This window comes from Rahnella sp. P4_A8, from assembly GCF_056402435.1.
The window spans coordinates 1-41,147 of the sequence record NZ_JBFUHK010000038.1 but is presented as its reverse complement, the minus strand read 5'-3'; the positions used below and the strand labels follow the sequence as shown (position 1 = coordinate 41,147).

Sequence of the window (41,147 nt, the reverse complement as noted above, 5' to 3'; positions counted from 1 at the left end):
GTGCAGACCGTTCCGTGACAGAGCGCTTGAGCGAAGCATCAACTCTGATGGGTATCAAGGTGTTGGACCATGTCGTCATCGGACATGGTGAATCGATATCTTTCGCCGAACGCGGCTGGCTGTGAGGATACATTCTGATGACTTCCATTTCTAAAGCAGTGAAACCGATTGAAGCCTGGCAAACCCTGCTGACATATCTGTTCCAGCAACATTATGACCTGACGCTAAACTATACGCCGTTCAGTGAAAGCGAGGTCATACAGGAGCATATCGATGCGGGGATCTCGCTGGCAGATGCAGTGAATTTTCAGGTTGAGCGCTATGCGTTGATACGAACAGATCGAGATGGATTTTCATGGGAAGAACCCTATCTGAACAGTGTTGACGTTCTGCGTGCCCGGCGTGCTATCGGCATATTTCTTCAGACAAAGGAGGAAAGATCATGAACGATAATCTTGCTCCTAGCGTTGGCGTTTATCATATTCAACAGCTGCAGGAAGCCCAACCGGAGGCGTGGCTCGATCTATGCAGTGCCGTCACTCAGGCTCACCGGCAGATACGGATGGAGTCGCAGACTACCGGGCATTCTTGTCTGACTATCTGTGAACATTCAGGTAATACGCCGCTGCGATATGACGACAGTCTGATTGGGTTGGGTGTGATTTCATTCAACGGATGTCGCGCCCGTCAACAGGCTGGGGATGCCTTTGTTCTGACCCGTGGTATGCACCAGACAGCGGAATATTGCTGTAATACCGATAATCAGCCTTACAGCTTTCTGGTTAGAGTGATCCTGTTGCTGGCGAACCACTATTGTCCCGATACGTGGCGGCTCATCACTGATATCCCGGAGTCTGACTGGATACACAGTGCTGGCTGGATCTCTGAATATCTCAATATTGCCCTCTCGCCGCTTAATTCTCCTTTCCAGACATACCCCTTCAATGAGTAATGGGTTGATCGTTTTCACCGATCGGTACGATCTCATTGATCTGTACAACCAATTATCTTTTTGTTTCACCTGCCGATAAGATCGCCACGGGTTATTAAGTATTGCAAGTGCTTGTCTCATCGATATTTTGCACTCGCATACACCCCGCCGACACCAGGTAATATCACAGGGGTGGTCAGGTTAGCCTGGCTTTCGCTGTTCACTTCAACGTCATGCAAATGACGTAAATCCTCATTATTTCGATTCCTGTCGGAAGGACTTTCTTTGCACATTTTTTGAGATGACGGAATGAATACCGAAAAGAAAATCAGCCACGAAATAACGTTTAGACACGACCTGCCAAACCGTGATCAACCGATACGTATCCTGGTGATTAAACTCCGTCACTTTGGCGATGTATTACTGACCACGCCGTTAATCAATACGTTAAAGGCAAATTACCCGCACGCCCTGATTGACGTGCTGGTCTATGACGGCACCGAGGTGATGCTGGCGGGTAATAAAGCGGTCTATCTCACTTATACGGTCGACCGGGCGCTGAAGAAGAAGGGTCTGAAGAAACAATACCGGGGAGAGAAAGCACTGCTGAACAGTCTGGGGACTTGGCATTACGATCTGATCCTTAATCTGTCGGACCAATGGCGTGCGGCATTTTATTGCTACAAGCTCAAACCCACGTTTAGCATTGGCTTTCGTTATCCCAGACGTAATAACCGTCTATGGCGTTTTTGCCACTCTGCGCTGGTTGATACCGACCTGCAGTCATCGCGTCATACCGTGATGAATAACCTCAGTATTCTTGAGCCGCTCGCGTTACCCGTCATATGCACTGATGTCACGATGTCATATCGACAAATGGATATCGATCACCTTGAATTACTCTGCCGAAAAAGGCCGCTCATCGACTATATCGTTATCCAGCCAACGGCCCGTTGGGCTTTTAAAAACTGGTCGCTAACCTCTTATAGCCAACTGATTGACCACCTGATGCAGCGCGGGGAAAGGGTTGTGATAACGGGCGGACGTTCTGGGGAGGAAATCAGTAGCATCCGGCAAATTCTAAACGGATGTCTCTACCCTGAGGAGATTATCAATCTGGCGGGTAAGCTGGATATGCCTGAACTGGCAGTACTGATTGACCGCGCCAAACTGTTTATCGGCGTGGACTCGGCACCGATGCACATGGCTGCCGCGCTGCAAACGCCCTCTGTCGTCTTGTTCGGCCCCAGCAATCTTAAACAGTGGCACCCCTGGCAGGCTCCTCACACCCTGATATGGGCGGGGAATTATCGTCCTCTGCCTTCCCCCGATGACATTAATACTGATACGTCCGAACGCTATCTCGATGCGATCCCGGTTGCTGATGTCCTTACTGCCGTTGTGCGGCGTCTGGGCGCTGTTCAACACCCAGACATAGCGAATAAATCTCACCATTTTTTTCACCTGAAATGAGTCTATCATGACCCCACCTGCATCTATTACTGAATCTCCATCTGGACACTACCGCGTCGGCAGACTGTTTGGTCTGACGGCGTTTTTGTTGGGCGTGTCGTTACCCGTTTCAAACCCTCTGATGAATCTTGCCCTTGGGTTGGTTCTGCTGTGTGTTTTATGGCGGGGGGATCTACAAAACGTGAAGGCGCTAATCAAGCTTCCGCTGGTGTGGTTGCCAGCCCTGATGTTTATGCTGCTGGCGTTCTCACTCTTTATACAGCCTCATGCCTATGGCACAGAGATGGTGAGTAAGTACAAAAAGTTGTTATTCGTCCTGCCGCTGGCGCTGTTATTCCTGCAGGAACCCGCATCGATAAACAGATTCGTGAACGGATTTTTACTGGCCAATGCGATGATACTGTTGGTAAGTCTCACCGTGGGTATTTTTCATCTGCAGATAGGCCATTTAAATCCTCTAAACCCCACCGTCTTTAAGCTGCACATTACCCAAAATTTCTTCATGGCACTGGCTGCGCTGCTTTGGCTGTCGCGAGCTTTTGCTCGTCGGGGCATGAAGCGCTGGGGTTATGCCGCTTTGGTTGCCCTTGCCAGCTATGACGTGCTGTTTCTGGTACTGGGTCGCACCGGCTATGTCGCGCTGGTCGTTGGAATAGGCGCATGGCTGCTCTTATCTTTGGGACTAAGCCAGCGCCTGGCGGTGATGGTTTTAGGAGCGGGTGTGATTTGCGTACTGGCCTTCGTCCCTAACCGGGCGACGGAAAGGGTCGCACTGGGTGTGGCAGAAATACACGACTGTCTGGAGTTGCTTGATGGAGATGCTTACGACTCCTGCAAAACATCGATGGGGCAGCGCACGGCCTTTGTTGAGGAATCTCTAAGGTTGATTAAGCAAGCGCCGTGGTTGGGTAATGGGGCGGGAAGCTTCTGGTACGGCAATCCCGAGACCGGTTACAACGTCAATAATCCACACAATCAGTACCTATTGGAGACGGTGCAGTCTGGCCTGGTGGGGCTTGTCCTGTTCTTACTGTGGATGCTGTATTGCTATCGCGAAGCCTGGCGACAGCCGGTACCGGTTCGTAATCTGATGGTCGCAATACTGAGTGCCTATATGGCCTGCCATCTATTCAACTCCTTCTTACTGGACTCCGCCGAAGGCCATCTGTGTATGGTGATTGCCGCCATGCTGGCTTCTAAATCCATAGGAACAAAGGCGAATAATTACCCGTAAATATTGAAGAAAAATAAATCCGTTTCATCGTGCGAGGGGCTTCACGGCCTCTCGCTTAATAAGATGGCCACCCCCACCCTGTGAGCGGTACGCTGACAGGGTGGGGGTGACCATAGATTTTTATTGGTTGTTGTAAACGAACTCCATCCGGGCTGTCACCTTGGATTAGCTCGTTTGCTTACAGAGAGGGAAACACATTATGCAGACAGAATCCGAAGTACTAACTGACCATACAGAACTCATCTGCTCGAACAATATCGAGCGGATCGTCACAGGCCGCGATGCCGCACTCAAGCAGATTGGCGCGTTGATTGAAAACCTCAATGATATTTCTGAACTGACCAGTAGGATTGGCGGTGGGATAGCCGAAGACTGGGCAATGCAACAAAGGCATCGTCATGATTGCAGGCTGACCAAGCCAGTGAGTGAAGCGATGCCCGCCATTACTCGAAGCATTGATTGTAGTGTCTGGCGTGATCTGATGTTGAAGTCTGGTATGTTGGCATTAATGGATGCACAGGCTCGCGACCAATGGCGAAAAAATCTGGAAGAGGGTGATTTTCCTTCGATTAGTGAAGAGAACATTCTCAGCACATTCGAGCAGCCACATCACAGTAAACTGGAGGTATTTGAGCGGGGGATTATCAACGTCTTTAAAGGGCTGTCATGGGATTACAAAACTAATAGTCCGTGCAGTTTTGGAAAGAAGATCATCATCAATAATCTGGTGACTCACAATCTTTGGGGCTACGGCTTGAACTGGGGCTGGCGACGAGATCAGTTGGCTGATTTGGAAAGGATGCTATTTCTGCTGGACCGAAAACCGATCCCTGATAACCGGTGTGACATAACCATCAGACTCATGGAACATGTGCGTGATAACCCGAGCCAGCAGTCGTATGAGGATGATTACTTCAGTATTCGATATTTCCAGAAGGGTACCGGGCACTTAACGTTTAAGCACCCAGAGCTAATCGACAAGATGAATGACATCATTGCGAAACACTACCCCGGAATGTTAGCGCAAAGCATCTAATCTAGGCATTTCAAAATCTGTTTTTCTTCAGAAAAATCACGTAAAATCTCAAAACCACAAATTCATTAACTTATTGATTTAATGTTATTTAATGTAAAAATCAATTGAGTATATAAGTGAGTATACATAGTGGTTGCGTCTTAATTTATTTACTTATAATTCAGATGGTTGAAATTGATTGGCGAGTCCGGCCTTCGCACCATTAGTATGTAAATTAAGTCACCTGCGGGTGGCTTTTTTTATGTCTAAAATCAGTTCATTTGGGCTTTTTGTGCACTTTCCACCCCCTCTCATGCGATTTACACTGATGTAATAATTACCCGCCCCCCAAATCAGGAAAATTCTTCATGGCACTGGAACCCGCAATCGCCGGGCTTGTTAATGACTTCATCGCTGCAGGTCGCCCGTCGTCGCGCAGTCAGACTTTTGCACAGCGCCGCGCCGGATATATCGCCAGCACGGTTTTAGCGGGTGATATTGAGCCACGTGCAGAAGTTGAGGATGTGGTTATCGACGGCATCTCGTTACGCATCTTCTCTCCGCTGAATGCAGAAGGCGCACTGCCTGCCGTTATCTATTATCACGGTGGATGCTTTGTCAGCGGTGGATTTGCCACACATGAAAATCAGCTGCGTCAGCTTGCTTATTACAGTGGCTGCCGGGTGATTGCGGTTCAGTATCGTTTAGCGCCTGAACATACTTATCCTGCGGCGCATGACGACGCAGAGCTGGCGTCAAATTTTATCTGGCAGAACGCGGAAAGGCTTGGCGTTGAACGCAGCCGGATAACACTCATGGGCGACAGCGCAGGCGGACATCTGGCTCTGATCACCGCGCTGCGCCTGCGAAATACCGGGCAGTGGCTGCCGCATCTGCTGGTACTGATTTACCCGATGCTGGACGCGACGGCAGCATCTGACAGCCACAAGCGCAATGGCGATGATTACGTGCTGACCAGCGACACGCTGCTCAGCGGGTTCGAAGCTTATTATCCGCAAACGGATTTCATGCATCCAGAAGTCAGCCCGTTATGGCGTGATGATTTTTCTGGGTTGCCGCCGGTTCACATCATCACGGCGGAATACGATCCGCTATGCGATGAAGGTGAAGCGCTGTTCTCCCGGCTGACAGAGCAGGGCGTGAATTGCACCGCACAGCGCTATCTGGGGGTGATCCACGGTTTTTTCCAACTCGGTGGAATCAGCCAGACAGCGCGTAATGTGATGCAGGATATCGCCGCGCGTGTCAGTTCATCGGATACACCGTAAGCTTTTTGCTTCTTGCGAGCCCGCTGTTGGCCTGCTCGCATAATTCAAAGAGCACAGGGATCAGGTGAGCGGAAGCTTTCAGATAATCGCTGACCTGCGCAATCCCTTCCGGGAGCAATATCTCGCTGTTCTCCAGTCCTTCGCTTAAGCACAACAGCCCCTGACATAACCCGCCGGCGGATTCTGACGCCAGCGCATTGAGGTCATACAGCTGAGCATCATCAAAGTGACTGAAATCCAGCCCGGCGATAAGCGAGCGAAAGACGGAGATAGAGTTAGTAGTGAACGCGGTGTGGTTATCAGAATCAGTCATACAAGTCATTCCATTGTCAGTGAGTCGAGGCCCCCGGTACTGGCGAGGTGATTGCCGCTGCCAGAGAACTCTATGCCTGTTCGTACGCCAAAGAAATAACCTGTTTATATTTACAGTGTTTTGTTGTCAGATCTGGAATGTGTCTCGCAAAATCCGTTCCGGGAATTGGGGATATTCACCACCAGAACGCTATTCATGAGATAAAAATTGAAATGGGTGAATGAATAACAGTATTTACCGGATATTATTCTGGCGATGTTGAAAACCACTCAAATTAAAATAATGAAAGCGGGGGGTTGTCACGTAGTGTTATTATCACGCTGGCATGATTTACTTATTGATGCTATTTTTCTGATGTAATTGTTATTAAATATTTCAATTCTGGCATTCTTATCGTTTACGATTGATGGATTACTCATCGTATTGATACCTGTTTAATCAATAATACAAATAATGTTTCTATGAGTTACATTTAAAAACCTGTTTGTTTAATAATTCACCTAAACATATTTTTCTCTTATAGGGAACTTTCTGAATTTTCACTTTGTCCTCCGTCATACCTATGTTAATTATTTATACGCGGCGCAAGACCGCACACACATCACATAAATAATAAAGACAGGGTAATAATGAGCAATTTAAAAGCGTCAATCTTAATTGGCGGCGTCGTGCTGTCGGCATTATCTGCCAGCGCCCAGGCCGAGATTACTGTTTTAGATAAAAATCCTCAGAGTAATGCTTTGCTGGCGCCATTAAGTTTACAGGTAGGCGGGAGCATCCGCCCTGAGTGGATTTTCAATAACGGCCCGGAGCCGGGTTATTATAAAAATGGTCACGATGGCGGCACCCGTTTCCGCTTCCGTGGTGATTATAAACTGACGCAAGACACCTCCGTCATCGCTTACTACGAGCTGGGTGTGGACATGGCGAACCTTCTGGGTATGAATGATCATTATCCGGAAGGCGGTCAGCGTGATACTCAGCGTCAGTTATATGCGGGCTTTAAAGACGATCGTTACGGGACATTAACCTACGGCCACCAGTACGGTATTTATTATTCCGTTGTCGGGATTAAAAGTGACGTCTGGGATAACGATGGCCATGCGGGCGGTACGGGTATTGGTATTAACGGCAGTTACGATGGCGCGAATAAGCCGAAAAGTAGTCTGAAATATACCAACGACTTTGGCCCTGTGACGTTATATGCCAACTATTTATTGCCGGAAGATGAAATTCAGGCGGGCGAGAATCAGCATTATCGCCGCAATAATGGTGGCGGTTTAGGGTTCGATTATAAACTCACCAAAGATTTAGTCTGGAGTGCGGCTTATAGCCTGACTGATGCCACGGTTAAAGATAATCAATATAACGAAAAAGATTATCATCAACAGTTATCTGGTACGGCTTTAACCTGGCAGCCAAATAACTGGTACATCGTCGGGACCGGCAGCTATTACAAAGATTTCGTGCCGAGCACCCGTGAAAATCCTGTCGATCATTACTTCGCAGGCAGCGGTTACGGTGTGGAAGGTTTCGTCGGTTATACCTTTAATATCGACAAGCCGTTCCTGAAATCGATCCAGCCATACCTTGCAGCCGATTCCCTGCAACTGAAAGGCGGCGAAGAATATCACGCGAACCACGTTTATCTGGGCGCGGGTACCACCATCGGTTACGGTTTGTCTGTTTACGTGGAGCGCACATTAGCGCACACCACAGACGACGAAGCGGACGCCACCTGGGTTACCGTTTTCTACGATTTCTAATTCACATGCCTCGTGGATCATCAGGCCAGCGCATTTGCGCTGGCTTTTTTACGTCTGCAAATCTGCTTAATGCGCCAGTGCTTCCGCGACGTCGATGCTCACCACATCATCCTCGCTAATCGGCATTTCCAGTGTCTGATACAGCACTTCAAGCCGTTCACACAGAATATAGCTCAGCAGATCTTTCGCCTGCGGATTATCCAGCGACACAATGGCATAAGACAAGGCACGGCAGTGATCGACGATCTCTTCCAGTTCCAGCGGGGTATTGTCGTAAAGGTTAGGCATGTTGAGTACTCCAGAAAATAGTGAATTTACTACCACTTGAGACGCTAACCTCGAGGTGGTAGCTCAAACAGCGTTAGCGTTACCGGTTTTCTGGATCCGGTGCTTCATGAGAAGCCACTGTCTGAGCCACCATAATTTGGGTGAGAACAGACCGTACCACATTCCCCATTTTTTCATAGGGTTGTCGGTACCAGAAAATGACAGAACGCTAATTCTGACTGCGGATTTTGCCGCAGCGAAGGGAGTCTAATACGTGGGGATTTGTACAGTAAGCGGAATTTTTAGGCAGTTTTCAGTTTTGCGAGGTGTCTTGGAAAAGGTATGAAACTTGAAAAGTAACGGCGTTGTCCATTGCGTTTATTTGGCGATAAAAGTAGTCAAACCATTCAAAAAATAAATGCATGAGTTGTATGCAATTGAGAACATCTTATACTTTCAACCTATTGATTCAACTAACAGGTATCGATAGATGATGGACGAAGAGATGTGTGTCGTTCTTGCGGAGAGTGATGACTCCAAATGGGATGACAAAACGGGAGAGCGATATCATTTTCCTAAGCAGTATCAAAAGTCACTCAGCCCTGGAATGCGTTTTGTGTATTACAAAGGGAGGCTAAAGGCAGAGCATAAAGAGTATTCGTCACAGCGTTTGTCTGATGCCCCGCACTATTTTGGTATCGGACGCATACGCGAGATCAAACCGGATGAAGCCGGTCATCTATATGCAGTATTGACGGATTTCCAGCCGTTTGAACAGGCTGTGTTAGCTAAAAATGACGGTGTCTATTACGAAGAAATTCCAGACCAACAAAAAACCAATTATTGGCGTTTTAGTGTTCGTCCCATATCAGGAGAGGTTTTTGCCGATATTGCTGTTGCGTCTGCGCTAACGGAATCACGCTTTATTATGGATGACATTAAAAGCGAGGAAATCCGTATAGAAGATGAAGCCGATGAAGAGTCTCTGGTTTCATATGAGGAAGGGAAGAAAACTTCTAAGTTCGTTACAAAGTATGAAAGAAACCCAAAACTGAAGAAGTTGGCAAAAAGCATACATGGCACTACCTGTTTCGCTTGTGGCTTCAACTTTGGTGATTTCTACGGAGAATATGCGACCGACTTTATCCATATTCATCACGTTGTGCCTGTTTCCGAATTTGGTAAATCGAAGATCGTAAATCCAAAAACCGATCTTGTTCCCGTTTGCGCCAATTGTCACGGGATCATTCATCGCAAAAAAGACCGTACGCTCTCGATTGATGAGCTAAAAGCTATGATAGCTGCGAGTAAAAAAACGCCCTGACAAGGGCGTTTTGCATCTAAAAACCCCACCCTCTAAAAAATCCGCCCCATCTCCAGTTGCCCCATCAGCAGCGCGTTATCGCTGTAATCCACCGGGACGGCGACGACGGCGGGGCCTTGTACGTCCATGGCGGCGCGCAGGGTGCTTTCCAGCGTTTCGGCGGAGGTGACGGCAAAACCTTTGGCGCCGAAGGCGTCGGCGTAGGCTTTGAAATCAATCGGGCCGAACTGGATGCCGGAGGTGCGATGGTATTTTTTCTCTTCCTGAATCGCCACCATGTTGTAGGCCTCATCGACCCAGATGATGTGCAGCAGGTTGACGCCGAGGCGTACGGCGGTTTCCAGTTCCATGCTTGATTGCATAAAGCCGCCGTCGCCGGATACGGAAACCACTTTGCGGCTGGGATCGACCAGCGCAGCGCCAATCGCCCACGGCAGCGCGACACCCATGGTTTGTTGGCCGTTGGAAATCAGCACCTGACGCGCACGGAAGCTGTAAAGGTAACGGGCGATCCAGATGTGAAAACTGCCCATATCAACGCACAGGGTGACGTCGCTGTTAACGATGTCCTGCATCGCGCGCACCAGACGCAGCGGGTGGATGGCAAACTGATTCAGGCTGCGGCCTTTCTGGGCCAGCAGTTCGCGCTGCTGACGGCGATCTTCGAGGATAGCAATAGCAGAAGCACTGAGATCGATGCGCTGCGGGATCTGTTCTGTCAGCAGATCCAGTGTGTCGGCGATATCGCCCACCAGTTCGACGTCCGGCAGATAGTCGCTGTCGGTTTCGGCGGGCATCACGTCGATGTGAACCAGTTCGGCGCTGCCGTTGCTCCATTGCACCGGTTCATACTCGACCGGGCTGTAACCGATGGTGATGACCAGATCTGCGTTACGCAGCAGGCGGTCACCGGCCTGATTGTTGAACAGACCGACGCGACCGGCGAAGCGATGGAACGAAGCCTGATCGATAACGCCTGCCGCCTGATAGGTGCTGGTGACCGGCAGATCGCTTTTATGCAGCAGACGACGGATCGCCTCGGCATTGCGCGGCTGGCTGGCCATCAGGCCGAGCAGCAGGACCGGATTTTTGGCCTGTTTCAGTAATTGCGCGACCTGCAATATCGCGTCATGTGGCGCGCTGCCCAGTACCGGCGGTTGCGATGTCAGGAGTTTGCCGCTGGCCGGTTCATTGACGATATCCATCGGCAGGCTGATAAACGCTGCACCCGGACGCCCGAACTCGGCGGCGCGAAAACCATTCGCCAGCACTTCGGCCAGCGCGGAAGACGAGGTGACTTCGGCGGAATACTTGGTGACCGGGCGGAACATCGCGACGGTGTCCATGGTCTGGTGCACCTGTTTAACGTGGTCGGCGCGTTTCACCGCGCCCCCTAAAGCCACCAGCGGATCGCCTTCGGAGGTCGCGGTGGCAACGCCGGTGATCAGGTTCGAACAACCGGGGCCGGAGGTGACCAGCGCGACGCCCGCTTTCCCGGTCAGGCGGCCGACGGCACCGGCCATAAAGGCGGCGTTGGCTTCGTGACGAACCGGAATGGTTTTGATGCGGGAATCGACCAGCGAATCGAAAACACGATCGATTTTTGCGCCGGGAATGCCGAACACGTGTTTGACACCCTGTGCTTCAAGCTGCGCGACGACCAGATCCGCACCGCATTTCCATTCGCTTTGGCTGTCTGAATTTTTCATGGCTTTATTCCTTTTGTCTGCGGACTGTTAACTTTCAACGGACTGAATCGCATCATTTAAATCGTCAGGGCATAAGTTGGCGTGCAGGAAATCACTGTCCTGCGGAAAGTCGATCAACAGCTTTTCGACCGTGCCGAAAGTCAGCACGCCGCGCTCAACCTGGTAATCCAGCACATGGCCGCCGCTGCTGCGTGTCTGATTGATGAAATGTTCGTGATAGCCCGCCACGTTGATGCCCTGCATATACGCAGGTGTCAGAAAGCCAATCAGCACGCCCTGGCTGTTTTCAATATGAAATGTTGGCTGCGCTTCGATGGCTTCGAGCATCGGTTTATAAGGGCGGTGCTGTTCCGGTACGGTGCGAGTCTCGACGCGGCTGAACTCACCATCAATGCGCAATGCGCAGAAGGTGTTCTGACTGGCGACGGCGTTATCAATTACGGCGTGGATTTGTTCACGGCTGTGCGGGCGGTCAATCACGTATTCATTAGTCGGGTTAAAGAATGTCATGACGGCGAAGGGCGTTTTTTGTTCAGGAAGGGCGCGCCGGGCGCTGCCGTCGCCACGCAACTGGAAGATATTACTGTTGAATGCGATCAGTTCGCCGTCGAGATGGTTAAAGGTGCCGAGGCCAAAATCGCCGTGTTTCAGCAGGTCTGCCATCGTGGTGTCGCCTTCATAGACGCCGCTCAGCAAGGCGCTCATCAGTGACGACTGATAAAGCACGCGGTCAGGATGCTGATGTTTAAACGCTGTCGCCGTGCGGGCAATATCGGCGACGCAGGAACAGGACTCAGAATGGCTTTTCATGCAGGGGGTCTCCGTCGAATAATTAACTTTGCTAACTAAAAGGTTGACCCCATTCCGTCCTGAGTTCCAATATAAGGAGGTGTTTACTTTGAGACGTTTTTGATATGGAACTTCGTCATCTGCGTTATTTTGTCGCGGTAGCCGAGGCGGGCCACTTCACCCGTGCTGCCGAACTCCTGGGAATATCCCAGCCTCCCCTGAGTCAGCAAATCCAGCGGCTCGAACATGAAATCGGAACCCCTTTACTCAAGCGTCTGACCCGTGGCGTCGAGCTTACCGAAGCCGGAAAAGTGCTGTACGACGACGCACAAACCATCATCAAACTGACCGATGCCGCCTTTGAACGTACCCGTGCGGTGGCACGCGGCCTGAATGGTACGCTGCGCATCGGTTTTGCCACCTCAACGGCCTTCAATCCGCAGGTGTTTGAGCTGCTGCATCGCTTCCGTGACAAGTACCCGGGCATGGTGCTGGAGCCGCAGGAAAAAGATATGGCGGGGCTGATGACCGCGATGAGCGAGGGCGCGCTGGATGCGGCGTTTATCCGTCTGCCTTGCGAGCGCAGCAAGGAGTTCAGTTATAAGGTGCTGGATATTGAGGAAATGATGGTGGCGTTGCCGAAGAAGCATCCGCTCAGTCAGGGGAAAGAAGTCCGGCTGGCAGCGCTGCGCCACGACACGCTGATCACCTTTCCCCGCGATTTATCGCCGGGGCTTTATGATGCCGTGACACAGGCGTGTAAAGAGGCGGGATTTTCGCCGCGCTACGGGCAGCAGTGTCCGCAAATTACCTCGGCGCTGAGTATGGTGGCGACAGGATTTGGTTACGCGCTGGTGCCGGCGTCGCTGAGTAAGATTGATGAAACCAATGTGCGCTGTCTGCCCCTGGCAGGGCAGACATTAACGACGCAGATCGCGCTCGCCTGGCGCAGAACGGATAACTGCAAGGCGGCGCTGCATATGGTGGGGTTGTTGTAAGTTACACCACAATAATCACAGACACGCGACGGTTCTGGGCGCGTCCGGCCTGGGTTTTATTGCTGGCGACCGGCTGGCTCTGCCCTAATCCGCGGGTATGGATATTGGCGCGTGGCATGCCGGCATCGGCAAAGGCGGCGGCAACGGTGTTGGCGCGGCGCAGAGACAGATCGTTGTTGTAACCGGCGTCGCCGTAGTTGTCGGTATGGCCGTCGAGATTGACTTTATTCAGCCCGACATGCAGCAGTTCACTGGCCAGTTTTTCCACCGACTGCTTACTTTCTGTCGAAAGCGTCGCCTGATTATTGCCAAACAGCACTTTGGCATCCAGCCCGAGTTCCCAGCCTTCGGCTGTCTGTGAGAAGCCGTTTTTTTGCAGTACGGCGATCTGTTCCGGCGTTAATCCCGCCGGTTTGGTCTGACAGGCGGCCAGCAGCAGAATGCACAGCCCCATTGCGGCGAACTGAAACCAGGTCTTGAAAGTGTTGCAGGTATTCATTGTCATTAATTCCTTTTAGTCTTTCATCACGACAGGAAGCGGCATGCCTGAAGAAACATGCCAGCAACTGCCGGAAATTTTTTTCGAGCGGTACATGGCCTCATCGGCCTTATCCAGTAACTCTTTCGCGTTAGTGGCCTGAGAAGGCGACAGCGCGATACCGATACTGAGAGAAACATCCAGCGTCTTGTTATTGAGCAGGATGACAGGGGTTTTCATGATTTCAACAATGCGTTCGGCAAAAGCCACGGCCTCTGCGGTGGAAACCATCGGTTCAAGCAAGATGGCAAATTCATCACCGCCCAGACGCGCCAGCACATCGCCTTTTCGCAGTGTTTTCGCCAGCCGTTCACCAATCACCATCAGCACGCGGTCTCCGGCAGCATGACCGAGTGAGTCATTGATCTCTTTAAAGTTATCGACATCAATAAACAGCAACGCGAGTGACAGCGCCGGGCGCATCGGGTTAAAGCATTGATTAAGCGTATCAATGAAAAACGCGCGATTATGCAGGCCGGTCAATCCGTCATGCAATGCTTTTTGGGTCAGTGAGACGTTCTCGTTACGCATATGGTTTTCCCAGGCTTCCAGCTCCGTCAGCAGGCTGTTGAAGTCCTGGCTCAGCGTGTGCAGCTCGGCAATCGGCGCAGAAGGGACACGCAGGCTGAACGAACGGTTAGCGCTGACGTCATGAGTGACGCGCGTAATGTGGCCGAGAGCATCGACAATACCTTTTTGCATCCGGCGGGAAAAATACAGCGCCACCAGGGCCGTCAGTACCAGACAGCCGATCAGGCTAAGCACCGTTTCCAGCAGGAAACCCGCCAGGGTTCCGCCATTACCGGCGAGCCAGACCGTACCGATGAGCGAACCGGAATGGTTCACCGGCATCGTGACAGGCTCCGGGAAAGCCAGGTGGCCGACGAACTGCCCGAGCTTGTCCCAGTTGCTGTTCACCGGCCGCTGCCATTCCGTGAACGTTGCACCGGCGGGGGTCAGAATTTTAGCCTGCGTGAAATCGCCGCGTTTAGCGATGAACTCCAGCGACTCGTGCGCGGCGGCAGGATCATTAAACACCAGCGCCGCTTCGGTGGTGTAGCTGATAGCGCGTGCGGTCAGTTGCAGATTATTTTCGGCATGCGAACGCAGGGCGATCAGGGCCAGCAAGATCAGTAAAAAACCGGCAAGGCCAATCGCGGTCAAAATCACAATCACATGGATTCTGTTCAGTGCGGCGCTCAGCGTCGGGCGCTGGCGCGGCTGTTCTGTGTCAGGAACAGGAATTTTATTTTCCATGGTTACTCCTTTTCCCTGGCAAGTTGTAATACGGCGGGATTAACCCGCACACCGCTGCGGGACAGCGTGTCCAGATTCAGTTTGAATCCGGTGTGAAGGGGCGTGATCACCAGACAGAAAGCGTTCAGTAATCCGCAGGTCTCGTCTTCTTCGCTGATCGTTAAAATGGCATGGCCTTCCAGGCGCTGATGCAAATCGTTCTGCTGTTCAGCCGTTATTCTGCCGGAATAAATGGCATCGCACTGCGCGGTCAGCAGCGGGCTGTCAAAAGGCAACGTCATCACTTTGAGCGGTCTGCCAGCAAAAGCGCTGCCATCGGGCGTGAGTAGCGCCGCGTATTTAACTGGCTGAATGATGCAAAGTGTTAAAGAAGACGAGGTCGTTTTGTCGGGCCAGCGCGAATAACTGAGGATACCGTTAACGGTCTGGGCGACGGCGGCGTCGGGTGACGTCTCGCTGGTTTCTGCGATAACCGGTTTTAACGGAGCGATCAGAAGCACCATCAGCAGGGCGAAGCCATACGCAGCCTTAAAAAAATGGCCGACACGTATCTTCACTAACAGGTAAAAAGGTGATCGGGCTTTTTCCATAGCGTCACTCTGTGTTTCTTCCGGTTGAAATTGTTTCACCGGAATAAGAATAACTTTATCGGCATGATTTCTGAAAGCGTCAATAAAAAGTTTTTCACCCTGAAACAACACGCATCTTGTGTAGAATTTTTTACAGAAACCAGGAAAACAGCGAATACTGAAGAGAATCTAATGAATGTTTAGGTTAATGAGCGTGGTTGATTTTTGAGCAGCGATAAGAGGGGCGGCGTCGATAAATAATACACATTGGTGTTATTTCAACCGTTATTAAAATAATAGTCACGGTCATAACAAAATATGACAAAAAATAAATGTTACCGTAATCACCGTTTGATGAATTTAAATTGCAGGAAATGTTAATAGATTGGAATTTAAAGGAATAATAGACGGCATTTTAGCTATATTCGTGACCATGATCTCAAAGCCACACCGTTAGTCAGATTTTTATGCTGCTGATAGGTATCATGCCCGCATTAATGGTATGTTTTAACCGTCAGGGTGGTTTTTTCGATGACGGGTGCAGTAAAAAAACATCAACCATTCCTGGGGAAAACGGAAGTATTTTTATAATTAGGTGCTGAGGAATCATGGATAATACAACAATCGGGACGCTGTCTGAAAAATCAATAAGTTCCTGGCGTAAAACTGACACCATGTGGATGTTAGGTTTATATGGAACGGCAATTGGTGCGGGTGTTCTTTTTCTTCCTATTAATGCCGGTATTGGCGGATTAATTCCGTTAATTATTATGGCGATTCTCGCCTTCCCAATGACTTTCTTCGCTCACCGCGGATTAACCCGTTTTGTTTTATCGGGTAAAAATGCCGGTGAAGATATTACGGAAGTCGTGGAAGAACATTTTGGTATTACGGCCGGTAAATTAATTACACTGCTGTATTTCTTCGCCATTTATCCTATTTTGCTGGTTTACAGCGTGGCGATCACTAATACGGTTGAGAGTTTTATTACTCACCAGATGCATATGAATGCGCCACCGCGTGCGTTGCTGTCACTGATCCTGATCCTCGGATTAATGACACTGGTGCATTTTGGTCAGGATATGATCGTGAAAGCGATGAGTATTCTGGTATTCCCGTTTGTGACGGTGCTGATGGCGCTGGCGCTTTACCTTATTCCTAACTGGAATATGTCAGTGTTTACAAACGCCTCGCTTTCCGGTAACGGCGTAGGTCACGGTATGCTGATGACGCTGTGGCTGGTGATCCCGGTGATGGTGTTCTCGTTCAACCACTCGCCTATTATCTCCTCTTTTGCAGTGGCAAAACGCAAAGAATACGGTGATGGCGCTGAGAAAAAATGTTCGCGCATTCTGGCATTTAGCCACATCATGATGGTGATCACGGTGATGTTCTTTGTCTTCAGCTGCGTCCTGAGCCTGTCTCCGGCCGACCTGATGGAAGCCAAATCGCAAAACGTGTCTATTCTGTCTTATTTAGCGAACCACTTCTCTAACCCGGTCATTGAATATATCGCGCCATTTATTGCCTTTATTGCCATTACTAAATCTTTCCTCGGCCATTATCTGGGTGCACGCGAAGGTTTTAACGGCATGGTGATTAAATCTTTGCGCAGTAAAGGCAAGAAAATTGCCCTGCCAACGCTGAACCGTTATACCGGTATCTTCATGTTATTAACCACCTGGTTAGTGGCAACCCTGAATCCAAGTATTCTGGGTATGATCGAAACGCTGGGCGGTCCGATTATTGCGATGCTGTTATTCCTGATGCCAATGTATGCCATCCGTAAAGTCCCGGCGATGAAAAAATACAGCGGCCATATCAGTAATGTCTTCGTTGCTGTAATGGGTCTGATTGCGATGTCAGCCATTGTATTCAGCCTGATGGGTTAATGATTAAAGCTTCTGAAATAAAGTGAGCGGGAATATCCCGCTCCTTTCTCTCCCGTTTTTCTGTTTATTCCGCCCGTAAATAATTTCACTTGGAGTACCCACCGTGATCAGCGTCTTCGATATTTTCAAAATTGGTATTGGTCCTTCCAGTTCGCATACTGTTGGCCCGATGAAAGCCGGGAAAATATTCACTGATGAACTTATCTCTTCAGGCCATATAACCCAAACGACCCGCGTGGCGGTTGATGTTTACGGATCATTATCATTAACCGGTAAAGGTCACCACACTGATCTGGCTATTATCATGGGGCTGGCGGGGAATATGCCGGATGATGTGGATATCGATGCGATCCCGGCGTTTATCCGTGAGGTAGAAAATACCGGACGTCTGATGCTGGGCAAGGGCGCAAAAGAAGTGGATTTCCCGGCCAGTTCAGGCATGAATTTCCATTCCGGTAATCTGCCGTTGCATGAAAACGGCATGACAATCAGTGCGTTCAGCGGCGATGAACTGCTCTATACCCAAACTTATTACTCTATCGGCGGTGGCTTTATTGTCGAAGCCAGCAAATTTGGTATGCAGGATGAAAATCCGGTGGTGCGCCCGTATCCGTTCCATTCAGCCAGCGATTTGCAAAAACACTGTACGGACACCGGCCTGTCGTTGTCGGCACTGATGCTGCAAAACGAACTGGCGGGACACACACGCACAGAAATCAGCGATCACTTTGCGGCCATCTGGAATGTGATGAGCGAAGGCATTACGCGCGGCATTCATACCGAAGGCTTGCTGCCGGGACCGATGAAAATCAACCGCCGTGCCGCCGCACTGCGCCGCATTCTGGTGACGCAGGATAAGAACAATGTCGATCCGATGGGTGTTGTTGACTGGATCAATATGTACGCGATGGCGGTTAATGAAGAAAATGCGGCAGGCGGGCGTGTGGTCACTGCACCGACCAACGGCGCGTGTGGCATCATTCCTGCCGTGCTGACGTATTACGATCAGTTTATCCGCCCGATCAGCCCTGATTCGTACAGCCGCTTCTTCCTGGCTTCCGGCGCGGTCGGTATTCTGTTCAAAATGAACGCTTCGATTTCCGGTGCGGAAGTGGGGTGTCAGGGCGAAGTGGGCGTGGCCTGTTCTATGGCGGCGGCAGGTCTGACCGAACTGCTGGGCGGCAGCACCGCGCAGGTGTTTATGGCGGCAGAAATCGCGATGGAACATCACCTCGGGCTGACCTGTGATCCGCTGGCCGGACAGGTTCAGGTGCCATGCATCGAGCGTAACGCCATTTCGGCTGTGAAAGCCGTTAATGCGTCGCGTATGGCATTACGCCGCACCAGCGAACCGCGTGTGTGCCTCGATAAAGTCATCGAAACCATGTACGAAACCGGCAAGGACATGAACTCGAAATACCGTGAAACCTCGACAGGCGGTTTGGCTATCAAGGTTCTCGCCTGCAATTGATTTCTTTTCTCATCATTTCCTAAAAGGCGGGAAACCGCCTTTCCCGCCCCCTTCGTTACTTTTCCCTGTGTTATGTTTTGGGTTATCTATACTGCGTAGAAGCTCTTTTTTTCACCTGGAAAACAGTTAAAAGGAAAGGTCCGGTATGTCTAAATTCTTTATGAATGACCGCAAGACTCTGATTAACGATGTTATTGAAGGGGTGATCCTGACCTCTCCCTACAAAAACCTGGCAAAACTGGACATCGATCCGGCAATCCGCGTTGTCGTGCGGCGTGACTGGGATAAGAAAAAAGTTGCGCTGATTTCAGGCGGTGGCTCGGGTCATGAACCGGCGCACGTGGGGTTTGTCGGCAAAGGCATGCTCACGGCGGCGGTGTGTGGCGAAGTGTTTGCTTCTCCGAGCGTGGACGCCGTGCTGAACGCGATTGTGGCGGTTACCGGCAAAGCGGGCTGTCTGCTGATCGTCAAAAACTACACCGGCGACCGTCTGAACTTTGGTCTGGCCGCTGAGAAAGCAAAAGGTATGGGCTATAACGTCGAGCTGGTGATGGTCTCCGACGACATTTCCCTGCCGGAAAATAAGCAGCCGCGCGGCATCGCCGGTACGGCGCTGGTGCATAAAATTGCCGGTTACGCGGCTGAGCAGGGCAAATCCCTGAAAGATGTCACCAAAATCGCCCAGCAGGCGATTAATGCGACCGCCAGTATTGGTGTCGCGGCGGCGGGGTGCAGCCTGCCGGGAGGCGGTGAAGATGAAGAAGAGCAACGTATCGAATCGGGCCACGTTGAGCTGGGATTAGGTATTCACGGCGAACCGGGTGTGTCGACCATGAAAACCCAGAACAGCAAAAAAGTGGTGGATACGCTGGTCGGCAAGCTTGCGGAACATGTGAAGAAAAGCGACAAGCTGGCGGTGCTGATCAATAACCTCGGCGGCGTCTCTCCGCTCGAAATGAATCAGATCACCAAAGAACTGGTGCATTCTGCGCTCGGCAGTTCGATCCGTTATCTGATTGGCCCGGCATCGCTGGTCAGTGCGCTGGATATGAAAGGGTTCTCGCTCTCGGTGATTGCCCTTAAAGGCGGCATTGAGGAAGCCTTGCTGGCAGAAGTGGAAGCCTCCGGCTGGCAGCCTCTGGTGAAGCTTGAGAAACTGGCGACCAAAAAAGGCAAAAAAATCAGCAATAAGAAAACGGTAAAAGCCTCGTCCAATGCGCAGGTTGGCAAAATCGTTGAAACCATTACTCAGACACTTTCTGATCTGGAGGACGAGCTGAATAAACTCGATGCCAAAGTCGGTGACGGCGATACCGGTTCGACGTTTGCCACCGGCGCGCGCGATATCCAGAAAGAAAACAAAGGCAAAAGATTACCGCTGAATAATGTGGCCGATCTTCTGGGCGTTGTCGGCGATCGTCTGGCGACCGTCATGGGCGGATCCAGCGGCGTGCTGATGTCGATCTTCTTTACCGCCGCCGGTAAGAAAGTCGGTGAGGGTGAGAAGTTGCCGAAAGCGTTGCTGTCCGGTCTCGAACGCATGAAGCATTACGGCGGGGCAGATCTCGGGGATCGCACGATGATCGACGCACTGCAACCGGCGCTGGAAGCCCTTGGCAAAAAAGATGCGCTGAAAGGGGCGGCTAAAGCGGCAGCCAAAGGGGCCAAAGACACGGCCAGCATGAAGAAAGCCAATGCGGGGCGCTCTTCTTATCTCAGCAGCAACAGCCTGAAAGGGGTGAAAGATCCCGGCGCAGTGGCCGTTGAAAAAGTGTTTGAGGCGCTGGCGAAAAAATAAGATTGATGTCAGCAAAAAAGAAAGGCCTGCGGGAAACCGGCAGGCCTTTTTTATGGCAATGAAAACGTCAGGTAATCGCATTGGGATCAATCAGCGAATAAAGCTTTTTATCATGGATCCGCTGTGAAATTTTGTACTGATTTTGTTCATAAATAACGAACTTGCCGATACGGATCGCTTCACGGGAATCCCTGTTAGCAAAATGGTCGTAAACACCGCCGGGATATTTCCCCTTCAGGCCACGGTTAGACCATTTATTCATTTTCATTTTCCACTCAAGAGAATAATGCGCCAGAGGGCAGACGATCTTTGCCCACGGATCGCAAATCAGTGCGTTCTCAAGGATTTTGCCGTTGTTATGTACAGGCTGGGTGCCGACTAATACCAGGCAATGGTCGACCGGACGCGTAATGAAGATGCTGATCACTTTTAATGGCGTACCGGCGAGCCTTTCCCATTTTTGAATGTTTTCACTGATATAACAAAATGCGACGCGGGCATTTTCGCCGCAGTTGCCCGCATTTTCTTTCCCGTTGCGATAATCTTCTTCAACTTTCCGGTAAAGCTGCTGGGAGGAAAGATTGAGCTTTCGCAGACCCCGCACCATGGCACCCCGATCCCTGTCGCCGCCCAGTGAATGCAGCCGGTATTTTTTAGGATCCGACATCATCAGACCATCAATCATTCTTTTATCCGGATAAAACTTATTGGCAGATTTCAGCGACAGTCGTGAACGCGTAAACAGCATGGCTTCGGTAAGCTTGGGTAAGAGTAATTTCTGGAAACGTTTATTATCCATAACGCTATTTTTCCTTTAAAACCTGATTCAGCAATGGACTATTTGAGCACTCTTTATTGCCGGTATAAAGGAAATGACTTCTTAAGAAATACTGGATCTGCTGAGACCCTCCGCGCCGGAGCAGCCTGGATATAATACGGCGCTCAGTCAGAAAACATAATTTGATCTAAAACAATTTTAAGCGATTTGCTCACCCGCCGCAGTTTCCGTCCCCGTATAATTTGCGGCCAATTATTTGCCGCCGAACGAAGACCTTACTATGCCAGTCAGTTTGATCCAACCCGATCGCACCCTGTTTTCTTACCCACGTTACTGGGCCGAATGCTACGGCACTGCGCCGTTTTTCCCGATGACCCGGGAGGAAATGGAACAGCTTGGCTGGGACAGTTGTGATGTGATCGTGGTGACCGGCGATGCCTATGTCGATCATCCGAGTTTCGGCATGGCGATCATCGGCCGCATGCTGGAAGCGCAGGGATTCCGCGTCGGGATCATCGCGCAGCCGGACTGGACCAGCAAAGAAGATTTCATGCGGCTCGGGAAGCCGAATCTGTTTTACGGCGTGACCGCCGGCAATATGGATTCGATGATCAACCGTTATACCGCCGACCGGAAGCTGCGTCATGACGATGCCTATACGCCGGGTAACGTGGGTGGAAAACGTCCAGATCGCGCGACGCTGGTCTACACGCAGCGCTGTAAAGAAGCCTACAGCGATGTACCGGTTTTGCTCGGCGGTATCGAAGCCAGCCTGCGACGTATTGCACATTACGATTACTGGTCCGATACCGTGCGGCGCTCGGTACTGGTGGATTCCAAAGCTGACATGCTGATTTATGGCAACGGCGAAAGGCCGCTGGTGGAAGTGGCRCACCGTCTGGCGGCGGGCGAATCTATCACTGATATTCACGATGTGCGTAACACTGCCGTGATGCGCAAAACGGCGCTTATCGGCTGGAGCGGTGTGGATTCCACGCGGCTCGATAAGCCGGGGCGGATTGAGCCGATCATGAATCCGTACGGTGAGGATTTGCCGTGCTCGGAAGGAGAGTTGCCTGCGCCGGATGCCCCGCAACCGGTAACGGTGCGCGCGCCAAAGCCGAAACCGTGGGAGAAAACCTACGTTCTGTTGCCATCATTTGAAAAAGTGAAGGCCGATAAAGTGCTTTACGCGCATACCTCGCGCATTTTGCATCACGAAACCAATCCTGGCTGTGCGCGTGCCCTGATGCAAAAACACGGTGACCGCTATGTGTGGATCAACCCACCGGCGATCCCGCTGTCGACCGAAGAAATGGACGAAGTGTTTGGCCTGCCGTTCCAGCGCGTACCGCACCCGTCTTACGGCAAAGCGACAATTCCGGCATATGACATGATCCGTTTCTCGATCAATATTATGCGTGGCTGTTACGGCGGTTGTGCGTTTTGTTCGATCACCGAGCATGAAGGGCGGATCATTCAGAGCCGCTCGGAAGCGTCGATCGTCCGCGAAATAGAAGAGATCCGCGACAATGTACCGGGATTCACCGGTGTGATTTCCGATCTGGGTGGCCCGACCGCCAACATGTATATGCTGCGCTGTCAGTCGCCGAAAGCGGAACAAAGTTGCCGCCGTGCGTCCTGTGTGTATCCGGAAATCTGTACGCACATGGACACTAACCATGAACCGACGATCAACCTTTACCGCCGTACGCGCAGCCTGAAGGGCATCAAGAAAATACTGATCGCCTCGGGCGTACGTTACGATCTGGCGGTAGAAGATCCGCGTTATATCAAAGAGCTGGCCGAACATCACGTGGGGGGATATCTGAAGATCGCGCCGGAACATACGGAAGCCGGACCGCTGTCCAAAATGATGAAGCCTGGAATGGGTAGCTATTACCGCTTCAAGGAGCTTTTCGACAGCTATTCCAAACAGGCCGGAAAAGAGCAATATCTGATCCCGTACTTTATCTCCGCACATCCGGGGACACGTACCGAAGACATGATCAACCTGGCGCTGTGGCTGAAGAAAAATCGCTTCCGGCTGGATCAGGTGCAGAACTTTTATCCGTCGCCGCTCGCCAGCGCCACCACCATGTATTACAGCGGCAAGAATCCGCTCGGTAAAGTGGATTATAAAAGTGAAGACGTCGTGGTGCCGAAAGGCGATCGTCAGCGGCGGTTGCATAAAGCCTTGCTGCGCTATCACGATCCGGTGAACTGGCCGGTGATCCGCGAGGCGCTGACCGCGATGGGCATGCGCCGTCTGATTGGCATCCGGCCTGATTGTCTGGTGCCGCCGGACGGTTTTGATCCGAAGTTTGCGGCGTCAGTTTCAGGCAAAGCGAAACCGGCCACCACGCGTTTTACCGCCTCAAAAGCGCAGAATCCGTCTGCCGGAAAAGGAAAACCCTCCGGGCAGAGGGTTAATCGAGGTAAAAGACCGGTTTAAGATCGTTACTGACCGGGCTGTTATCGGCATTGGCAGGCATTACGTCTGCCATATGCTTCCACCATTTCTGGCAGATTTCCGTTTTTGCTACCGCGTTCCATCTTTCTTCTGATTCTATTTCCACATAGCCAAACAGCAGATTACGTTTTTCATCGAGAAAAATGCTGTAGTGATGCGCGCCGTGAGCTTTCAGGGTTTCCGCCAGTTCTGGCCAGATTGGCGAATGACGGCGCTGATATTCATCGTGTGCATTCGCATTAACCTGCATCACGAAGGATTTACGGATCATGTTTTTCTCCGGTTAGATTATCGGGGGGTAGAGGGAAAGCTCCTCCCCCTGCGAAGGGGGAGGCTGGGAGGGGGTTTTAAAGATAAACGCCTCGTCAAAGTACACTTCAACACATTAGCTTTTATTTAATACCCCACCCCAACCCTCCCCTTCGCAGGGGAGGGAGCAGACCGAGCTGTTTTCGTGTTTGCTTTCGCTCTCCCCTTAGGAGGGAGCAAAGAAACTACATTGCTTTCAGATACAACTCGCGCACTTCTTCACGAGTTGCGGTGCGCGGATTGCACGGTGCGCACGGGTCAGCGAGGGCTTTGTCCAGCCAGCCTTCGATATCGGTTTCCTTAATCCCCAGCTCTTTGAAACCGGAAGGAATACCCACGCGGTTGGACAATTTTCGGATAGCGTCAATGGCCGCAATACTGGCCTGTGTTTCGCTGATACCTTGCGTATGCACGCCCATCGCGCGGGCAATATCGGCAAAGCGGTGAGGTGCACTGGCGCGGTTAAACTCTTCGACAACCGGCAGCAAGATGGCATTACAGACGCCGTGCGGCAGATTATGTGTCGCGCCCGGCTGATGCGCCAGTGCGTGAACCAGCCCCAAGCCTGCGCTGTTAAATGCCATACCGGCCAGATATTGTCCCTGCGCCATTTTCTCGCGGGCTTCAATATCATCGCCGTGATCGACTGCTTTTGGCAGCCATTGCGTGATAGTTGAAATCGCGGCGAGCGCGGTCGGATCGGTCAGAGGATGTGCGCCGACAGAAACATAGGCTTCGATGGCGTGGGTCAGCGCATCCATGCCGGTCGCAGCGGTGACACTGGCCGGGATTTTGAGCATAACCGCCGGGTCGTCCACTGCAATATCCGGGATCAGATTGGCGTCGATGATCACTTCTTTCACCTGACGCTGGCTGTCGATGATCACCGCATTGCTGGTGAGTTCTGCGGCTGTGCCCGCTGTGGTATTAATCGCCACCAGGAAGACACCCGGTTTGGTAACTTTGCCGACACCGGAATACATTGTGGCGGGCCCCGGATTGGCGGTCAGAATTTTGATGCCTTTTGCGGTATCAATCGGGCTGCCGCCGCCGAAAGCGATCAGGTAATCGCACTGGTTTTCCTGATACAAACGGAAACCTTCATCAACGTGAGCAGAGGTTGGATTGGGTACCACGCCGCCGTAAATAGCGTAAGGCAGTCCGGCCTGTTTAAGTGCGGAGAATAAACTGTCGAGCAGACCCAGTTCGATTAACTGGCCATCGGTAACGATAAGCGCTTTGCCGTGTTGCTTAGTCGCCAGCATCGCAACCATATCTTCGATTGCGCCCTGACCGTGGAGGCTGATTTTAGGAAGTGCCAACATGAAACTCATAAAAATTCCCTCTATAGAGTAAGTAAAATAGGTGTCCTGTTGTGCGCTGCTCCGCGGTCTTTGCCATTTCCTGCTACGGGAAACATCCACTGTTCCCCGTGCAGGATTTATGAAGTCTGGAGCATAAAGTGCCTGATCAGGCTTTCAGTGCGGCCTCAAAAGGCGTGACGTCAAAACGTTTGCCAAGCGCAATCAGTTCATCGGTCTGGATGGTTTGTTTCATTCCACCCATAGAAATCACTTTCACCAGGATCTCCGCCGATTTTTCAGCGGTGTCGATCAGGCCAAAAGCGTCATCCAGCGTCGGGCCGCAACCGAAGATACCGTGGAATGCCCACAACACCAGGCTGTGATGTTGCATCCGGTCGGAAGTGGCTGCGCCGATACCATCGGTACCCGGCACCATCCACGGCACAATCCCCACGCCGTCGGGGAAGACCACCAGACATTCGGTGCTGCATTCCCACAACTTGCGGGTGATCTTGGCGCTGTCGAGCTCAAGCACGTACGTCAGTGCGATCAGGTTGGTCGCATGGCAATGCATGATCACGCGATCCTGACCGTTGGTGACACGTTTACGCACAGCGTGAGATTGCAGATGTGAGGCCAGTTCAGAGGTTGGCAGACCGCCGGCGGTCAGACCCCACAGGATTTTGTAGCTGGCGCCTTTGTCATCAAGCTGAATAACGGTCAGCGCTTCTGACGGGGCTAATTGCACGTTACGGAAAAACTTACCGGAACCGGTCACGATGAAGTATTCGTTGGCCAGATCAGGCGCATGCTGAGTCAGTTCAACCTGGCGCGGCTGGTCGTAAAAATCATTTTTATAAGGTGCGACGTCTTCCGGTAACAGGCGCATGCTGACGTTGCCGCCGTTACGTTCATCCCAGCCTTTCAACCACATATCGGTGGTCGCTTTGACCATGCCTTGCACAAACCACGAGCTAAATAATGTTTTCATCGGTTCTTTCCTGCGAATAAGGTGAATGCGTTTCTGTTGCTTTCGGCGGCAATTAACGTTTTGCCAGCACGCTGGTTTCGTAATGACGGACGGTATCCAGCCACTGACCGCCAACCGGTACATCGTGACGCTGACAATACATGTCCCACACGGCCTGCCATGGCAGGGATTTTTGCTCTTCCAGCAGAGCCAGGCGTGCGGTGTAATCGCCTTCGGCTTCCAGTTTTTTCAGTAAATCGGTCGGTTCGAGCAGGGCTTTCAGCAGGGCTTTTTTCATGTTGCGGGTGCCGATAACCCAGGCAGCGATGCGGTTGATCGAGGCATCGAAGAAATCCAGACCGATATGAACGCGGTTGAACAGGTCATGGCGCACGATTTCGCTGGCGATGGCCTGCGTTTCGTCGTCCAGCAGAACTACGTGGTCACTGTCCCAGCGTACCGGACGGCTGACGTGCAGCAGCAGGCGCGGCACATACAGCATCGCAGCAGAAATTTTGTCGGAGATCACTTCAGTCGGGTGGAAGTGGCCGGCATCGAGGCACAGCGCAGTGCCGCGGCTGGCAGCGTAACCGAGATAGAATTCGTTTGAGCCGACGGTGTAGCTTTCAGAACCGATGCCGAACAGTTTGCTTTCAACGGCATCGATGTGTTCGGTGATATCAAACTTCTCAGAAATCACTTCATCAAGTGCGCTCATCAGGCGCTGGCGCGGTGCCAGACGATCGACGGTGATGTCTTTCATGCCATCCGGCACCCAGATATTCATCACTGACGGCGTGCCCAGTGCGCGGCCAAATGAGGCAGAGACACGGCGGCTGGCCTGACAATGTTCAATCCAGAACTGGCGAATTTCCGGGTTTGCGTGTGACAGCGTGAAGCCGTCGGCGCTCAGCGGGTGTGAGAAACAAGACGGGTTGAAGTCCAGACCCAGCTTGTTTTTCTTCGCCCAGTCAACCCAGCCGGTGAAGTGCTTAGGTTCAATCTCATTACGGGCAACGGGCTTATCGGACTCCAGATAAATCGCATGCAGATTCAGCCGGTTAGGGCCAGGGATCATGGAGATCGCCAGTTCTAAGTCAGCACGAAGCTGCTGAGCGTTGCGCGCTTTGCCGGGATAATTACCGGTCGCCTGAATACCGCCGGTCAGGTTGCCCTCAGGGTTTTCGAAGCCAGCGACATCATCCCCCTGCCAGCAATGGATAGAAACGGGCAGGGTATCAAGTTGTTTGATTGCAGCTTCGGCATCAATACCCAACTGTGCAAAGCGTTCTTTGGCAAGTGTCCATGCTTGATCGATAGATGAAGTCATACTGCGAGTTCCTCATTGACGTGACAGAGCGCCTGAAAACGGCGCCAGTGAATAGCGAAATCCGCGTGAATACGTGGAATGTAGTGGTGTTGCTCAAAATTCGTGGCAACAATGCGACGAAATTCAGCGGTATCTTTGACGGCGTTTAACGCCATCAGCTGGCAGCCGATATTGCCAAGCGTTGAAGCTTCCACCGGGCCTGCGCTGACGCTGACCTGACAGACATCAGCACAAAGCTGATTCAGGAACTGGTTCTGACTGCCGCCGCCAACGATGTGGATATCTTCCAGCGGTGTCCCTTGTAAATCAGCAAGTTGCAAGGCGATTTTGCGATACAACATGGCAAGGCTGTCGAAAATACAACGCGCCAGTTCAGCTGGCGACTCTGGCACCGGATCACCCGCCTGACGACAGGCATCGCGAATGGCATCCACCATAGAGGGGGGATTGATAAAACGATCTTCGTTCGGGTTAATCAGATAAGTGAACGGCGTGACGTTTTTAGCCAGCGTGATTAATGACGGTAAATCCTGGATGTTCAGTTCGCGGCAAACCCGCTGGAACAGCCATAAGCCCATGATATTGCGCAACACCCGATAGCTGCCGTCGATACCGCCTTCGTTGGTGATATTGTCGTGGAGTGCCTGGGCATGGTTAAAAGCGTGCGGGCTTTCAATGCCCATCAGCGACCAGGTGCCGGAACTGAGATAGGCGCTGTGTGAACTGGTCAGCGGGGCGGCAACCACCGCGCTGGCGGTATCGTGCGTTGCGACGCTGAATACCGGTACGCTGCGTCCGCGAGGGCTTTTCCACAGTCCCGGGGAGTTACCCGGCTGTGTAGGTTTTTGCAACCAGCGGCGCGGCACACCTGCAAGTTTCAGCAAATCTTCATCCCAGTCACCGGTGGCGAGATTGAGCATCTGTGTGGTGCTGGCGTTGGTGTATTCCCAGTTCAGTTTTCCGGTGAGGCGGTAAAGGAAATAATCCGGGATCATCAGCATGTGGGCTGCTTTACTGACGATTTCAGGCTGTTGTTCGCTCAGCGCGCGCAACTGGTAAAGTGTGTTAAACGGCATGAATTGAATGCCGGTTTTCTGGTACAAATTCTCGCGGCCAAACTGCTGTTCCATCCGCGCCATCACGCCTTCCGTGCGGTTGTCACGATAAGCAACCGGCAAGCCGACCCGCTGCCCCTGTGCATCAAGCAGGACATAATCCACTCCCCAGGTATCAATCCCGATACCGTCAAGCTGAACGCCGGACGCGTCGAGGCGATTCAGCCCTTCAAGTATGTGTTTCTCCAGCGCATCAAGGTCCCAGGTATCGTGGCCATCAACGCGGATCAGGTTATTAGGAAAACGGTGGATTTCTTTCAGTGTCAGCGTCGCTGCCGGATCGGGATCCTGACGGGTAAACGTCGCCAGCATCACCCGGCCGCTGGAAGCGCCGAGGTCAATAGCGGCAAGATGGTGTGTTCTCATAGCGGCCATTCCTTATTGAATATGTGGCCAGTGTAGGGGAGGCGCCTGAGGGACACCTTCCGGTGATTGCCACCGGTTTTGGCGGGATGGCAGCATTAAAAAGGTAGATGCGAGGCAGATCACATAACGGTTCAAAGCTGGCTGAAACAGGGTTTTGCCGCGCCGGAGTAAACCGGAATACGCGATTGTGATCTTTACCGCAGATCTGCATCACGACAGGCTGAATCTTTGAAATATGACCGTTTATGGCGCTTTTGCTGCCGTGGTTTGAAGGCAAAAACGCAGGGCGCAGGGTAGGGTTGGTTCCCGAAGCACAAGGATTTTGAACCGGAGGTGATACATGACGTTACTGAGAGGTGATGATTATTTTGCGGCACCTGAGCTGACTGTGACGGTTGAGCGGCGGCTTCCGCAAGATGTATTCCCGGAGCACTACCATGATTTCCACGAAATTATGCTGGTGGAAAGCGGATCGGGTGTGCATATCTTCAATGACAACCCTTATACACTGACGGCCGGTACGGTCTGTTTTGTGCGCGCCAGCGATCATCATCTGTTTGAAAATGTGGATAACCTGCGGCTGACCAATGTGCTGTTCCGCTCGCCGAAGGCGTTCCGGTTCATTCAGGACGTCGGCCACTTCCTTCCTCAGGAACATCACTATCAGTCACAGGTCCACTGGCAGCTCAGTCCGTGCGTGCTTCAGCAGGTACTGAACTGCATCACCCAGCTTGCAGCGTTGCCTGACAGTGTTGAAATGGAACACATCGCGACCCGTGAAAGTCTGTTTTTACAACTGCTGATCCTGCTTTATCAGGACTGTTTCCAGTCACAATTGCGAGATACCTCGGAAAACAGGGTCAATCAACTTTTGCAATGGCTCCAGTCGCATTACAGTGAGGACGTCAACTGGACCGAGGCTGCAGAACGTTTTTCGCTGGCGCTGAGAACATTACATCGTCAGATGAAGCATTACACCGGCATGACGCCACAGCGGTATCTCAACCGACTGAGGTTGCTGGAGGCGCGCCGTCGTTTACATCATAGCGATCAAAGTATTACCGACATCGCCTATGCCTGCGGCTTCAGTGACAGTAACCACTTCTCGACACAGTTTCGTCGGGAGTTTTCGGTGTCGCCAAAACTCATGCGTGATCAGTTGCGTTAAACGGCACCTCTCGCGGTTTCCGGTATTCTTACCTGAGAACTGCCTCGTTTATTTTGTCGTCAAACGGGTTTGAGATTGCATCTATGTCATTGAAATTGAATAAAAATGACTTCTTCCTGACCAAAATGAATTCGGTCGTGGTGGCTGAACGTCACCCGCAGGCCGACTTTCCGAGTCATGACCATGATTTTGATGAACTGGTCATTGTCTGGCGCGGTAATGGTCTGCATGTCTGGAACGACATCCCTTATCCCATCACCTGTGGTGACTTGTTTTATATTAATTCGCGGGACCGGCATAGCTATGAGTCAGTCAATGAACTGGCACTGGATAATGTGCTGTTTTGCCGTGAGCGTTTCGGGCTGGCAGCCGACTGGTCGCAATTATTACCGGGTGAAAATGTCAGCCAGGAACAACGTTACTGGCGTTTAAGTACGCTTGGCATGGCGGTTTTGCGCGATAAAGTGGATGAGCTTGCTAAAGAGTGTATGAAATCGGAGCCGCTTTCGATCCAGCTGAGTGAAGCCCTGTTGATGCAACTGGCACTGTTGTTACTGCGTTTTCGTCAGCGGCCGGACAGTGGCGCGTTACCGGATGCGCATCAGCTGGATCTATTGCTGATGGCTCTGCGGGCAAATATCTCCGCTCCCTTCCATCTTGAAACGTTTTGTCTGCAACATCAGCTCAATCCGCGTGCTTTACGTTCGCTGTTCAAGCAGTACACCGGCATGAGCGTGACCCATTATTTACGTCAGTTGAGGCTTTGCCGGGCGATGAGTTTGCTGCGCTACGGCAACATGACGATCAGTGACGTGGCCGCTGAATGCGGCTTTGATGACAGTAACTATTTTTCTGTGGTGTTCAGTCGTGCAAGTGGTGTTTCGCCGCGGGACTACCGGCAGCGTTTTACACAGCAGACCGGCAAAATCCTTTTATCCTCAACGACAGCAGAATAAGTTCTGCTGTCGTTGAGAAACGTAACGCTTACAGTGCCATACCCAGACCGACAATATTCGCCGCCAGAATAATCACCAGCGCACCGATACAAAGAACGCGTACTGGTTTTTTGCCTACCCCGAGCCATTCTTTCAGCACCAGACCGACGATGCCTCCGCACAATACGTAGAAACTCATATGCAGCATCCAGCTCATGTAATCATATTCTGCAGGGATGCTGGCATGGCCCCAGGCGTAGAAGAAGAACTGCAGATACCACATCACGCCGCCAATAATGGAAAAGACCGCATTGGTGAGCAGCAGGGATTTCGCCACCGACATATCGGCGCGCAAAGAGATGGTTTTACGTGTTGCCAGACGGATAAAGCAGAAACCGAGGTTAACGACCGCACCGCCGCCCATAATCACCACATAACTTGGCAGGGCAACGTACAACGGATCAATCCCGAGTTCGCGTGCTGCTTCGTGCATTGGCACCGCAGCGCTCATGGCGAAAGACATCCCTGCGGAGAAAATCCCGCACATTACAGCCAGAATCAGCCCTTTTCGCAGATTGAACTCTTCAGCTTTAATGCCCAATGCTTTTTCTTTCAGGAAACCCGCATAGCTGACAATTGCCACACCGATGACCGCAACAAATACGCCGAGCAGGGTAAGCTGGCCACCTGTTGTGCCAAACAGCATGCCAATTTTGCCCTGCAAAACAGGCGTCATCAGCGTCCCGATAATCAGGGTAATGCCGATGGCGATGCCTATCCCCATCGACATACCGAGGTAGCGCATGGTCAGGCCGTAGTTGATGTTACCGATGCCCCACATGGCRCCAAACAGGAAAATGGGCAGCAGGGTCGCAAAACTGAATGAACCGTAATAGGCCCAGAAATCAGGCAACAGCACGTAGCTGACCGCCCACGGCAAAATGATCCAGGAAAAGAAGCCGCCAAGCGACCACATGGTTTCCCATGACCAATGTTTAACTTGTTTGAATGGCGCATAGAAGCAAGCTGCGCTGGCTGCTCCTATCAGATGCCAGATAATCCCTAACACTATCGAACTGTTCATACACTGGACCTTTTATTATGTAGAGTGATGAGATAAACAAAAGCGCTGCTGTTAACTGATCCTTCAGAAACATGAGCAGCGGGTGGCGGTAGTGTAAGAAGTGTCCGGTAGTGGAGCCTTCCGGTCAGTGCCACAGAGAAATCAGCGCTGGCACTCGCCGGAAGATGAACATGAGTCAGTTCACAAATCCAGTAAGAGAATTAATAATTACATTAAATCAACAAACTAGGACATTTTTAGAGACTTTTTAGAGACAAAGGGATTGTGGTTGCAGAAGAGGTCGATAGCGGGTGGGAAATGGACTCAAGACGTCTTTTAGGATTATTTTTATCTGTGCTTATTTCGTGGTGAAGCGGACGCGTGCAGGCATATTTAAGTAGATTTAAAAAGTTGAAAAGTAACAGGGATTAGTAACATTCATTATAGTAAACAAGTTTCTTTACTTTCAGCCAGAACCATTAATCTGGCTGAAAGTTGAATGATTATGCAGTGAAAATGAATGACGGCTTTCTTTATGACGAACCGGTAAAACGCTGAACATTGTTCGCAAAAATTAATAACAATAAGTGTGTTGTTATTAATACTATATATAAATCATCGTCAGGCTATTTTTTCTTCCACGGCTTGCTGTATCTCCTGGGTCTCTTCCCAGGCATAAAATATTTTATTACGGCCGCTGTTTTTTGCGTTATAGAGTGAGGCATCGGCTTTACCTAAAGCCTTAATAAAGTCACCGTCCTCCAGCGCAGCCAGCCCGGCACTTACCGTGACGTGGGTGGAGACCTCAACATTAAACAAATGCGGGATATTCAGCCCGAGGACTTTATTCTGGATACGCTCTGCCATGCGAACCGCGTGTTCCTGTTTAACGTTGGACATCAGTACCAGGAACTCTTCTCCACCATAACGGACAACCACATCCCGCGAGCGCACTGCATCGCGGATAGCGGCAGAGACACGCACCAATGCCTGATCGCCCATCGTGTGGCCATAGTTGTCGTTATAGGCTTTGAAATGGTCGATATCGAGCAGCATAACGTAGTGCCCTGAATCCTGATTAAACAGTGTTTCCAGCTTATTCTGCAAACCCCGGCGGTTGTAAAGACCGGTCAGCGGATCGAGCATACTCAGGTCGCTGAATTTTTCCCGTTCGCTGTAGAGATTGGACACCATTCTGCGCGTAAATTCATCGCTGCGTTTGAGCATCAGATGATGCAGCCAAAGGCCAATCAGCGGCAATGAGACGGTAAATAAGATGCGCTCGACATGTTGGAAATCGTCTAAGAAGATGACGCAAAGAGTAGAAGGTACTGCATGCAGGCAAAAAGCCAGAAAATTATCTGATAAAGCGATGGCACTGATAAAGAATATACTGAGCAAGCTGACTAAAAGATAATTTTTATCCAGATGGCCGATTTCTTCAAAGCGTAAGGTTATTTGCCAGGCCCATAACAGCCCGACGGCGACTGAACACATATTAAGATGGGCAGAGTAATTTTTCTTACTGAAAAAAGAAAATATCAGCCCTGAAAAACAAAGCACAAAAATCAGCACCAACGGAAATGGCGTAGAAACTGCATTCTCTGGCGGGTAAGCCATAGAAAATAATGCAGTTGCACTATTTAAAAAAAAGAATAGCAACATCGCCAGCCGATGTTTGCTTTTAAGCAGCTCATCATAGGAATGAGATATCATCAAATTTACTCTATTTAGCGTGTGTTGTTCTGAATAGATAAAGTGTCTTATCGCCCTATACCGCGTAATTATTCCATGCAGGAAGGCTAATAGTTCTAATATGTAATTATTAGAACGCAATAAAATGTTGTTTTTATAGTGACTGTCTTAATTGAGGCTGTACTAATGTGGTTTAACTGCCACAAAACTAACACTTTTGCGGTCAGGTGTCACCCAAACGAAGGGGGGGACTGTAAATAGGTGGTAAATGAGAAAAAATCCTATATGATATTAGTTCTCATTACCATTATTTGGAGCAAGGTTATGATACCAGCAATGGCCATTGCATGTGGCATCTGGGCGGTTGTGTGGATGTTTGGCAAACGTCTTACCAGCGGTTGGGGCGTATTGTTGCCTTGTGCACTGATGCCGCTGCTTGCCCTGACGCATATGTCGCTCGATCAGTTACGTGTGCTGATAGTCGTTGCAATGCTGATCACGCTGGGCATGCTGTTCCACCGTACGTTGCGACACTATATGTTGCTGCCATCATTTATGGCGCTGGCAGGAAGTCTGGCTGCGGTAACGTTGAATTTTAGTTTGTTGTAATAAAAGGATTTTTTAAGATGAAAAACAGGAAACACAGTAAAGCTGCGGGTCTTTTCTATTTTTTGAAACTGAAAGAAGTATTGCAGGAAGGAAAAACTGAGGAACAGAATCACGTGGTGCGAAGAGAGGGACTTGAACCCTCACGTCCGTAAGGACACTAACACCTGAAGCTAGCGCGTCTACCAATTCCGCCACCTTCGCACAGATGATTTCTGCTTACTGCTGGATTCGATTTATATCACCGGAGTGGTGCGAAGGGAGGGACTCGAACCCTCACATCCAAAGGACACTAACACCTGAAGCTAGCGCGTCTACCAATTCCGCCACCATCGCGTACCGTGCCGTGCAATATAAATCTTGTGATTGTATTGGTGCGAAGGGAGGGACTCGAACCCTCACATCCAAAGGACACTAACACCTGAAGCTAGCGCGTCTACCAATTCCGCCACCATCGCGTTCCAATTGATTACTGTGTTGACGCATTCATCGGAATGTCATCAGCAAGTAACACAACCACGGGGGCGAATTCTAGAGATTTTCCCACAGGCGTCAATAGTTATTTCCCCCATTTCGGACGTTTGATGTAAAAAACAGCATATTCGTGGTGAATGGTTCAATGTCTCAGAACGTCGTCAGGTTAATCGATGGTTTAATCAACGATTTTTCCCATAATGAGGTTCTTACACACCGGGTCAGCAGGGCTGGAAAACAGCGCGATCAGCCAGTCCAGCAGCACGCGGATCCTCGGGGCCAGGAAGCGGCCGGGCGGATACATAATGTACAGCGGCATTGGCGGCGGAAGATGCTGATGCAGTACTTCCACCAGTTCGCCCTGTGCCAGTTCCTGCGTCATCGCCAGTTCCGAGGCCTGAATCAGCCCAAAACCCGCTTTTGCGGCGGCGACGTAGGCGTCGGCGCCGCTGACGGTCAGCGTGCTGGCAAGTTGTCGCTTTTCGATCTTTCCGTCTGTCACGAATTCCAGATGTGAATCTGCCCGCTGATGGGCAAAAAAATAGCCCACGGCGTGATGTGCGGTGAGATCTTCCGGTGTCTGCGGCGTACCAAATTTGGCTAAATATTCCGGCGATGCGCAGGTGATTTGTTTCAGGTCTGTCAGATGGCGCGACTGCAGATTGTCATCTTCCGAAGGCCATGCACGCACCACGCAATCCACCCCCTGATCGAGCAGATTGATGGCGTTGTCATTGGCACTGACACTCAGGGTTATCTGCGGATAGCGCTGGTAAAACGTCGGCAGCGCGGGGATCACCATCACGCGCGCCAGAGAATGCGGCATGTCGATGCGGACAATGCCAGCTGGCTGGTTTTTGTGATGCGCAAAAAGGGCGTCAGATTCTTCCAGCGCTGAGATCAATTGCAGGCAGCGTTGATAATAGATTTTGCCTTCATCGGTGATTTTGACCTGCCGTGTCGTGCGCAGAAACAAGCGGACACCCAGTCGCTGTTCCAGACGTTTCAGGGTCGTACTGACCGTGGCGCGTGGCACATTAAGGTCTTCCGCAGCCCGGCTGAAACTTTCCAGTTCGGCAATGCGGATGAAGATTTTCATCGCCTGAATTTGATCCATACTGTTCTCAATGATTGTTTGCGATTTATGAACAGTGTTGCACGTTTTCGCTGATTTATCTTTCCTGAAAGAACAACCAAACTTTATCCCGTTACTTCTCCTCTCTGTGTCATAAGGAAAATCCGATGAAACAACGTCAGCTGGGTAAAAAGGGTCCGATGGTGTCAGCGCTGGGGCTAGGTTGCATGGGCATGAGCGACTTCTATACCACCGGTCTGGATGATAAAGAATCGATGGCAACGCTGGAGCGTGCGCTGGAACTGGGCGTCACGATGCTGGATACCGCCGACATGTATGGCCCGCATACCAATGAAGAACTGCTGGGGCGTTTCCTGAAAGGGCGTCGCAATCAGGTTTTTTTAGCCACCAAATTCGGTATTGTGCGTGATCCGTCCCATCCGCAGGTGCGGGGTACAAACGGCCATCCGGACTATGTCCGCAAATCGGTAGAAGGCAGCCTGAAGCGTCTGGGGACCGACGTTATCGACCTCTATTATCAGCACCGTCCGGATCCGACGGTGCCGGTCGAAGAAACCATCGGCGCGCTCTCCGATCTGGTGCGGGAAGGCAAGATCCGTTATATCGGGCTGAGCGAAGTGCCTGTGAGCATTCTGGAACGGGCGCATAAAGTGCATCCGGTCACCGCGCTGCAAACCGAATATTCGCTCTGGTCACGTGATGTGGAAGCCGATATTTTACCGGCGTGTGAGCGTCTGGGGATTGGTTTTGTGCCTTACAGCCCGCTGGGTCGGGGTTTTCTGACCGGACAAATCCGTTCAGTGGACGATCTGGATTTGGATGATTACCGCCGCGACAGCCCGCGTTTTCAGGGGGACAACTTCGCGAAAAATCTGCAACTGGCGGAGAAAATCAGTGAACTGGCGCAGGAGAAAGGGGTGAAACCCTCGCAGCTGGCGCTGGCGTGGGTATTATCGCAAAGCGATAACATAGTGCCGATCCCTGGCACCAAACATCGTCATTATCTTGAGGAAAACATCGCCGCGCTTGATGTCTCCCTGAGTGAAGCCGAAATCGCGGCGATCGAAGCAGTGTTTCCTTTCCGCGTGGCAGCGGGTGATCGCTACAACGCGGAACTGATGCGTTTCCTCAACGTCTGACTGATTAACGTTTTTTCTTTTTCAGATCGCGCGGCGGACGTCCACGTACGGCCCGGTACACTTTGAAGCGGCCGTTTTGTGCCAGCACTTCGTGGCTGCCAAAGGCGTCATCAAGCAGGGCGGCATAAGGCAGGAAGGCGTTCGCCACAATGCGCAGTTCGCCGCCGATGTTCAGATGGCTTACCGCACCACGGATCAACTGCTCCGCCGCTGTCAGACTGGTTTGCAGACCTTCATGGAATGGCGGGTTGGAGATGATCATATCGAAACGCCCGGCAATGTCGGAATAGACATTGCTGGCAATGACTTCGCCCGGCAGATCGTTTGCCGCCAGTGTGGCGCGGCTGGCTTCGATAGCGGCCGCACTCACATCACTTAGCGTGATTTTCATCTTCGGCGAGTACATGGCCAGTACCGAGGCCAGTACCCCGGCACCACAGGCAACATCCAGCACTTTACCTTTAACCGGCTCTTCGAAACTGTTGATCAGCAACAGGCTTCCGCTGTCCAGACCTTCACGGCTGAATACGCCTGGCAGGGTTTTTATGGTCACTTCTTCGACCATGTACTGATCCCACCAGCCGTCAGCATCAAACTCAGGCTGCTTTTCCAGACGGCCATGGTACAAACCGCAACGACGTGCACTGTCGACTTTACTCAGTTCGCACAGGCCTTCCAGCGTGGTTTCCCCGCTGCGAACGCCACTGCGGTTTTCACCGATGACAAACACATCAATGCCGACCGGTAAGTGTGACAGTAAGTTGAACAGCTGGAATTTCGCTTCCAGTTTGCTCTTTGGCCAGTAATAGACGAGCACATCACACGGCGCGATGAATTCAGCATCAGCAACTAAGCCAAACTGAACGTTATCTCCCAGCGCTTTGCTGAGCATCTGCCAGTGGTGATACATATTGGTGTGGACGCGAACTTCTTCGGCGTCAATTTCAGCTGGCAGGCTGTCTTGTAAGTCACCGGCGAACAGGACGCGGCGGCCTTCAAATTCTTCGCTATGGCGCAGTATGACTTCACTGGCCGGAGTTAATGCAGACATCAGGGTGAGGCTCCTCAGGAATGAACGCGGGATTATATACTCTTCGTCTCTGATTGAGTAATCGAGCTTTATTGGCGCATGTTCGATGTGTTTGCTAGCATAGCCGGGCTTTTCGCACTTCAACCGGCAGGGATCAGGCATGGCATCCAGACGAGATACATTATTACAACAGCTGGGCATTACCCAGTGGACGCTGCGCCGGCCTGCTGTATTACAAGGCGAAGTGGCAGTCAGTCTGCCCGCGGGAACTAAATTGCTGATCGTCGCCGCCGTTCCGCCAGCAGAAGATGATCCGCTGGTCAGCGATGTTTTGCGCAGCCTGACGCTAAAAGAATCAGAAGTTTACCGCCTGACGCCTGAACAGGTCACTATGTTACCTGAAGATACCCGCTGCAATATCTGGCGACTGGGGGTAAGCGAACCGCTGACTCTCACTGGCCCGCAGCTCTCCACTCCGGCCCTGGCCGAACTCTATCAAGACGCCGGCGCCAAACGCGCGCTCTGGCAGCAGATCTGTGAAAATGAACAACATTTCTATCCTGACGCCCGCTGATCTTCCCCGCGCATTCGCCATCGAACAAGCCAGTCATGCCTTTCCGTGGACTGAAAATACGCTTGCCAGCAATCAGGGCGAACGCTATCTGAATCTCAAAATCATGCAGGGCGAAGTGATGGCTGGTTTTGCGATCACTCAAATTGTTCTCGACGAAGCCACACTGTTTAATATCGCTATCGATCCGGCTTTTCAGCGTCAGGGCTTAGGCCGTACGTTGCTGGAAGAAGTGATACAACAACTTGAACAGAAAGATGTTTTTACATTATGGCTTGAAGTTCGTGCCTCCAACGCCAAAGCGATCGCGCTCTATGAAAGCCTCGGTTTTAATGAACTTTCCATTCGCCGTAATTACTATCCCGCCGCACAAGGCCGCGAAGATGCCATCATGATGGCGCTGCCGCYGGGGTGATACCGTAACAACATCTCATTTACTGTAATTTATACTATTTACATCCAATTAGTTGTATTCCGCCAAAATTACAATTAAAAAGGTGTAATTCATTATATTTACAGTTAAAGAGTTGTAATTAAAATTATTTACAGCAAATTAAGTGTAAATTTTAATTATTACAATTAATGTGTTGTTAAATAACCCGAAAAACAGCTATTTTGTTGTAAGTAGTCTGTCAGGAGATAGCTAATGAGAACTCTCAATGAATTGCCGACCTTATTAAAACAAAGGCGCCGGCAGTTAGGGCTGAGCCAACAAGATATGCGTATGAGAACGGGTATGACTCAGCAGCAGTATCAGAAAATTGAAGCGGGTGCGGATCCCCGTCTTTCAACGTTACTGAGGATCCTGGAAGGCATGGAGCTGGAACTCATGTTGGTGCCGCGTCAGCGTGTACAAGAGATTAAAGAGCTGCTTGATTCGACAATTAGTAACGGTAACCGCCCATCTGAGCCGGAGCCAGAGAGTCTTAACAATGATTGGGATGACATCTTAAGTGATTTAAAGGAGTAAACATGGAGAAGCTGGTGGAGTCAGTCGAGGCTTTAGCACTGTATCTTGATGAGCAGTGTGTAGGGGTTTTAGCACATTATGCGGGCAGCCGAAATATCCTATCTTTTGCCCCGGAGTATCTTGAACTACCCATCAGTCAGCGTCCCGTTTTTACATTGACGCAAAAAGTGCGGGCAGAATATCTCAATAAGCCGCTTATCAGTTTTCACAAGCTTCCCCCGGTTCTTTCAAATTTGTTGTCAGAAGGCGCATTGCGAGAATGGATGGCGTTGACGTTGAAAGTCCATCATGACGATGAGTTCCCATTACTGGCCTATGCCGGTAATAACCTGCCCGGTGGGATAACCGCCGTGCCACTTAAGGGGGGCGAAATACCTGGCTGGGCGCTGACATCTCGTGGCGACAAACTGGAAGCCGTTCAAATTGATGTTTTGCATAGCACCGACAAATTTTCTCTGGCAGGTGTTCAGATGAAGTTCTCTGCATTACGACAAGATGGCCGTTTCAACGTGAGTACGGCTGTCGGGGGAGACAGTTGGATTATCAAAACTCCGTCAACGGCACATCGTGCAGTGCCTGAGAATGAATTTAGTGCGATGAAATTAGCGCAGGTAATCGGTGTCAATATCCCTGAGATTAAGCTTGTCGAGCTCCGAAATTTGGTCAATTTACCTGATATCCCTTTACCTGATGAGCCTTATGCTTACGCGATTCGTCGCTTTGACCGTACGGACGAAGGGCGCGTGCATACTGAGGATTTTGCACAGATTTTTCAGGTTTATGCGCGGAATAAATATAAGGGCTATAGCTACGACGATATTGGTCGTGCTCTTTATAGAGTCGGTGCAGGAGGAATCATCGATATTCAGCAGATGGCGCGCCGGATGTTGGCGAACATTTTAGTGGCGAATGGGGATGCCCATCWAAAAAACTGGACGGTGATCTACCCCAATCGAGTGGACGCTGTCCTTTCACCTGCCTATGACATTGTTTCTACCAAACCCTACGTTAAGAGGGAAGATGGTGTGGCTTTGAATATGGCAAAAGAAAAACGATGGAGTGTGATTAATATGCAGACCTTCAAGCGCTGGGCTGAAAGAATTGGTGTACCWTGGTCTGCCG

General features: G+C 51.1%; 39 protein-coding genes and 3 tRNA genes. 22 read left to right on the top strand and 20 right to left on the bottom strand.

From position 1 onward, the window contains the following. The 7 genes from AC1DUO_RS17230 to AC1DUO_RS17200 all read left to right on the top strand — a co-directional run. The coding region (locus tag AC1DUO_RS17230) for a JAB domain-containing protein (RefSeq protein WP_477988100.1) at nt 1–125 on the top strand (125 nt) is incomplete at its 5' end. Between the two features lie 12 nt (nt 126–137). Continuing rightward, on the top strand, nt 138–446 hold the full coding sequence (locus AC1DUO_RS17225; RefSeq protein ID WP_477988099.1) for a TA system toxin CbtA family protein: 309 nt from the start codon (nt 138–140) through the stop codon (nt 444–446). Further along, a complete protein-coding gene (locus AC1DUO_RS17220; protein ID WP_477988098.1) occupies nt 443–952 on the top strand; it encodes a hypothetical protein in 510 nt (169 codons plus the stop codon). The genes AC1DUO_RS17225 and AC1DUO_RS17220 overlap by 4 nt, the downstream gene beginning before the upstream one ends. Nucleotides 953–1,240: 288 nt before the next feature. After that, on the top strand, nt 1,241–2,404 hold the full coding sequence (gene rfaQ, locus AC1DUO_RS17215) for a putative lipopolysaccharide heptosyltransferase III (RefSeq protein WP_477988097.1): 1,164 nt from the start codon (nt 1,241–1,243) through the stop codon (nt 2,402–2,404). Nucleotides 2,405–2,411: 7 nt separating this feature from the next. Beyond that, a complete protein-coding gene (locus AC1DUO_RS17210; protein ID WP_477988096.1) occupies nt 2,412–3,638 on the top strand; it encodes an O-antigen ligase family protein in 1,227 nt (408 codons plus the stop codon). 199 nt (nt 3,639–3,837) lie between these two features. Next, nucleotides 3,838–4,674 (top strand): DUF4942 domain-containing protein, encoded by an 837-nt coding sequence (locus AC1DUO_RS17205; protein ID WP_477988095.1) that lies wholly within the window; start codon nt 3,838–3,840, stop codon nt 4,672–4,674. A 347-nt stretch (nt 4,675–5,021) separates the two neighbouring features. Then, nucleotides 5,022–5,942, top strand: coding sequence for an alpha/beta hydrolase (locus tag AC1DUO_RS17200; RefSeq protein ID WP_119262124.1), 921 nt, complete (start codon nt 5,022–5,024; stop codon nt 5,940–5,942). Here the strand turns inward: AC1DUO_RS17200 and AC1DUO_RS17195 are convergent. After that, nucleotides 5,920–6,255 carry a hypothetical protein gene (locus AC1DUO_RS17195; RefSeq protein WP_112197410.1) on the bottom strand — a complete coding sequence of 112 codons (336 nt, stop codon included), beginning with the start codon at nt 6,253–6,255 and terminating at the stop codon, nt 5,920–5,922. The two genes, AC1DUO_RS17200 and AC1DUO_RS17195, sit on opposite strands and share 23 nt — an antisense overlap. Before the next feature lie 629 nt (nt 6,256–6,884). Between AC1DUO_RS17195 and AC1DUO_RS17190 the strand changes: the two genes are divergently transcribed. Beyond that, a complete protein-coding gene (locus AC1DUO_RS17190) occupies nt 6,885–8,021 on the top strand; it encodes a porin (RefSeq protein WP_119262123.1) in 1,137 nt (378 codons plus the stop codon). Nucleotides 8,022–8,087: 66 nt separating this feature from the next. Here AC1DUO_RS17190 and AC1DUO_RS17185 read toward each other — a convergent pair whose 3' ends face one another. Next, nucleotides 8,088–8,309, bottom strand: a complete 222-nt coding sequence (locus tag AC1DUO_RS17185) for a hypothetical protein (RefSeq protein ID WP_013577139.1) — start codon at nt 8,307–8,309, stop codon at nt 8,088–8,090. Between the two features lie 469 nt (nt 8,310–8,778). On the opposite strand from AC1DUO_RS17185, the gene AC1DUO_RS17180 reads away from it, so the two are divergent. Beyond that, on the top strand, nt 8,779–9,612 hold the full coding sequence (locus tag AC1DUO_RS17180) for an HNH endonuclease (RefSeq protein ID WP_198670057.1): 834 nt from the start codon (nt 8,779–8,781) through the stop codon (nt 9,610–9,612). Nucleotides 9,613–9,644: 32 nt separating this feature from the next. Here AC1DUO_RS17180 and alsS read toward each other — a convergent pair whose 3' ends face one another. Together alsS and budA are read right to left on the bottom strand one after the other, a co-directional pair. After that, nucleotides 9,645–11,321, bottom strand: a complete 1,677-nt coding sequence (gene alsS, locus AC1DUO_RS17175) for an acetolactate synthase AlsS (RefSeq protein ID WP_037033516.1) — start codon at nt 11,319–11,321, stop codon at nt 9,645–9,647. 27 nt (nt 11,322–11,348) lie between these two features. Further along, nucleotides 11,349–12,131 (bottom strand): acetolactate decarboxylase, encoded by a 783-nt coding sequence (gene budA, locus AC1DUO_RS17170; RefSeq protein ID WP_013577135.1) that lies wholly within the window; start codon nt 12,129–12,131, stop codon nt 11,349–11,351. Between the two features lie 104 nt (nt 12,132–12,235). Between budA and AC1DUO_RS17165 the strand changes: the two genes are divergently transcribed. Further along, a complete protein-coding gene (locus tag AC1DUO_RS17165; RefSeq protein WP_013577134.1) occupies nt 12,236–13,108 on the top strand; it encodes a LysR family transcriptional regulator in 873 nt (290 codons plus the stop codon). A 1-nt stretch (nt 13,109) separates the two neighbouring features. On the opposite strand, the gene yfiB is transcribed toward AC1DUO_RS17165, so the two are convergent. From yfiB to yfiR, 3 genes are read right to left on the bottom strand one after another with little or no spacing between them, the layout of a single operon-like run. Then, nucleotides 13,110–13,607, bottom strand: a complete 498-nt coding sequence (gene yfiB / locus AC1DUO_RS17160; RefSeq protein WP_013577133.1) for an outer membrane lipoprotein YfiB — start codon at nt 13,605–13,607, stop codon at nt 13,110–13,112. A gap of 15 nt (nt 13,608–13,622) precedes the next feature. Beyond that, nucleotides 13,623–14,903 (bottom strand): diguanylate cyclase DgcN/YfiN, encoded by a 1,281-nt coding sequence (dgcN, locus tag AC1DUO_RS17155; protein ID WP_013577132.1) that lies wholly within the window; start codon nt 14,901–14,903, stop codon nt 13,623–13,625. Between the two features lie 2 nt (nt 14,904–14,905). Next, complete coding sequence (gene yfiR, locus AC1DUO_RS17150; RefSeq protein ID WP_013577131.1) at nt 14,906–15,493, bottom strand: regulatory sequestration protein YfiR; 588 nt, start codon at nt 15,491–15,493, stop codon at nt 14,906–14,908. Nucleotides 15,494–16,080: 587 nt separating this feature from the next. On the opposite strand from yfiR, the gene AC1DUO_RS17145 reads away from it, so the two are divergent. The 3 genes from AC1DUO_RS17145 to AC1DUO_RS17135 all read left to right on the top strand — a co-directional run bounded on the left by AC1DUO_RS17145 (nt 16,081) and on the right by AC1DUO_RS17135 (nt 20,633). Continuing rightward, nucleotides 16,081–17,364 carry an HAAAP family serine/threonine permease gene (locus AC1DUO_RS17145; RefSeq protein WP_013577130.1) on the top strand — a complete coding sequence of 428 codons (1,284 nt, stop codon included), beginning with the start codon at nt 16,081–16,083 and terminating at the stop codon, nt 17,362–17,364. A 103-nt stretch (nt 17,365–17,467) separates the two neighbouring features. Beyond that, nucleotides 17,468–18,835, top strand: a complete 1,368-nt coding sequence (locus tag AC1DUO_RS17140) for an L-serine ammonia-lyase (protein WP_013577129.1) — start codon at nt 17,468–17,470, stop codon at nt 18,833–18,835. Nucleotides 18,836–18,980: 145 nt separating this feature from the next. Further along, complete coding sequence (locus AC1DUO_RS17135) at nt 18,981–20,633, top strand: dihydroxyacetone kinase subunit DhaK (protein WP_013577128.1); 1,653 nt, start codon at nt 18,981–18,983, stop codon at nt 20,631–20,633. Between the two features lie 67 nt (nt 20,634–20,700). On the opposite strand, the gene AC1DUO_RS17130 is transcribed toward AC1DUO_RS17135, so the two are convergent. Beyond that, complete coding sequence (locus tag AC1DUO_RS17130) at nt 20,701–21,432, bottom strand: hypothetical protein (RefSeq protein ID WP_013577127.1); 732 nt, start codon at nt 21,430–21,432, stop codon at nt 20,701–20,703. A 259-nt stretch (nt 21,433–21,691) separates the two neighbouring features. On the opposite strand from AC1DUO_RS17130, the gene AC1DUO_RS17125 reads away from it, so the two are divergent. Next, entirely contained in the window at nt 21,692–23,866 is a 2,175-nt protein-coding gene (locus AC1DUO_RS17125; RefSeq protein WP_013577126.1) for a YgiQ family radical SAM protein, read from the top strand. On the opposite strand, the gene rhaM is transcribed toward AC1DUO_RS17125, so the two are convergent. From rhaM to rhaB, 5 genes are all read right to left on the bottom strand, one after another. After that, on the bottom strand, nt 23,841–24,155 hold the full coding sequence (gene rhaM, locus AC1DUO_RS17120) for an L-rhamnose mutarotase (protein WP_013577125.1): 315 nt from the start codon (nt 24,153–24,155) through the stop codon (nt 23,841–23,843). The genes AC1DUO_RS17125 and rhaM overlap by 26 nt on opposite strands. Nucleotides 24,156–24,378: 223 nt before the next feature. Next, on the bottom strand, nt 24,379–25,527 hold the full coding sequence (gene fucO / locus AC1DUO_RS17115; RefSeq protein WP_013577124.1) for a lactaldehyde reductase: 1,149 nt from the start codon (nt 25,525–25,527) through the stop codon (nt 24,379–24,381). Between the two features lie 136 nt (nt 25,528–25,663). Then, entirely contained in the window at nt 25,664–26,488 is an 825-nt protein-coding gene (gene rhaD / locus AC1DUO_RS17110; RefSeq protein ID WP_013577123.1) for a rhamnulose-1-phosphate aldolase, read from the bottom strand. A 52-nt stretch (nt 26,489–26,540) separates the two neighbouring features. Then, on the bottom strand, nt 26,541–27,797 hold the full coding sequence (locus tag AC1DUO_RS17105) for an L-rhamnose isomerase (protein WP_013577122.1): 1,257 nt from the start codon (nt 27,795–27,797) through the stop codon (nt 26,541–26,543). Then, on the bottom strand, nt 27,794–29,278 hold the full coding sequence (gene rhaB, locus AC1DUO_RS17100) for a rhamnulokinase (RefSeq protein ID WP_013577121.1): 1,485 nt from the start codon (nt 29,276–29,278) through the stop codon (nt 27,794–27,796). The genes AC1DUO_RS17105 and rhaB overlap by 4 nt, the downstream gene beginning before the upstream one ends. 340 nt (nt 29,279–29,618) lie before the next feature. Here rhaB and rhaS point away from each other — a divergent pair, with 340 nt between their 5' ends. Further along, nucleotides 29,619–30,446 (top strand): HTH-type transcriptional activator RhaS, encoded by an 828-nt coding sequence (rhaS, locus tag AC1DUO_RS17095; RefSeq protein ID WP_013577120.1) that lies wholly within the window; start codon nt 29,619–29,621, stop codon nt 30,444–30,446. Between the two features lie 83 nt (nt 30,447–30,529). Continuing rightward, on the top strand, nt 30,530–31,402 hold the full coding sequence (rhaR, locus tag AC1DUO_RS17090) for an HTH-type transcriptional activator RhaR (protein ID WP_013577119.1): 873 nt from the start codon (nt 30,530–30,532) through the stop codon (nt 31,400–31,402). 28 nt (nt 31,403–31,430) lie between these two features. Here rhaR and rhaT read toward each other — a convergent pair whose 3' ends face one another. Both rhaT and AC1DUO_RS17080 read right to left on the bottom strand, forming a co-directional pair. Further along, nucleotides 31,431–32,465 (bottom strand): L-rhamnose/proton symporter RhaT, encoded by a 1,035-nt coding sequence (rhaT, locus tag AC1DUO_RS17085; protein ID WP_013577118.1) that lies wholly within the window; start codon nt 32,463–32,465, stop codon nt 31,431–31,433. Between the two features lie 600 nt (nt 32,466–33,065). Further along, nucleotides 33,066–34,160, bottom strand: coding sequence for a GGDEF domain-containing protein (locus AC1DUO_RS17080; RefSeq protein ID WP_013577117.1), 1,095 nt, complete (start codon nt 34,158–34,160; stop codon nt 33,066–33,068). 303 nt (nt 34,161–34,463) lie between these two features. Here AC1DUO_RS17080 and AC1DUO_RS17075 point away from each other — a divergent pair, with 303 nt between their 5' ends. Next, nucleotides 34,464–34,748, top strand: coding sequence for a DUF1435 domain-containing protein (locus AC1DUO_RS17075; RefSeq protein ID WP_013577116.1), 285 nt, complete (start codon nt 34,464–34,466; stop codon nt 34,746–34,748). Nucleotides 34,749–34,862: 114 nt separating this feature from the next. Here AC1DUO_RS17075 and AC1DUO_RS17070 read toward each other — a convergent pair. The 4 genes from AC1DUO_RS17070 to AC1DUO_RS17055 all read right to left on the bottom strand — a co-directional run bounded on the left by AC1DUO_RS17070 (nt 34,863) and on the right by AC1DUO_RS17055 (nt 36,336). After that, nucleotides 34,863–34,949, bottom strand: a tRNA-Leu gene (locus AC1DUO_RS17070). 46 nt (nt 34,950–34,995) lie between these two features. Then, nucleotides 34,996–35,081 (bottom strand) — tRNA-Leu (locus tag AC1DUO_RS17065). Between the two features lie 36 nt (nt 35,082–35,117). Next, a tRNA-Leu gene (locus AC1DUO_RS17060) sits at nt 35,118–35,203 on the bottom strand. 194 nt (nt 35,204–35,397) lie between these two features. Then, on the bottom strand, nt 35,398–36,336 hold the full coding sequence (locus tag AC1DUO_RS17055) for a LysR family transcriptional regulator (RefSeq protein WP_013577115.1): 939 nt from the start codon (nt 36,334–36,336) through the stop codon (nt 35,398–35,400). Between the two features lie 125 nt (nt 36,337–36,461). Between AC1DUO_RS17055 and AC1DUO_RS17050 the strand changes: the two genes are divergently transcribed. Continuing rightward, the gene (locus tag AC1DUO_RS17050; protein WP_013577114.1) at nt 36,462–37,454 is read left to right on the top strand and encodes an aldo/keto reductase; all 993 of its coding nucleotides are present in this window, start codon (nt 36,462–36,464) and stop codon (nt 37,452–37,454) included. Nucleotides 37,455–37,458: 4 nt separating this feature from the next. Here AC1DUO_RS17050 and rsmC read toward each other — a convergent pair whose 3' ends face one another. Further along, entirely contained in the window at nt 37,459–38,505 is a 1,047-nt protein-coding gene (rsmC, locus tag AC1DUO_RS17045) for a 16S rRNA (guanine(1207)-N(2))-methyltransferase RsmC (protein WP_013577113.1), read from the bottom strand. A 139-nt stretch (nt 38,506–38,644) separates the two neighbouring features. Between rsmC and AC1DUO_RS17040 the strand changes: the two genes are divergently transcribed. The 4 genes from AC1DUO_RS17040 to AC1DUO_RS17025 form a co-directional block, all read left to right on the top strand. Next, nucleotides 38,645–39,058 carry a DNA polymerase III subunit psi gene (locus AC1DUO_RS17040; RefSeq protein WP_013577112.1) on the top strand — a complete coding sequence of 138 codons (414 nt, stop codon included), beginning with the start codon at nt 38,645–38,647 and terminating at the stop codon, nt 39,056–39,058. Beyond that, nucleotides 39,027–39,470 (top strand): ribosomal protein S18-alanine N-acetyltransferase, encoded by a 444-nt coding sequence (rimI, locus tag AC1DUO_RS17035; protein ID WP_477988094.1) that lies wholly within the window; start codon nt 39,027–39,029, stop codon nt 39,468–39,470. The genes AC1DUO_RS17040 and rimI overlap by 32 nt, the downstream gene beginning before the upstream one ends. A gap of 231 nt (nt 39,471–39,701) precedes the next feature. Then, a complete protein-coding gene (locus tag AC1DUO_RS17030; protein WP_013577110.1) occupies nt 39,702–40,025 on the top strand; it encodes a helix-turn-helix domain-containing protein in 324 nt (107 codons plus the stop codon). Nucleotides 40,026–40,027: 2 nt separating this feature from the next. After that, a partial coding sequence (locus AC1DUO_RS17025) for a type II toxin-antitoxin system HipA family toxin (protein ID WP_477988093.1) occupies nt 40,028–41,147 on the top strand: 1,120 nt, incomplete at its 3' end.

Coding starts and splice junctions, on each gene's coding strand:
- AC1DUO_RS17225 (WP_477988099.1), top strand. CDS start 138: ATGACTTCCATTTCTAAAGCAGTGAAACCGATTGAAGCCTGGCAAACC.
- AC1DUO_RS17220 (WP_477988098.1), top strand. CDS start 443: ATGAACGATAATCTTGCTCCTAGCGTTGGCGTTTATCATATTCAACAG.
- rfaQ (WP_477988097.1), top strand. CDS start 1,241: ATGAATACCGAAAAGAAAATCAGCCACGAAATAACGTTTAGACACGAC.
- AC1DUO_RS17210 (WP_477988096.1), top strand. CDS start 2,412: ATGACCCCACCTGCATCTATTACTGAATCTCCATCTGGACACTACCGC.
- AC1DUO_RS17205 (WP_477988095.1), top strand. CDS start 3,838: ATGCAGACAGAATCCGAAGTACTAACTGACCATACAGAACTCATCTGC.
- AC1DUO_RS17200 (WP_119262124.1), top strand. CDS start 5,022: ATGGCACTGGAACCCGCAATCGCCGGGCTTGTTAATGACTTCATCGCT.
- AC1DUO_RS17195 (WP_112197410.1), bottom strand. CDS start 6,255: ATGACTGATTCTGATAACCACACCGCGTTCACTACTAACTCTATCTCC.
- AC1DUO_RS17190 (WP_119262123.1), top strand. CDS start 6,885: ATGAGCAATTTAAAAGCGTCAATCTTAATTGGCGGCGTCGTGCTGTCG.
- AC1DUO_RS17185 (WP_013577139.1), bottom strand. CDS start 8,309: ATGCCTAACCTTTACGACAATACCCCGCTGGAACTGGAAGAGATCGTC.
- AC1DUO_RS17180 (WP_198670057.1), top strand. CDS start 8,779: ATGATGGACGAAGAGATGTGTGTCGTTCTTGCGGAGAGTGATGACTCC.
- alsS (WP_037033516.1), bottom strand. CDS start 11,321: ATGAAAAATTCAGACAGCCAAAGCGAATGGAAATGCGGTGCGGATCTG.
- budA (WP_013577135.1), bottom strand. CDS start 12,131: ATGAAAAGCCATTCTGAGTCCTGTTCCTGCGTCGCCGATATTGCCCGC.
- AC1DUO_RS17165 (WP_013577134.1), top strand. CDS start 12,236: ATGGAACTTCGTCATCTGCGTTATTTTGTCGCGGTAGCCGAGGCGGGC.
- yfiB (WP_013577133.1), bottom strand. CDS start 13,607: ATGAATACCTGCAACACTTTCAAGACCTGGTTTCAGTTCGCCGCAATG.
- dgcN (WP_013577132.1), bottom strand. CDS start 14,903: ATGGAAAATAAAATTCCTGTTCCTGACACAGAACAGCCGCGCCAGCGC.
- yfiR (WP_013577131.1), bottom strand. CDS start 15,493: ATGGAAAAAGCCCGATCACCTTTTTACCTGTTAGTGAAGATACGTGTC.
- AC1DUO_RS17145 (WP_013577130.1), top strand. CDS start 16,081: ATGGATAATACAACAATCGGGACGCTGTCTGAAAAATCAATAAGTTCC.
- AC1DUO_RS17135 (WP_013577128.1), top strand. CDS start 18,981: ATGTCTAAATTCTTTATGAATGACCGCAAGACTCTGATTAACGATGTT.
- AC1DUO_RS17130 (WP_013577127.1), bottom strand. CDS start 21,432: ATGGATAATAAACGTTTCCAGAAATTACTCTTACCCAAGCTTACCGAA.
- rhaM (WP_013577125.1), bottom strand. CDS start 24,155: ATGATCCGTAAATCCTTCGTGATGCAGGTTAATGCGAATGCACACGAT.
- fucO (WP_013577124.1), bottom strand. CDS start 25,527: ATGAGTTTCATGTTGGCACTTCCTAAAATCAGCCTCCACGGTCAGGGC.
- rhaD (WP_013577123.1), bottom strand. CDS start 26,488: ATGAAAACATTATTTAGCTCGTGGTTTGTGCAAGGCATGGTCAAAGCG.
- AC1DUO_RS17105 (WP_013577122.1), bottom strand. CDS start 27,797: ATGACTTCATCTATCGATCAAGCATGGACACTTGCCAAAGAACGCTTT.
- rhaB (WP_013577121.1), bottom strand. CDS start 29,278: ATGAGAACACACCATCTTGCCGCTATTGACCTCGGCGCTTCCAGCGGC.
- rhaS (WP_013577120.1), top strand. CDS start 29,619: ATGACGTTACTGAGAGGTGATGATTATTTTGCGGCACCTGAGCTGACT.
- rhaR (WP_013577119.1), top strand. CDS start 30,530: ATGTCATTGAAATTGAATAAAAATGACTTCTTCCTGACCAAAATGAAT.
- AC1DUO_RS17080 (WP_013577117.1), bottom strand. CDS start 34,160: ATGATATCTCATTCCTATGATGAGCTGCTTAAAAGCAAACATCGGCTG.
- AC1DUO_RS17075 (WP_013577116.1), top strand. CDS start 34,464: ATGATACCAGCAATGGCCATTGCATGTGGCATCTGGGCGGTTGTGTGG.
- AC1DUO_RS17055 (WP_013577115.1), bottom strand. CDS start 36,336: ATGGATCAAATTCAGGCGATGAAAATCTTCATCCGCATTGCCGAACTG.
- AC1DUO_RS17050 (WP_013577114.1), top strand. CDS start 36,462: ATGAAACAACGTCAGCTGGGTAAAAAGGGTCCGATGGTGTCAGCGCTG.
- rsmC (WP_013577113.1), bottom strand. CDS start 38,505: ATGTCTGCATTAACTCCGGCCAGTGAAGTCATACTGCGCCATAGCGAA.
- AC1DUO_RS17040 (WP_013577112.1), top strand. CDS start 38,645: ATGGCATCCAGACGAGATACATTATTACAACAGCTGGGCATTACCCAG.
- AC1DUO_RS17030 (WP_013577110.1), top strand. CDS start 39,702: ATGAGAACTCTCAATGAATTGCCGACCTTATTAAAACAAAGGCGCCGG.